At 63.9% G+C, this 57671-nt stretch carries 52 protein-coding genes and 2 tRNA genes (1 of these 54 cut by a window edge); 19 read left to right on the forward strand and 35 right to left on the reverse strand.

Annotated elements, in window-relative coordinates:
- Positions 1-436 precede the first annotated feature (436 nt).
- Positions 437-511, reverse strand: a tRNA-Gly gene (locus tag M2343_RS14830).
- Positions 512-685: 174 nt separating this feature from the next.
- Between M2343_RS14830 and M2343_RS14835 the strand changes: the two genes are divergently transcribed.
- Both M2343_RS14835 and M2343_RS14840 read left to right on the forward strand, forming a co-directional pair.
- Positions 686-1597: a tetratricopeptide repeat protein gene (locus tag M2343_RS14835; protein WP_264577225.1), complete on the forward strand. Its 912-nt coding sequence runs from the start codon at positions 686-688 to the stop codon at positions 1595-1597.
- Positions 1598-1604: 7 nt separating this feature from the next.
- On the forward strand, positions 1605-2219 hold the full coding sequence (locus M2343_RS14840) for an LON peptidase substrate-binding domain-containing protein (protein WP_181558440.1): 615 nt from the start codon (positions 1605-1607) through the stop codon (positions 2217-2219).
- 30 nt (positions 2220-2249) lie between these two features.
- On the opposite strand, the gene M2343_RS14845 is transcribed toward M2343_RS14840, so the two are convergent.
- From M2343_RS14845 to ftsE, 10 genes are all read right to left on the reverse strand, one after another.
- Positions 2250-2573, reverse strand: coding sequence for a PspC domain-containing protein (locus M2343_RS14845; protein ID WP_264577226.1), 324 nt, complete (start codon positions 2571-2573; stop codon positions 2250-2252).
- Positions 2574-2783: 210 nt separating this feature from the next.
- Positions 2784-4607 carry a response regulator gene (locus M2343_RS14850; protein ID WP_264577227.1) on the reverse strand — a complete coding sequence of 608 codons (1824 nt, stop codon included), beginning with the start codon at positions 4605-4607 and terminating at the stop codon, positions 2784-2786.
- Positions 4597-5463 carry a CheR family methyltransferase gene (locus M2343_RS14855; RefSeq protein WP_264571847.1) on the reverse strand — a complete coding sequence of 289 codons (867 nt, stop codon included), beginning with the start codon at positions 5461-5463 and terminating at the stop codon, positions 4597-4599. The genes M2343_RS14850 and M2343_RS14855 overlap by 11 nt, the downstream gene beginning before the upstream one ends.
- A complete protein-coding gene (locus M2343_RS14860) occupies positions 5460-8546 on the reverse strand; it encodes a response regulator (RefSeq protein WP_264577228.1) in 3087 nt (1028 codons plus the stop codon). Before M2343_RS14860 ends, M2343_RS14855 begins: the two co-directional genes overlap by 4 nt.
- Positions 8547-8765: 219 nt before the next feature.
- Complete coding sequence (yghU, locus tag M2343_RS14865) at positions 8766-9656, reverse strand: glutathione-dependent disulfide-bond oxidoreductase (protein ID WP_264577229.1); 891 nt, start codon at positions 9654-9656, stop codon at positions 8766-8768.
- Positions 9657-9797: 141 nt separating this feature from the next.
- Positions 9798-10601 (reverse strand): DUF1134 domain-containing protein, encoded by an 804-nt coding sequence (locus M2343_RS14870; protein WP_264577230.1) that lies wholly within the window; start codon positions 10599-10601, stop codon positions 9798-9800.
- 141 nt (positions 10602-10742) lie between these two features.
- On the reverse strand, positions 10743-11489 hold the full coding sequence (locus M2343_RS14875; RefSeq protein ID WP_264571851.1) for a lysophospholipid acyltransferase family protein: 747 nt from the start codon (positions 11487-11489) through the stop codon (positions 10743-10745).
- Between the two features lie 17 nt (positions 11490-11506).
- On the reverse strand, positions 11507-12037 hold the full coding sequence (locus tag M2343_RS14880) for a YdcF family protein (RefSeq protein ID WP_264577231.1): 531 nt from the start codon (positions 12035-12037) through the stop codon (positions 11507-11509).
- Complete coding sequence (locus tag M2343_RS14885; RefSeq protein ID WP_264577232.1) at positions 12034-12948, reverse strand: cell division protein FtsX; 915 nt, start codon at positions 12946-12948, stop codon at positions 12034-12036. Before M2343_RS14885 ends, M2343_RS14880 begins: the two co-directional genes overlap by 4 nt.
- A gap of 3 nt (positions 12949-12951) precedes the next feature.
- Positions 12952-13689 carry a cell division ATP-binding protein FtsE gene (gene ftsE, locus M2343_RS14890; protein WP_264577233.1) on the reverse strand — a complete coding sequence of 246 codons (738 nt, stop codon included), beginning with the start codon at positions 13687-13689 and terminating at the stop codon, positions 12952-12954.
- A 219-nt stretch (positions 13690-13908) separates the two neighbouring features.
- Between ftsE and M2343_RS14895 the strand changes: the two genes are divergently transcribed.
- Complete coding sequence (locus tag M2343_RS14895) at positions 13909-14724, forward strand: zinc-ribbon domain-containing protein (protein WP_264573792.1); 816 nt, start codon at positions 13909-13911, stop codon at positions 14722-14724.
- On the opposite strand, the gene M2343_RS14900 is transcribed toward M2343_RS14895, so the two are convergent.
- Positions 14699-16078, reverse strand: a complete 1380-nt coding sequence (locus tag M2343_RS14900; RefSeq protein ID WP_264577234.1) for an MATE family efflux transporter — start codon at positions 16076-16078, stop codon at positions 14699-14701. The genes M2343_RS14895 and M2343_RS14900 overlap by 26 nt on opposite strands.
- A 416-nt stretch (positions 16079-16494) precedes the next feature.
- Between M2343_RS14900 and M2343_RS14905 the strand changes: the two genes are divergently transcribed.
- Both M2343_RS14905 and M2343_RS14910 read left to right on the forward strand, forming a co-directional pair.
- A tRNA-Leu gene (locus M2343_RS14905) sits at positions 16495-16581 on the forward strand.
- 528 nt (positions 16582-17109) lie between these two features.
- Entirely contained in the window at positions 17110-20058 is a 2949-nt protein-coding gene (locus M2343_RS14910; RefSeq protein WP_264577235.1) for a TonB-dependent receptor domain-containing protein, read from the forward strand.
- 86 nt (positions 20059-20144) lie between these two features.
- Here the strand turns inward: M2343_RS14910 and pcaF are convergent, their stop codons facing one another.
- The 11 genes from pcaF to M2343_RS14965 form a co-directional block, all read right to left on the reverse strand.
- Complete coding sequence (pcaF, locus tag M2343_RS14915; protein ID WP_264577236.1) at positions 20145-21353, reverse strand: 3-oxoadipyl-CoA thiolase; 1209 nt, start codon at positions 21351-21353, stop codon at positions 20145-20147.
- Positions 21350-22027, reverse strand: coding sequence for a 3-oxoacid CoA-transferase subunit B (locus tag M2343_RS14920; RefSeq protein ID WP_264577237.1), 678 nt, complete (start codon positions 22025-22027; stop codon positions 21350-21352). The genes pcaF and M2343_RS14920 overlap by 4 nt, the downstream gene beginning before the upstream one ends.
- Positions 22028-22040: 13 nt before the next feature.
- Complete coding sequence (locus M2343_RS14925) at positions 22041-22724, reverse strand: 3-oxoacid CoA-transferase subunit A (RefSeq protein ID WP_181558502.1); 684 nt, start codon at positions 22722-22724, stop codon at positions 22041-22043.
- Between the two features lie 99 nt (positions 22725-22823).
- Positions 22824-24122, reverse strand: a complete 1299-nt coding sequence (locus tag M2343_RS14930) for an MFS transporter (protein ID WP_264577238.1) — start codon at positions 24120-24122, stop codon at positions 22824-22826.
- A 404-nt stretch (positions 24123-24526) separates the two neighbouring features.
- Positions 24527-25303, reverse strand: coding sequence for a GntR family transcriptional regulator (locus M2343_RS14935; protein ID WP_264577239.1), 777 nt, complete (start codon positions 25301-25303; stop codon positions 24527-24529).
- Positions 25304-25315: 12 nt separating this feature from the next.
- A complete protein-coding gene (locus M2343_RS14940) occupies positions 25316-26038 on the reverse strand; it encodes an HpcH/HpaI aldolase family protein (protein ID WP_264577240.1) in 723 nt (240 codons plus the stop codon).
- On the reverse strand, positions 26035-26871 hold the full coding sequence (locus tag M2343_RS14945; protein WP_264577241.1) for a hypothetical protein: 837 nt from the start codon (positions 26869-26871) through the stop codon (positions 26035-26037). The genes M2343_RS14940 and M2343_RS14945 overlap by 4 nt, the downstream gene beginning before the upstream one ends.
- An 11-nt stretch (positions 26872-26882) precedes the next feature.
- Complete coding sequence (locus M2343_RS14950) at positions 26883-27536, reverse strand: flavin reductase family protein (protein WP_264577242.1); 654 nt, start codon at positions 27534-27536, stop codon at positions 26883-26885.
- Between the two features lie 2 nt (positions 27537-27538).
- Complete coding sequence (locus M2343_RS14955; protein ID WP_264577243.1) at positions 27539-28168, reverse strand: fumarate hydratase C-terminal domain-containing protein; 630 nt, start codon at positions 28166-28168, stop codon at positions 27539-27541.
- The gene (locus M2343_RS14960; RefSeq protein ID WP_264577244.1) at positions 28168-29034 is read right to left on the reverse strand and encodes a fumarate hydratase; all 867 of its coding nucleotides are present in this window, start codon (positions 29032-29034) and stop codon (positions 28168-28170) included. Before M2343_RS14960 ends, M2343_RS14955 begins: the two co-directional genes overlap by 1 nt.
- 56 nt (positions 29035-29090) lie before the next feature.
- Positions 29091-29966 carry an amidohydrolase family protein gene (locus M2343_RS14965; protein ID WP_264577245.1) on the reverse strand — a complete coding sequence of 292 codons (876 nt, stop codon included), beginning with the start codon at positions 29964-29966 and terminating at the stop codon, positions 29091-29093.
- A 100-nt stretch (positions 29967-30066) separates the two neighbouring features.
- Here M2343_RS14965 and M2343_RS14970 point away from each other — a divergent pair, with 100 nt between their 5' ends.
- Entirely contained in the window at positions 30067-31011 is a 945-nt protein-coding gene (locus tag M2343_RS14970; protein ID WP_264577246.1) for a 2-hydroxyacid dehydrogenase, read from the forward strand.
- A gap of 12 nt (positions 31012-31023) precedes the next feature.
- Entirely contained in the window at positions 31024-31731 is a 708-nt protein-coding gene (locus M2343_RS14975) for a glutathione S-transferase N-terminal domain-containing protein (RefSeq protein ID WP_264577247.1), read from the forward strand.
- Between the two features lie 26 nt (positions 31732-31757).
- On the opposite strand, the gene M2343_RS14980 is transcribed toward M2343_RS14975, so the two are convergent.
- Positions 31758-32789, reverse strand: coding sequence for an alpha/beta hydrolase (locus tag M2343_RS14980; protein WP_264577248.1), 1032 nt, complete (start codon positions 32787-32789; stop codon positions 31758-31760).
- Positions 32790-33085: 296 nt separating this feature from the next.
- Here M2343_RS14980 and M2343_RS14985 point away from each other — a divergent pair, with 296 nt between their 5' ends.
- Together M2343_RS14985 and M2343_RS14990 are read left to right on the forward strand one after the other, a co-directional pair.
- Entirely contained in the window at positions 33086-33937 is an 852-nt protein-coding gene (locus tag M2343_RS14985; protein ID WP_264577249.1) for a TauD/TfdA dioxygenase family protein, read from the forward strand.
- Positions 33937-34323, forward strand: coding sequence for a VOC family protein (locus M2343_RS14990; protein WP_264577582.1), 387 nt, complete (start codon positions 33937-33939; stop codon positions 34321-34323). Before M2343_RS14985 ends, M2343_RS14990 begins: the two co-directional genes overlap by 1 nt.
- 20 nt (positions 34324-34343) lie before the next feature.
- Here M2343_RS14990 and M2343_RS14995 read toward each other — a convergent pair whose 3' ends face one another.
- The 3 genes from M2343_RS14995 to M2343_RS15005 all read right to left on the reverse strand — a co-directional run bounded on the left by M2343_RS14995 (position 34344) and on the right by M2343_RS15005 (position 39229).
- Entirely contained in the window at positions 34344-35219 is an 876-nt protein-coding gene (locus tag M2343_RS14995) for an IclR family transcriptional regulator C-terminal domain-containing protein (RefSeq protein ID WP_264577250.1), read from the reverse strand.
- 119 nt (positions 35220-35338) lie between these two features.
- Positions 35339-37873 carry a TonB-dependent receptor gene (locus M2343_RS15000; protein ID WP_264577251.1) on the reverse strand — a complete coding sequence of 845 codons (2535 nt, stop codon included), beginning with the start codon at positions 37871-37873 and terminating at the stop codon, positions 35339-35341.
- Positions 37874-38158: 285 nt separating this feature from the next.
- The gene (locus tag M2343_RS15005; protein ID WP_264577252.1) at positions 38159-39229 is read right to left on the reverse strand and encodes an alpha/beta hydrolase; all 1071 of its coding nucleotides are present in this window, start codon (positions 39227-39229) and stop codon (positions 38159-38161) included.
- Positions 39230-39674: 445 nt separating this feature from the next.
- Between M2343_RS15005 and M2343_RS15010 the strand changes: the two genes are divergently transcribed.
- Positions 39675-40085 (forward strand): BLUF domain-containing protein, encoded by a 411-nt coding sequence (locus M2343_RS15010; RefSeq protein WP_264573770.1) that lies wholly within the window; start codon positions 39675-39677, stop codon positions 40083-40085.
- A gap of 248 nt (positions 40086-40333) precedes the next feature.
- Here M2343_RS15010 and paoC read toward each other — a convergent pair whose 3' ends face one another.
- Genes paoC through paoA form a run of 3 tightly spaced genes read right to left on the reverse strand, consistent with a single transcriptional unit; the run spans position 40334 to position 44122 of the window.
- The gene (gene paoC / locus M2343_RS15015; protein ID WP_264577253.1) at positions 40334-42535 is read right to left on the reverse strand and encodes an aldehyde oxidoreductase molybdenum-binding subunit PaoC; all 2202 of its coding nucleotides are present in this window, start codon (positions 42533-42535) and stop codon (positions 40334-40336) included.
- Positions 42536-42539: 4 nt separating this feature from the next.
- Positions 42540-43490, reverse strand: a complete 951-nt coding sequence (locus M2343_RS15020; RefSeq protein ID WP_264577254.1) for an FAD binding domain-containing protein — start codon at positions 43488-43490, stop codon at positions 42540-42542.
- On the reverse strand, positions 43487-44122 hold the full coding sequence (gene paoA, locus M2343_RS15025) for an aldehyde dehydrogenase iron-sulfur subunit PaoA (protein WP_264577255.1): 636 nt from the start codon (positions 44120-44122) through the stop codon (positions 43487-43489). The genes M2343_RS15020 and paoA overlap by 4 nt, the downstream gene beginning before the upstream one ends.
- 173 nt (positions 44123-44295) lie before the next feature.
- Between paoA and M2343_RS15030 the strand changes: the two genes are divergently transcribed.
- From M2343_RS15030 to M2343_RS15045, 4 genes are all read left to right on the forward strand, one after another.
- The gene (locus tag M2343_RS15030; protein WP_264577256.1) at positions 44296-44733 is read left to right on the forward strand and encodes a DUF1810 domain-containing protein; all 438 of its coding nucleotides are present in this window, start codon (positions 44296-44298) and stop codon (positions 44731-44733) included.
- Between the two features lie 327 nt (positions 44734-45060).
- The gene (locus M2343_RS15035; protein ID WP_264577257.1) at positions 45061-45378 is read left to right on the forward strand and encodes a DUF485 domain-containing protein; all 318 of its coding nucleotides are present in this window, start codon (positions 45061-45063) and stop codon (positions 45376-45378) included.
- On the forward strand, positions 45375-47081 hold the full coding sequence (actP, locus tag M2343_RS15040; protein WP_264577258.1) for a cation/acetate symporter ActP: 1707 nt from the start codon (positions 45375-45377) through the stop codon (positions 47079-47081). Before M2343_RS15035 ends, actP begins: the two co-directional genes overlap by 4 nt.
- A gap of 28 nt (positions 47082-47109) precedes the next feature.
- Complete coding sequence (locus M2343_RS15045) at positions 47110-48216, forward strand: alpha/beta hydrolase (RefSeq protein ID WP_264577259.1); 1107 nt, start codon at positions 47110-47112, stop codon at positions 48214-48216.
- Positions 48217-48324: 108 nt separating this feature from the next.
- Here M2343_RS15045 and M2343_RS15050 read toward each other — a convergent pair whose 3' ends face one another.
- On the reverse strand, positions 48325-49863 hold the full coding sequence (locus M2343_RS15050) for a carboxylesterase/lipase family protein (protein WP_264577260.1): 1539 nt from the start codon (positions 49861-49863) through the stop codon (positions 48325-48327).
- A gap of 272 nt (positions 49864-50135) precedes the next feature.
- On the reverse strand, positions 50136-51614 hold the full coding sequence (locus tag M2343_RS15055; RefSeq protein ID WP_264577261.1) for a phospholipase D-like domain-containing protein: 1479 nt from the start codon (positions 51612-51614) through the stop codon (positions 50136-50138).
- Positions 51615-51919: 305 nt separating this feature from the next.
- Here M2343_RS15055 and M2343_RS15060 point away from each other — a divergent pair, with 305 nt between their 5' ends.
- Complete coding sequence (locus M2343_RS15060; RefSeq protein WP_181558524.1) at positions 51920-52321, forward strand: hypothetical protein; 402 nt, start codon at positions 51920-51922, stop codon at positions 52319-52321.
- Between the two features lie 51 nt (positions 52322-52372).
- Positions 52373-52921, forward strand: a complete 549-nt coding sequence (locus M2343_RS15065; RefSeq protein WP_181558525.1) for a metal-dependent hydrolase — start codon at positions 52373-52375, stop codon at positions 52919-52921.
- Positions 52922-52991: 70 nt separating this feature from the next.
- Here the strand turns inward: M2343_RS15065 and M2343_RS15070 are convergent, their stop codons facing one another.
- On the reverse strand, positions 52992-53291 hold the full coding sequence (locus M2343_RS15070; protein ID WP_181561284.1) for a DUF1153 domain-containing protein: 300 nt from the start codon (positions 53289-53291) through the stop codon (positions 52992-52994).
- 80 nt (positions 53292-53371) lie between these two features.
- The gene (locus M2343_RS15075; protein WP_181558526.1) at positions 53372-53692 is read right to left on the reverse strand and encodes a hypothetical protein; all 321 of its coding nucleotides are present in this window, start codon (positions 53690-53692) and stop codon (positions 53372-53374) included.
- 161 nt (positions 53693-53853) lie between these two features.
- Here M2343_RS15075 and mnmA point away from each other — a divergent pair, with 161 nt between their 5' ends.
- From mnmA to M2343_RS15090, 3 genes are all read left to right on the forward strand, one after another.
- Positions 53854-54960 carry a tRNA 2-thiouridine(34) synthase MnmA gene (gene mnmA, locus M2343_RS15080; protein ID WP_264577583.1) on the forward strand — a complete coding sequence of 369 codons (1107 nt, stop codon included), beginning with the start codon at positions 53854-53856 and terminating at the stop codon, positions 54958-54960.
- A gap of 143 nt (positions 54961-55103) precedes the next feature.
- Entirely contained in the window at positions 55104-55835 is a 732-nt protein-coding gene (locus M2343_RS15085; protein WP_264577262.1) for a hypothetical protein, read from the forward strand.
- A 144-nt stretch (positions 55836-55979) separates the two neighbouring features.
- On the forward strand, positions 55980-56711 hold the full coding sequence (locus tag M2343_RS15090; protein ID WP_264577263.1) for a hypothetical protein: 732 nt from the start codon (positions 55980-55982) through the stop codon (positions 56709-56711).
- Positions 56712-56738: 27 nt separating this feature from the next.
- Here the strand turns inward: M2343_RS15090 and M2343_RS15095 are convergent, their stop codons facing one another.
- Positions 56739-57671, reverse strand: partial view of an MFS transporter gene (locus M2343_RS15095; RefSeq protein WP_264577264.1) — the 3' portion only. It continues 369 nt past the right edge of the window; the window shows 933 of its 1302 coding nt (coding positions 370-1302); its start codon lies beyond the right edge, outside the window — the gene reads right to left on this strand; it ends in the stop codon at positions 56739-56741.

The following is a 57671-nucleotide window of genomic DNA, read 5'->3' on the forward strand; positions in this document are numbered from 1 at the left end:
CCTATGAACCCAGAGAGCGTCGCTTTCGAGTGCGAGGGCCGTGACTGTCACCAGACCGAACTTCCACCCAGAAACGCGGCGTGAGAGGGCAGGAGGCTATCTGATAGCCGAAGACCATGTCGGACGGTCGATGGTGCCCTGTTGGGCTTTATAGCGCCATGCGTCGCAAAATGGCTGGGACCGCATAGGTCTACGCCACGACCTCAAATGAGTTGGACGCGCGCAGGGTCGGCCGTGGTCATTTACCTGGGGCGGCCCCCTGCCACAGGGGGGGCTCCCATGGTCGCCACGCTCTCCGTATGGACCGAGTGCCTTTTCAAATCTCGATGTCCGATCGCCCTAGACAGAGCGCTCCCGAGCGCTGAGCGACCAGATCGCCGCGCCGCAACGAAGAGCCGGCCCGAAGGCCGTTCAATCATGCAATTCTTGAAGAAACTGGAGCGGGCGAAGGGATTCGAACCCTCGACCCCAACCTTGGCAAGGTTGTGCTCTACCCCTGAGCTACGCCCGCTCTGGCGGACCGGGGCAGTGCCTTCCGGTCGGGTGAGGCGGGCAACTAGCATCGCCTTTGGAAGGCGGCAAGCCCCTTTTGCGCTTTCTCCAAAGATTCCCTGTCACCCTTGCAGAGCATCGGCGTTCCACCCCATATGGTCTGATCGAACGGACAGGCAGCAGGAGATATGACGTGGCCACCCTCGGGTTGAGCGAGCAGGACAAGCAGGCCGTCGAGGCGTTCCGTCGCGACGTTGTCGAGCCTTCGCAAACGAAGCTCGTCATGGTCGACTTCTGGGCGGAATGGTGCGGGCCCTGCAAGCAGCTCTCGCCCATCATCGAGAAGATCGCGGCCGAATATGCCGACCGGGGCGTGCTGCTCGTCAAGATCAATGTCGATGAGAACCGATTCATCGCCAGCCAGTTCCGCGTCCAGTCTATCCCCACCGTCTACGCGGTGTTCCAGGGCCAGCCAGTGGCGGACCTGACCCAAGCGCGCACCGAGAGCCAGTATCGCCAGATGCTCGATCAGATCCTCGCGCAATTGCCCATCGAGAGCGAGGCGGGGCAGCGTGCGCAGGACATTGCGCCATTGCTGGCCATGGCTGAAGACGTGCTTGCGGGCGGCGATGCGGAGCGGGCGATCGCCATCTTCGCCCAGATCAGCGAGATGGCGCCGGACAATGCCGAGGCCCTGGGCGGGCAGATCCGCGCCCTGGTGGCGGCCGGTCATCTCGATGAGGCGGACGGGCTCGTGGCCAGCCTGCCCGAGGCACTGGCGCACGACAAGGCCATCGAGCGCGGACGCTCGGCCATCGCGCTGGCGCGGTCCGCCACGCCGGGCGTGGACGTGGCACCGCTGCAGGCCCGCATCCAGGCCAATCCGGACGATCATGACGCGCTGTTCGAGCTGTCGGCCGCCCATATGGCCAATGGCGACCGGGATGCCGCCGCCGAGGCGCTGCTGACCAGCATCGCGCGCGACCGCAGTTGGGAGGATGGCAAGGCGCGGACGCAGCTGCTCCAGCTCTTCGAGGTGGTCGGGCTGGAAGATCCCTGGGTCGCCGGCCAGCGCCGTCGCCTTTCGCAAATTCTCTTCGCCTGAGGCTGTGATGCAGCGCAGGCTGGCCATCTTCCCGCTGGGCGGGGCGCTGCTGTTCCCGCGCATGCACCTGCCGCTGCACATCTTCGAGCCGCGCTATCGGGCGATGGTCTCGGAGGCGATGGCCAAGGACCAGCGCATCGGCATGATCCAGCCGAGCGGACCGGGCGAGCCGGCGCCGCTCTTCTCCATCGGCTGCATGGGGCGGATTACCGAGATCGAGGCGCTGGATGACGGGCGCTTCAACATCATTCTGGCCGGGGAGGCGCGCTTTCGCGTGCAGCGGGAGCTGGATGTGCCGACCGCCTTCCGTCAGGTGGAAGTCGAGATCATCGAAGGCGTCGAGGATGAACCCGGCGTGCTGGCGCCCAGCGAGCGCGCCGCGCTGGAGGATGAGGCCCGGGCGTTCGCCGCGTCGCTTGGCTATGAGGTCGAGTGGGATGCGGTCGAGACGCTGGACGACGAGATGCTGGTGAATGCCATCGCGCAGATCGCGCCCTTCGATCCGGCGGCCAAACAGGCCCTGCTCGAAGCCGATGCGCTGCGCGACCGCAACGAACTGATCATCCAGCTCATGCAATTCGCGCGGCGGGGCGATGGCCAAGGGAGCCAACGCCTGCACTGATCGTCAGGCAGGCGCGGGAGCCCAATGGGGTCAAGCGGCTAGGGGCAGGGTGTGTGGCGCGTGGATGCCCTGATCGATGGGCTCTGCAGCCAGCTCGGCGTGGGCGGCTTCTGCGTCGACCACCACGACATCCGCGATTGGGCGCGAGGGCGCAGGGAACAGCCAGCGGCTGACGGCCACGACAAGCCCGAGGCCAAGATAGATGGCCACCGTCGCAGCAAGATTGAAGAAGACACCACAGGCAAGCGCGGCCCGGACCCAAGTCGGGTTGATGCCGAGATCCTCGCCAATGGCCTGGCAGATTCCCAGCAGCGTATCGGGGCGTTCGAGCATCGAGGGGGGTGAGGCGGACATCGGTTGGCTCCTTGAAGGCGGGCCGATCCGTTCGACCCGCTGTCCTCTCCAAAGCATGTGTCGTGCCAATTTGTGGCTGGGGCCGCTTTTACGCCATTTCGCTGAACGTCAGCGGAACGGACATGGCAGAAAGGTGTGAAAACTCTCCCAACGTGTAGGAGATTTCACTAACCTTGCCCACGTCCCGAGGACATTCCTTCGATTGCTTTGCTAGACCGCGATATCCATGGCGGGGCTGGGCGCGAGCAGGGATCGTGCAGCCCGGAGCAATTCCTCCGCGCTGAACGGTTTGGTCACGATCGGCTGGCGCGCGAGCAGGTCCGGCAATTGCGCCGCACCATAGCCGCTGACCATCAGGAACGGGATGCCGCGGGCCTGCAGCAGGGCCGCAATATCCTCGACCGTTTCGCCCTGCAGATTGCCATCCAGCAGCACAAGGTCGAACTGGCCGGTGCGGGCCTGCTCCAGCGCCTGGTCATGCGTGGTGACTGGCCCGATGACCTGCGCGCCGCTTTCGCCCAGCACGGTCAGGATATCCAGCGCAACCAGAGGCTCGTCCTCCACGACGAGCACGGACTTGCCGTCCAGCGAGCCTTCCGTGGTAACCTGGAGGACGGGCTGGGGCGCTGTCCGTGGGATCGCGGCGGGGGCTGATTTTCTCACCACGGCGCAGGGCAGGGTCAGGGTCCAGCGCAGGCCTTCCGGCTCGTACGTGGCGGTGGAAGCCCCGCCTTCGCTGCGCAGGCTGCGCTCGATCAACATGCTGCCGAAACCGGTGCGCGATGGGGGCGAGACGGGCGGCCCGCCACGCTCCACCCATTCCAGATGCAGTTGCTCATCCTCCAGCGTCCAGTTCAGCGCGACGTGGCCTTCTGCAGTGGATAGCGCGCCATATTTGAGCGCGTTGGTCACCAGCTCGTGCAGGACCATGGAGAGATGCAGGGACGGCTCGGGTTCCAGGTCCACGTCAGGCCCAGTCGCGGAGAGGCGGTCGGGACCGACCACGCCCATGTCGAACTGGCCATGGATCAGCTCGCGCAGGCTGGCGGCCTTCCATGTCGCTTCGCTCAGCAGCGAATGCGCCTTGCTCAGCGCATGGATGCGGCCGATGAAGGTCGGCGCGAAATCGGCGGGATCGGCCGAATGGCGCAATGTCTGCGAGGCGATGGCCTGCACGGAGGCCATGGTGTTCTTCACGCGGTGGTTGAGCTCGCCCACCAGAAGCCGCTGGGTCTTGTCGGCCCGCCGGCGCTCGGTCACGTCGAGAATCTGTACTTCCACCGAGAGCAGCCCCCCCCCGGCGCCATGAACCGCGGAACAATAGCATTCCGTGTCGATGTCCGTCCCTTGGCGGCTGTGCAGCACGAGGCTCAGCATATCGCGCTGTTTCACGCCGGCGCGGAAGTCCGCGAAAAGGCTGTGCAGCGGTGCAGTGCCATCGGCATCGCTCCAGGCTGTCGTGGCGAGGTCGCCCCCCAGCATTTCCCGCTCGCTCCAGCCGAACATGCGCTCGGCGCCCTTCGACCAGCCGACGATCCGCTCGCTGTCATCGAACTCCACGATGGCAAGCGGGCTATTGTCGCGGTGCGCCTGCAGCCGGCCCAGTGCGCGGCTCAATTCATCGCCATGGCGCGCCAGCGCCTGCCGATGCCGGTGCAGCTCGACGAACACCTCCACCTTGCTGCGCAGCACGAGCGAATCGATCGGCTTGAGCAGATAGTCGACGGCGCCGGCTTCATAGCCGCGGAAGCGCCGTGTCTCGTCGGTGGCGACGGCGGTGAGGAAGATGATCGGGATCCGGCGGGTCCGCTCGGTGCCGCGCATCAGCTCGGCCAGTTCGAAGCCATCCATGCCCGGCATCTGCACATCGAGCAGGGCAAGGGCGAACTCGTTGACCAGCAACAGCTCCAGCGCCTCGGCGCCCGAACCGGCGCGGGCCGTCTCCACGCCGTCATGAGCCAGCAGCGCTTCGAGCGCTTCGAGATTTTCCACCACGTCATCGACGATGAGGATGCGGACCGGATCAGGCGACATGGCCGGGCTCCTGTGACGGGACGAGGTTGCGGCGATAGATTTTTTCCTGGGGCACGAAGTCATCAAAGCAGCCGGACGTCCGCGAGAAGCGCAGCGTCTCACGCGAGCCTAGTCCGAGATAGCCGCCGCGCACCAGCGAATTGGCAAAGAGATCGATGGCGCGGTCCTGCAGATCGCGGTCGAAATAGATGAGCACATTGCGGCTGGAAATCAGGTGCGCCTCGGCAAACACCTGATCCGTCGCGAGACTGTGCTCGGCGAACACCGCGCGCGACCGCAGCGACTTGTCGAACACCACGCCGCCATAGGCTGCGGTATAATAATCGGAGAGGGATGTGTGTCCGCCGGACAGCCGGTGGTTCTCGGTGAACTTCGCGATGCGGCTCTGCTCGTAGACGCCGCTCTGCGCGTTGTTGAGCGCGCCGGGGCTGATGTCCGTGCAGTAGAAGATCGTGCGCTCCTCCAGCCCTTCTTCCCGAAACAGGATGGCCATGGAATAGAATTCCTCGCCATTGGCGCAGCCGGCGATCCAGACCTTGATCGAGGGGTAGGTCCGCAGGTGCGGGATCACCTGCTCGCGCAGCGCCCGAAAATAATCGGGGTCGCGGAACATCTCGCTGACCTGGATGGTCAGGTAGCGCATCAGCTCGCCAAAGGCGGCGGGGCTGCGCAGCACGATATGCTGCATCTGGGAGAAGCTCTCGCAGCCAAGATGCGGCTGGGCACGCAGCAGGCGGCGGTGGAGCGAATTGCGCGAATAGCCGCGGAAGTCATAATGATAGTGCCGCCAGATCGCCTCGATCAGCAGATCGGCCTCAAGCACGTCCAGCGGGGCTAGCTCGGCTTCGGGGGTCATCGCGGCATCCACACGCGCACCAGCGACAAGAGCTTGTCGACGTCGAGCGGCTTGGAGAGATAATCATTGGCGCCGGCTGCCAGACATTCCTGCTGGTCGCGGTCCATGGCCTTGGCGGTCAGGGCGATGATCGGCAGGTTGCGCCACTGGTTCTGCCCGCGGATGTGGCGGGTAGCGGTCAGGCCATCCATCTCCGGCATCATCACGTCCATCAGCACCAGATCGACCCTCGGCGCCTCGCCCTTCGCGGACTGGGCCAGCGCGTCGAGCGCTTCCCGGCCGTTGCGGGCGATGCGGATGGTGGTGCCATGCGGCTCGAAAATGCTGGTCAGCGCATAGACATTGCGAATGTCGTCCTCGACCACGAGGATGGTTTTGCCATCCAGCGCGACATCCCGGTTGAGCGAGCGGACGACCATCTCCTTCTGCGCCTCGGGCAGTTCGGAAACGACCTGGTGCAGGAATAAGGTCACCTCATCGAGCAGCCGCTCGGGTGACTTTGCGCCCTTGACGATGATCGACTTGGAGTAGCGGCGTAGGCGCAGCTCTTCCTCGGGGGAGATGTCGCGGCCGGTATAGACGATCACCGGCGGGAAGCCGATCGTCTCATCCTCGCTCAGCCGTTCGAGCAGATCGAGGCCCGGCGTATCGGGGAGATTGAGGTCCAGCACCATGCAGTCGAAGCTGGTCGTGCCCAGTTGGTCCAGGCATTCGGCAGCACTATGCGCCGCCACCGTCTCGACATCGCGCGAGCCCAAGAGCAGGCCGATGCTCTCGGCCTGACGGGCATCATCCTCCACCACCAGCACCCGGCGCACCCGCTGCGAGATGCGCGTCTCAAGCGCTTCGAGCATGTCGACAAGCTGCTCGCGCCGCACGGGCTTGAGCAGATAGCCCACCGCGCCATTGGCCAGCGCCGCCTGCGCATCCTCGCTGACCGAAACGATATGCACCGGGATGTGCCGCGTGCGCACATCGCGCTTCAACCGATCGAGCACGGAGAGGCCGGTGTGGTCGGGCAGGTTCATGTCGAGGATGATGGCGTGGGGCAGATATTGCCGCGCCAGCAAGACGCCTTCGTCCGCCGTTCCCGCGACGAGGCACTGGAAACCGAGTTCGTGCGAGAGGTCGGCGAGGATTTCCGCAAAACGCGCATCATCCTCAACCACCAGGATCAAGCGGGAATCGCCGGAAAGCACCTCGCGATCATCCGCCACCGGCGACTGGCGCGGCAAGGCTGGCATCGCCGGCCCACGCGCGGGTTCCGGCAGGGCAGGGCGGGATTGCGAGCGGCCCTGATCGAGCGCGGATGGCTCCAGCTCGAGCGGCAGCGTCAGCGTGAACACGCTGCCTTCGTCGGCAGCGCTCTCGACGCCGACCGAGCCGCCGAGCAGCCCGGCCAGTTCGCGGGAAATCGACAGGCCAAGGCCGGTGCCGCCATATTTGCGGCTGACCGTCCCGTCCGCCTGCCGGAAGGCATCGAAAATGATGCCGAGCTTTTCGGGCGCGATGCCGATGCCGGTATCCCGCACGCTCAGCGCAACGCCGCCACCCGGCGCGGCCGATGCCCGCAGCGTGATCTCGCCGGCGGCGGTGAACTTGATCGCGTTGGAGAGGAAGTTCTTGAGCACCTGCTCCACGCGTTGCGCGTCGGTGCGGATGTCGGCTGGCAGGCCGGGGTCGATTTCCGTCCGCAGCGCCAGCCCCTTCGAGGTCGCGCCTGCGGAAAAGGTCGCGCTCAGGCGCTCGAACATGGTCGAGAGTTTCGCCGGGCGGATGTCCAGCTCCACCTTGCCCGCCTCGATCTTCGAGATGTCGAGAATGTCGTTGATCAGCGCCAGCAGATCATTGCCGGAGGATTCGATCGTGCGGGCGTGCTTGACCTGATCGGCCGAGAGATTGCCGGCGCGGTTCTCCCCGAGCAGCCGCGCCATGATGAGCAGCGAATTGAGCGGCGTGCGCAGCTCGTGAGACATGTTGGCGAGGAATTCGGATTTGTAGCGGCTGGCCTTCTCAAGCTCGGCGGTCTGCTCCTCAAGCGAGGCCTGGGCCTGTTCCAGCTCGTCGCGCTGGGCCTCAAGCTCATGGGCCTGATTTTCCAGCGAGGCGTTGCTTTCCTCCAGCTCGGCCTGCTGCGCTTCCAGCCGCGCCTGCGATTCCAGCAGCCGCTGGCTCTGCGCTTCCAGCTCCTCATTATTGGCTTGCAGCTCTTCGCCCTGCGCCTGCAGTTCTTCGGCCTGATGCTGGGTTTCCTCCAACAGCGCCTGAAGCTGCGACCGATAGGCTGCCGAGCGGATCGAGACGCCAAGCTGCGCGGCGATCCGCGTCATGAAGGCTTCGGCATCATGGGCAGCCTTGCCGGTCAATCCCAGTTCGATCACGGCGTTGACTTCGCCATCGGCGCGCGCGGGCGCGACCAGAATCTGCTGCGGGACCGCCCGGCCGAAGGCCGAGCCGTAATAGAGATAATTTTCCGGCACCTCGGTCAGCAGAAAGCTGCGCTTGTCGCGTACGGCCTGACCGAGCAACCCATCATTGGGCGTGATCTCCTGCGGAATGGGGGCGTCCTGCGGAACGCCATAGACGGCACGGCGCTGAAAGCTCGCTTGCTCGCGCACGAACAGGGCAGCCGCTTGCGCGCCGAGATATTCGGCCAGGTAGCGCAAGGCCCGCTGTGACACCTCTTCAATTGACAGGTCGCCAGCAACGGCGTTTCCAAGCCCGACCTGCCCGGCCTGCAGCCAATCCTGCCGGGCGATTTCCAGCTTGCTGCGGATGAACATGACGCCAACAGCGGCCAGCAGCCAGTTCACGGAGGCGCCGATGACGCGGTTGACGATGGCGATGTTCGGATCGACCCCATCGCGCGCGAAGAAGAAGCCCATGATCGTCAGCAGCGTTGCCAGCGACGCGGTCACGAGCGGCGCGAGGGGGGCGGACGCGAGGAAGGCGAGAACGGTAGGGAGGAGGTAGATGACCCAGACAGCGGTGCCGAGCGGAAAGATCAGGTCTCCGGCGAACGGGATCGCCAGAAGGAAGGCGATGGCGGCATAGAGAAACACTTCGCGATTATAATGAAGCACTTAATGCCCGCCCTTTCAGATGCCAAAAGGGCAGATAGCTCAGACCCCCGAGGGGAACGCCAATCAGGCATTTTGGTTCCCGCACCGTTTAAAGGCGTGAAGAAATTTCTCGGCGGGGCTGTTCGGCGCCTTGATCACCGGGGAATCCGTACAGGCAGGATGATGTGCATGGCCAGGCCTGGCTGACCCGGCCATGCGCGTTATACGTTTAGAGCCGCGTCACGCGGGCGCGTTTTCCCCCGCTGCGGCGATGGCGTCGTCGAGATCCTTGGCGCTGTGTCGCTCGGCGATGCCGCCGCCGGGGCGTCCTGCAGCATTGACGAGCAGGCCGCGGCTCACACCCTTGCGGGCATGGAGCTGCGTCACCCAGCGGTCGACATTGCGATACTCATGGACCGAGAGGAACTCCTGCGCATCATAGGCACTGCGCATCATCGATCCATACCAGGGCAGGATCGCGAAATCGGCGATGGTGATCTCGTCGCCGATGATGAATTCCTTGTCGGCCAGCTGCTTGTCGAGCACGTCGAGCTGACGCTTGGTTTCCATGGCGTAGCGGTCGATGGCATATTCGATCTTGATCGGCGCATAGGCATAGAAGTGCCCGAAGCCGCCGCCGACGAACGGCGCGGAGCCCATCTGCCACATCAGCCAGTTGAACGTCTCGGTGCGCTTGCGCACGTCGGTGGGCAGGAAGACCCCGAACTTCTCGGCCAGATAGACCAGCATCGATCCGCTCTCGAACAGGCGCAGCGGCGGGTTCTGGCTGTAATCCATCATCGCCGGAATCTTGCTGTTTGGGTTGATCTTCACGAAATCGCTGCCGAATTGCTCGCCGGTGTAGATCTTGATCAGCCAAGCATCATATTCCGCGTCATAGCCCGCGGCCAGCAGCTCCTCGAGCATCACCGTGACCTTCTGGCCATTGGGTGTGCCCAGCGAATAGAGCTGGAGCGGATGTTCGCCGATGGGCAGGGTGATGTCCTGCCGCGCGCCCGCCGTCGGCGCATTGATGCTGGCGAACTGCCCCCCATTCTCCGTCTCGTTGCGCCACACCTTGGGCGGAACATATCCGGCGGGCAGATTGTTGGCGGGGTCGCTGTCGGCCATGGTCTTGTCTCCTGTGCGCGGTGTTATGCCGCCAATCTAGCGCCTGCGCGCGCACAGACCAGCGCTGCGTGGGATGAGTTTGTCTCTGCCCGCGCAAAGCGGCGCTTTACCCGATCGGTCGAGCGCCGCTCGCGCGAAGGCTCAGAATGGCAGCCAGTTGCGCTTTTCGGTGAACTTCATGTAGCCGGCATTGACCCCGAGCCTATAGCCGACACCGAGCCGGATGGGGATGAGCACGATATCGCCCCAGCGCATGTAGCTCGCGTTGAAACCGCCGACGAGATAAGCGGCGCCCTCGCCAGCCGGGAAGCGCTTATAGAGCTCCTGGCTGTCATAGAGATTGTAGACGAGCACAAAGGTCTTCGCGGCATTGCCGCCGAGGTCGAAGCCGATGGAGGGGCCAGTCCAGTAGACGTCGCGCTGGCCCTCGATCTTGTGGAACAGCGTACCCGATCCGTAGCGCAGGCCGATGCCAATGGCACCCGAGGCCTCGCGCCCGGCGATGTAGGCGATCGGCTCGCCCTGATCCTTGAGGATGTTCTCGATGATGCCGGCGAGCCCTTCGGCGCCCTTGCCGAAAACGCCCTCGGCCGCGCCGATCAGATCGTCCTTCTTGTAGGTGTTCGCGGCGGCGTTCTCCGGCACGCCGGCGGCCTCGGTCGGTGTGGTTGCGGTCTGGGCCGTGGTGCTCGCTGGGGGCGCGGGCGGCGGGCTGGTGGCCGGATCGTTATAGACCGGATCGGCTGGCGGGTAGGACGGCGCAGGCTCGGATGGCAGCGGCGTCTGGTTCGCCGGTGCGCCCGGCGCGAGATCTGCGTCGATCTGCGTGTTGGGATCGACCGTGTTGATCTGGGCCGCGGCAGGCGCCGCCACCAGTGCCGCGCTGGCCACCAGCCCGATCGCCCAAGTGATGAGAGGCTGGATCGGTGCTCTCGTCCGGTTCATTCAAATGTCTCCCGCAATCGCAGATCGGCCAGAGGTCGTGCCGCAATATCGCTGGCACGATCAGACCCCCGCTCGAGCTTAGCTATCCGTTCGCCCGGATGAAACGACAATGAACGAACGGTGAGTCGAATCGATTTCGCGTCAAACCGAATCGATTTCCCGCTCGGCCGCTGGTCCATTGAGGCTGTTGATCGCCTCGAACACTTGGCGTTCCGCTTCTGCACGAGGCAGGCCGGGCGGAATGAGCGGCGCCAGTCGATAGGTGATGACGCCGGAGCGCTTCAGGAAACTGTTGCGAGGGGAAAGCCGGCCCGTATCCAGCGCCACCGGCAGCACGGGCACGCCGAGCATGGAATACAGTCCGGCAAAGCCAGCCTTGAGCGGGGCACGCTCGCCATGCGGCACGCGCGTCCCTTCCGGGTAGAGCAGCACGGGGCGCCCTTCTGCGAACGCGGCGCGCGCTTCGGCACGGATGCCGCGCAGCGCGCTGGCACCGCCTGCCCGGTCGACGATCATCAGCCCATAAGCCCGCGCCACCGCGCCCCAGACCGGGATGTCCCCCAGCTCGCGCTTGGCGGCGATCACCGGGCGATGGAAGAGGATCACGGCGTCCAGCGTCTCGAACATCGATTCATGCTTGGAGACAATGAACACCGGTTCGTCAGGGAACGCGCCCTCCACGACGATCTTCTGGCCCAGCACCCAGCGCGCCAGGAACCGGTGAATGCGCGACCACACCGCCGCGAGCGGCACGACCTTGCGTGCGCCGAACGGCATCACGCTCAGGCAGGCGAGCAGCAGGAAGACGGTCATGCCGTAGAACAGCACCGAGAACAGTGCCGAGCGCAGCGCCGTGACCAGCGTGCCGAGCGGGGACAGGGGCGGCATGGGCTTTCCGTTCCCGCTCAAATGCCGAGCAGACCGGCAATCCGCCGCAGGGCGAACTTGTGATATTCGCGGAACAGCACGGTCAGGCTGGGGTGAGACCGCACCGCGTCCGGCACGATGCGGACCGAAGGATCGATCTGGCGCGAGAGTTCATACTGCGCGCGACGCATGTGCCAGTCGGTGGTGATGATCCGCACGGAGGTGTAACGGTTGCGGCGCAGCCATCGCGCGGTCTCGATGGCATTGGAGCGCGTGTCGATCGCCTCGCGGCCCAAGGTGATGCAGCAGCTCATCAGTGTCGGCGAAACCCTGTAGAGCGCGGCAAATTCGCCGCGCCGCACGTCCCGGTCCACGCCGGAGACCAGCAGATGACGGCTCTGGTCGCGGCGGAGGAGGGCCAGCCCGCGCTCGATGCGGCCTGCCGAACCGGTGAGCACGACGATCGCATCGGTCTTTTCATCGTCCTGCGGCTGGGGCAGCAGCATGGCGAACCAGGCAAAGCCGAACGCCCAGATTAGCAGGATGATCGAGAGAAACCGCCGGATCACAAGGAGCGTTCCAGCGCCCGCCGCAAGGTGAGACGCGCGGACAGCGAGGCGACGCCCACGCCCGCCACCGGCAGCAGCGGGAAGATGATCCACGCGATGCCGGGCAGCGAGGCGCTGCTCATGAGATCGGACGCCACTGCCGCCATCGAGCGGCCGACAAGGATGATGACGAGCGTCGCCGCCGCATAGCCCACCACGCCGCCAAACAGCGCATCGAGCATCATCCGCCGCTGGAACAGGCGCACCACCTGCGCATCGGTGGCGCCCAGCATGTGCATGATGTCGATGGTGCCGCGATGGGTGGCGTGCGCGCCTCGCGCGGCCAGCACGACCACGGCGCCGGTCGCAAAGGCCATCAGCGCGACGACGGCGAAGGCGACGAGGCCGATGGACCATACAAGCTGCGCCAGCGGCGAGAGATAATCGCCGTGCGGCTCGACGCGGGCATGGGCGTTGATCTCTTTCACTGCCTTGTCGAGCACAGCGAGCCGCTCGGTCCGGGCGCTCTCCGGGGTCAGCAGTTCGGCATCGATCAGCGCCGGCAGCGGCACATCGGCCAGCTTGAGGTCATTGCCGAGCCAGGGCGCGAGTTGCGCCGCCAGTTCACTCTCCGGCACGACATGCACCGTGCCGACATCCTCGGCCTGATCGAGCAGGCTGACGATGCGGCGCACCGCTTGCCCGCGCGCCTGCGGATCGGCCTCGGCCACCTGCACGGTCACGCGGCCGGAGACCTCATCCACCAGCGCCCGCGCGCCCTGATTGAGGGCGAGGCCGGCGGCGGTTGCCAGCACGGTCAGGAACATCATGATCGCGATCACCCAGGGCATCGGACCGGTCAGCCGGCCCTGCGGCAGCAGCGGGCCAGGGCGATAAGGGCGGCTCATGCCTTCGAGCGGATTGCGCGCCATGGCTCAGGCTTGTCCCGGCTGGTGGGGCGCGGGGCGATAGGGTGAGGAGAGCGCGCTGACGCCATCCTGCCCCTCGATCGGCGCCATGCGTCCGCCCTCCAGCCGCATGGTCCGTGCGCCAGAGACCTTGCCGAGCAGGGCAGTGTCGTGCGTGGCGACGACGATGGTGGTGCCGAGCTTGTTGAGCGCCTCAAACAGGGTGATGAGCCGGGTCGCCATATCCCGGTCCACATTGCCGGTCGGCTCGTCGGCCACTAGCAGTTCCGGCCGGCCGATCACGGCGCGCGCGATGGCGACGCGCTGCTGCTCCCCGCCCGAGAGGGTGGCGGGCAAGGCATGGGCGCGGTCGGACAGGCCGACCCAGTGCAGCATCTCCTCCACGGGCGGACGGATCTGATCTTCGTTCACGCCGGCGATGCGCAGCGGCAGCGCGACATTATCGAAGGCCGAGAGGTGCGCGACCAGTCGGAAATCCTGAAACACCACGCCGATGCGACGGCGGAAACTCGGCAGCCGGGCGCGGGGTAGGGTCACGATGTCGGCATCGAACAGGCGGATCGCGCCACGGCTGGGGCGCTGGGCAAGATAGAGCAGCTTGAGCAGCGAGGTCTTGCCCGCGCCGGACGCGCCGGTGAGGAAATAGAAGGCCCCTTCGTCGAGCGAAAAGCTGAGATCGGACAGCGTCTCCGGGCCGGGCCCATACCGCAGCCCGACATTCTCGAACTGGACTATTCTAGCCATCGCCGCGATTGCATGTCCCCATTAATGGCGCGCGGCCACGCCCGCCGATGATCTGCCGCGCCGTGCATGGCACAGGCCCCCATTGCGGGCAAGGTGGCGGATGGTGCGCCGGCCTCGCGCGCGTCCCGCGGGCCCTGTCGTCCGTCGCTGTGGGGATATCCCCGGCCACGTTCAAACGCCCGCTTGCCCTCTGCGGGAAACCGGTGTTTATGGAGCGCGATGATCCTCGTCTGCCCTCAATGCGCCACACGCTATGTTGTGCCCGATAGCGCGATTGGTGCTGCGGGCCGTCAGGTCCGGTGCGCGTCTTGCCGTCACAGCTGGTTTCAGGAGGGCGCGCCGGTGGAGCGCCCCGAGCCGGCGATGGCCGATGCTGCGGCGGACGCCGGCATTGCGCCGAATGAGGCCCCTGCATCCGCACCCGTCGAGAGTGCAGAAGCGCAGGCTCCTGTGGCGCCGGTCGCGGTCGGCACTGAGGAAACCGCCGCCGCAGCGCCCCCGGCTGAACCGCGTCACGACCCGATCGATCCGCCGCCTGCTGCCGCGCCGGCGCAGGAGTTCGTCCACTATCCCGACGAGCCAGCCGAGGCGCCCACCCGTCCGCGTCGCAATCCCGCCAGGCTCTGGACGGCTGCGGCGCTCGCCTTCTTCGTCGCGGTGAGCCTTGCCGGTGGCGCACTCGCTTATTTCGGCCCGCCCAATTGGGCCGTCGCGCTCGGTTTTGGCGGAGCGCCGGCGACCTCCGGCCTCAACTTCTACCTGCCCAAGCCGCCCGAGCGCCGCAACCTGCCGACCGGCGAGGAATATTTCGCGTTCAGCGCCCGCATCCTCAACGATAGCGACCAGGAACAGACCGTTCCGCCGGTGGTGGTCGAACTGCGGGACGATCAGGGCCGGCTGGTGTTCAGCTGGATGACCAAGGCGGACAAGTCCACGCTCAAGCCCAATGAGGAAGCGCGCGTGTCCGAGAGCCGGCTGGACATCCCCAAGAACGCGCGCAACCTTGAGCTCAGGTTCGCCGATAACGCAGGCTGACCTGCCAGAAGCGCGCTGCCTGCAGCACCATCGCCGCCGCCATGCCGAGCGCCGCGGCGAACGCCAGCCCCGCCGATCCCCAGCCCTGCGCATGGCCGTACCAGCCCATGACGCCCATCACGCCGAAGAAGGCGATGATGCCATTGACGCTGGCGACCACCTGATCCCCCAGTGAGCGCAGCGCGGCGACGAAGATCGCCTGGATGCCATCGCACAGGATGAAGGGGGCCAGAATGAGCAGCATGATGAGCGCTTCCCGCGCCACGGCGGGTTGTGCGGTCAGCCCCGCCACGATCGGCCGGCCGAAGAGCAGATAGGCAAGCACCACCGCGCCCATGAACAGGATGGAGAGGCCGCATGCGATCATGGTGCGGCTGCGCGCCTCCCATGGCTCGCCCGCGCCCACGGCATTGCCGACCCGCACGCCCGCGGCAGAACCGAGCCCCAGCGCCAGCGCAAAGCCCAGATTATGCAGCGAGAGCATCACCTGAAAGCCGCCGGCCACAATCTCGCCCATCTGCGTGGAGAGGATCATGAGGTAGGAGAAGCCGAGCACTTCCATCGCGGCGCCAATGCCAGGCATCGCGCCGAAGCGGACGATCGCGCCAATGCCGCTCAGCGCGCTGCGCCAGGCGGCCAGGTCGAGCCGGCGCAATCCGCGCTCGCGCGCGCTCGGCAGCGTCCATGCCATATAGGCCATGGCAAGGCCGCCGCCCAGCGAGGTCAGCGATGTCGCCAGCGCGGCGCCGAACGCGCCCATTGCCGGGAAACCCAGATGCCCCAGCGCCATGGCCCAGGTCAGCACGGCATTGACCGGCAGGGTGGCGAGGTTGACGATCAGCACCCGGCGCGGCGCGCTCACGCCTTCCAGAAAATAGGCGCAGCCGATGGAGAGCATTTGGCCGGGCAGCCCCAGCATCATTGCGGCCAGCACATAGGCGCCGGGATCGACCAGTGCATCGGCGACGCCGGTCAGCGCCAGCAGGGGGCGGGCGAACAGCGCGATGACGACGGCGCTGGGCACGCCGAGCAGCAGGCCGGTCAGCACCGCTTCCCGCCATAGCGCCCCGGTGCGGTGCAGGTCTCCGCCGCCATCCGCGCGGCTGGTGAAGACGATTACGCCGGACATGCCGGCCAGCAGCAGCATCAGGATGACGAACATCACCACCCGGCCGGCCGCCAATGCCCCGAGTTCGCTCGTGCCCGCATAGCCAACCACCGTCACATCGACGAGGTGCATGATCGTCCAGTTGAGATTGGTGAGGACGATCGGCCAGGCTAGCCACGCGATGCGGCGGGCCTCGCTCAGCAGGCCGGTGTGGCGGGGTGGCAAGATGGTGTCAGTGTCGGACATGAAGCTGCTTGATCAGGAGGGGAGGGGAGAGAGGGAGCGGGACCGGAAGTTATGCATTCCGCGCACGCATCGGCCATACTGATTCGCGCGGCGCAGGCTGCGGATCATCGAAGTGACGGAACGCATAGTCAGCACAGCCGCGTGGCATCGGGTCGGTCCTTCCGGCGCAGCCATGACCGGGCTTTTGGCGCCCGCGACACAAGGACTGCAAAAATCGTGACAAAAGCGCGTGCATTGGGCACGTCAGCGCCCTGCTGGATCGCCTGCAGGGGCGTGCAAGTCAAGCCAACAGCCCGATCCCACGCTGCGTTTCACGCTATATCACGATGAAGTGCGAAGGATGGTTGCATGCCCCGAATCCCTTTGCTAAAGGCCGCCGCCTACCCGGGGGCCATCGGCTCCCACCTCCCTGATGTGCGGTCGTGGCGGAACTGGTAGACGCGCAACGTTGAGGTCGTTGTGGGCGAAAGCCCGTGGAAGTTCGAGTCTTCTCGACCGCACCATTCCCAGTCAAAGATGAGCATTTAGGCCTTCTTTGAGGCGGCGGCGGAAATCGCTGCCGTTTCGATGGCAGCGTGTGCGCCATGCCCGATGACGTGGGATTCGCTACTCTCGCCGACGATCACTTCATTGATCAATATGCGCACATGGCTTCATCGAAGCGGTGAATTATTGCCGCAGACGGGCCGCTTTGAGCGCTCGACCATGTGGGACGTCACGAGGTTGCCACGGTGGAACTGGCACTCCAGGAGAGTGCGGGTTCTGACAAAGCCGCGATAGGTGGCGCTCCCGACGCGGTTACCTGCTTTGATCCGAACGGCTCAGTTGCTTGCCTAAAAAGGCATACTGACCCAATTGCCGATAGTTGGTTTGCCAAGACCTAATCTCCATCCTAGAATTTACCGGAAAAGTTACCGGTAATGTAATCGGGCGATGGGGAGAGAGAGACGGTGAGGCGCAAGATATCGAAGATTTCCATGTTGGCATCTGTTGGGGCAGTCGCTCTGGGATGCATTTGCTCAGCAGCGCCTGTGCAAGCGCAAGACGGCGAGGGGGCAGGGCCTCCTGAAGCGCGGGCCGCCGCCGAGCAGGAGTCGATCGTTGTCACCGGATCGCGCATCCGCACCAGCGGTTTCAACTCCCCTCAGCCTCTTACCGTGATTGGCGCCGAGCAGATCAGGAATCTCGTGCAGACCAATTCGCAGGATGTTCTCAACAGCATCCCTCAGATCACCAGTGCCATTTCCGACACCAACCCGGGCAATGCGTCTGGCGCGGAGGTGGGGTCGGCGACGGCGAACCTCCGTGGCTTGAACCCTTTTTACGGAACCCGCACGCTCACGCTGGTGAATACCCGCCGCTTCGTGCCGACCGGGGACGGCGGGGCCGTTGACCTCAACCTCATTCCCAGCGCCCTGATTGCGCGGGTGGAGACCGTGACGGGTGGGGCCTCGGCCGCTTATGGCTCGGATGCTGTCGCGGGGGTCGTGAACATCATCCTCGACACCAAGATGACGGGCCTTCGCGCGCAGGTTGATTCCGGCCTCACCTTTCGGGGTGATGGTCGCAAGATCCATGGGTCGCTGGCCTATGGCACGTCTTTCGCAGGGGATCGCGGCCACATCATCGTCGGCATCGAGTATCAGGATCAAGATGAGATCGAGAGCTGTTTCAACGCCCGTCGCTGGTGTCAGGCCGGCTGGGATATCTTCGAGAACGCGAACAATATCCTGCCCAACGGCCAACCCTCTGGATACAATGTTCCGGGCTCGCCGGGCTACGGGCTGCCCAACTATGTTTTGGGCCGGGATTCGGCGCTGGCATTCAACACACCTTATGGCGTCGTGCGCAATCGCGCGCCCGCCCCGCTTGCTGCACGCAACTATCGGTTCACAGCGGATGGCAGGGGAATCGTGCCCTTCGACCAGGGCGAGTTCGTCAACAACAGCACCATCGGCCAGGTCCAAGGCAGCGATGGCATTTCGAACTATGATGATGCCAGCCTTCAGGCCGGGCTGGAGCGCATTGTCGCTTATACGGCCGCGGAATTTGCCCTCAGCGATAGCCTGACGCTTTCCGGAGAGTTCAACTATGGCAAGCGGATCGCCCGGGCCGCCACGCTGACGGCAGGTCCGCGATCCACCTTCTTCGTAAAAGCCACCAACCCTTATGTTCCGCCGGAGCTTGCCGCTCTGCTGGGCGGTGCCTCATTCAGTTTCGGCAAGGATCTTGACGGTCAGATCCCGTCCTACAGCCGCGCGGAGGTGGAAGTGTACCGGGGCGTGATTGCCCTCTCGGGCGATCTCGGCGGCAGCTGGAAATGGGACGCCTATTATCAATATGGGCACAATGAGCGTAATCAGATGCGCAATCGCTCGCGCGTCAACACGCCCTTCACCTTCGCTCTCGATGCCGTTCGCGCGCCGGCGGGCAATGTGTTGGGGGTCGCTCCTGGCACGATCGTATGCGCCGAGTTGTTGAAGCCGAACCCCAACCCCATTGCGGTCGGTTGCTCTCCGGCAAACTTCTTCGGCCTCGACAATCTAACGCAAGCCGCGATCGATTATGTCTATCGGCCGGTGTTCGAAGACTTCGTCTATGATCAGCACGTCCTGGCCGCGAGCATCACCGGCGATCTGTTTGGCGGCATCGGCGCGGGGCCGATCGGCTTTGCGGCGGGCGGCGAGTACCGGACGGAAAGCGGCAATGTCACCCATGGCGACATTCCCAACTATCTTGATTACGCCTTCACCTTCGGCCTCGATTACGGCGGAAGCATCAAGGTTCTTGAAGGCTTCACGGAACTCAACGCGCCTTTGCTGGCCGGGCTGCCAGGAGCCGAGCGGCTCGATCTGAACGGCGCAATCCGGTACACGCGCAACAGCGCCAAGAACCGCATCACCGACGAAGCGAAGTCGACAACCGCCACCAGCTGGAAGCTCAGCGCCATCTATGAACCGCTGCGGGGCGTGCGGTTTCGTGGATCGCGGTCTCGCGATATTCGCGCTGCGGGCTTCCGGGAACTGTTCCTGCAGCAGGTGCCGACCGATCCTGGCACCTCGCAGGGCACCGTCCGCAATCCCAATGGACCTGGCGGCAACGCCAATGATGCCACGCCGATCCTGAGCGGCGGCAGCTTCCAGCTAGGCGCCGAGAAGGCCGATACGACGACGGCCGGGATCGTGCTGCAACCTGCCTTCGTCCCGGGTCTGCGCTTTTCGGCGGACTGGTTCGAGATCAAGCTCAAGGATGCGGTCACCACGCTGTCGGGCCAGTCGATTGTCGACCTGTGCGATCAGTTCGACACCTTCTGCGACCGCATAACATTCAACGGCGGCAATCTGGCCGACATCAGCTTCATCGATGCCCGTCAGGTCAATCTGGGCCTGATCACTTATCGCGGCCTTGATTTCGAACTGGAGTACAATCTTCCGCTGTCCGACGTGGCAAGCAATTGGGACGGCGCGCTCACCCTGCGGGTACTTGCGGCGCATCAATATGATCTCAAGGTCCAACCCGATCCCAATGTCCGTGCCCTCGATTATGCCGGCATGACAGGGCCTCTTGTGGGCCGGGCGGACTTCAATCCGGCGCCGGCGTGGCGGTGGAATGCATCGGTCACTTACAATCAGGGTGGCTTTACGAGTGTCTTGCAGGTGCGGCGGATCGGCTCCGGCATTGGCGACGTGACCAAGGTCGGTCCTGAGGACGAGGGCTATGATCCTTCTCTTCCCAACAGCATCAGCGTCAACCGTTTCGACGGGGCGACCTATGTGGATCTGGCGATGACCTATCGCATCCCCTTCGGCTCGGGCGATCAGAACTTCGAGATTTTTGGCAAGATCGAGAATCTGTTCGATAAATCGCCGCCGATTGCGGTTGCTACCGGCGGGAGCGGCGGCTCGCCTTACCCCACGAACCCTGTGTTCTTCGACACGCTGGGCGCTCGCTTCCAGACCGGTGTGCGGGTGAGATACTGAGGCTGAGGGAGGGCCGGTCTCCGGCCCTCCCGTTCAAGGCCGGCGCCTAGCGTGGGTTGTTTCGTGTAAGTTCTGAAACCGCCTGTTCAGACGCGCTCCACCGCCAGCGCCAGACCCATGCCCACGCCCACGCAAAGGGTGGCGAGGCCACGTTTGCCGCCGGTCCGTTCCAACTGACGCACCAATGTCAGCGCGAGGCGCGCGCCCGACATGCCGAGCGGATGCCCCAGCGCGATGGCGCCGCCATGCGCATTGACGTGCGCCGCATCGTCCTCCAGCCCGAGCAACCGGAGGACCGCCAGGCTCTGGCTGGCAAAAGCTTCGTTCAGTTCGATCGCGTCGAAGTCGCGGATGGTGAGATCGAGACGCTGCATCAGCTTTTGCGTGGCCGGCACCGGGCCGATTCCCATTAGCCCGGGCTCTACGCCCGCCGCCGCCGCGCCGAGGATGCGCGCGCGCGGCGTCAGCCCGAAGGTCTTCGCAGCCTGTTCGTTCGCGATGATCATCGCCGCCGCGCCGTCATTGATACCGGACGCGTTGCCGGCGGTGACGGTGCCTTCGGCACCGAACAAGGGCTTCAGCCGCGAGAGCGTTTCAAGGGAGGTGGTAGGGCGCGGGTGCTCGTCGAAGGACATGAGATCCGTCTCTCCACGCACCTTTCCCGGCACCGCGACCGGCAGAATTTCACCGTCGTGGAAGCCGCTGCTTCTGGCCGCGGCGGCACGCTGCTGGCTGCGGAGCGCAAATTCGTCCTGATCCGCGCGGCTGATCTGGTATGCCGATGCGACATTCTCGGCCGTTCGCGGCATCGTCTCCGTGCCATAGGCGGCATCGAGCGCTGGATTGACGAAGCGCCAGCCCATTGTGGTATCCATCAACTGCTGATCGCGGTCGAAAGCGCCTGTGGCCTTGCCCATGACAAGCGGCGCGCGACTCATGCTCTCCACACCGCCGGCCAGCGCAAGCTGCATCTCGCCTGTGCCGATCGCGCGCGCGGCCGCGCTGACGGCCTCCAGCCCCGAAGCGCACAGGCGGTTGTGCGTGACGCCCGGCACCGTGACAGGTAGCCCGGCAAGCAAGAGGCTCATCCGCGCGACATTGCGATTGTCCTCGCCCGCCTGATTGGCGCATCCGTAGAACACCTCCTCGATCGCGGCTGGGTCGAGTTGCGGATTGCGTTCGAGCAGCGCCTTGATAGGCAACGCGCCCAGATCGTCCGCCCTTATGCCGGAGAGGCCGCCACCATAGCGCCCGATCGGGGTGCGGATGCCATCGCAGATGAAGGCCTTTCTCATGCCTCTTGCCCCGATCCGCAGAGGCCTCGCGCTCCGGCCGTGAGTTCCAAGGGGACCCCGGTGAGCGCACGGAGATCGTCAAGGCCGAGGCCATCCACCATGTCGATGACGCGGGCGCCTGCCTGCCCGACCTCGAAGGTGGCAAGATCGGTGTAAACACGGGACACGCAGGCCAGCCCTGTCAGCGGATAGCTGCACTCGGCCACGAGCTTGCTTTTCCCCTGCCGGGTCAGCAGGTCCATCATCACGAAGGTCTGCCGGGCGCCGATCGCGAGATCCATCGCGCCTCCGACAGCCGGGATCGCGCCTTCCTCGCCGGTGTGCCAGTTGGCAAGATCGCCGGTCACGGATACCTGATAGGCGCCCATCACGCATATATCGATATGGCCGCCCCTCATCATCGCGAAGCTGTCCGCATGGTGAAAATAGGCGCCGCCGGGTAGCAGGGTGACCGGCTGCTTGCCTGCGTTGATCAGTTCCCAATCCTCCTCGCCCGGCGCTGGCGCAGGCCCCATGGCGAGCAGTCCATTTTCGCTCTGGAGGAAAATGTCGCGGTCTGCTGGCAGATAGTCCGCGATCTTGGTTGGCAGTCCGATGCCGAGATTGACGTAGGCGCCCTCCGGGATGTCCTGCGCCACGCGCTGGGCAAGCTGATTGCGGTCGCGTCGGTTCATGGCAGGCTTCTCCTCATGCGGCGGCCACGTTCCGGCGATCGACCTGCACCACCCGCTGGACAAAGATGCCGGGCGTCACGATCGCTTCAGGATCGAGGGCGCCCAGCGGGACGATTTCGGACAGCTGAGCGATGCATGTTCTGGACGCCATCGCCATGATCGGGCCGAAGTTGCGGGCCGTCTTGCTGTAGACGAGATTGCCCCAGCGGTCGCCGCGGTGTGCCCTGATCAGCGCGAAGTCCGCCGAGATCGGATATTCCAGCACATAATCGCGCTCACCGATGCGGCGGGTTTCCTTGCCCTCTGCGAGTTGCGTTCCAAAGCCGGTGGGCGTGAAGATGGCGCCAAGGCCCGCACCGGCGGCCTGTATCCGTGCTGCCAGATTGCCTTGCGGCACGAGTTCGAGCTCGATCTCTCCGGCCCGATAGCGCGCGTCGAAATGGTGGGAATCGACCTGGCGCGGGAAGGAGCAGATGATCTTCGCGACGCATCCGGCCCGGATCAATGCCGCGAGGCCGGTTTCGCCATTGCCCGCATTGTTGCTGATGATGGTGAGGTTGCCCACGCCCCGCGCAATCAGCGCGTCGACGAGTTCGTCCGGCATGCCAGCGGTTCCGAACCCGCCGATCATCACCGAGGCGCCATCAGGAATATCCGCTGTCGCCTCGATCAGGGATGCAAAGGTCTTGTCGATCATGATGTTAAATCCAGGAGGCCAAAACCGAACGGATCACGCGGGGTAGGGCAGGGGGCGAACGTCGATCCGCCCAAGGCGCCCATGTCCCGCCGCCATCGGCTAGCCGGATCGGGTTTGCTCCGTCTCAAACCGGGAGGCGACAAAGATCAGAAAGCCGCCAACGGCCGCCGAGCACGCCACGATTCCCATCGAATAGCGCAATGCGTGGACGCCAAGATCAGCGAAAATCGTATCGTTCATCAGGCCGATGCTGGTCGGCCCGATGAGATCGGCCAGGAAATTGCTGGCGAGAAGCGCGAAGGCCAACCCTGTCGCGCGCAGACCGGCCCCGGATACGTCCATGCAGATGGCAACCGTCGACGCTTGCGACCCCATGATCAGCATTCCGGTGAGCAGATAGGCGGGCATCCACACCCAATAGTCCTCTGCCATCAGATAGGTCATTTCGGCGGGCGCGCCCAGCATCAGCATGATCCCCGGCACCCAGAAGCGCCAACGATGGTCCCGCCGGGCAAGTCGGTCGGTGACCCATGCGCCGACCAGCGCGCCGATCAGCAAGGCCGGGCCCCGCGAAATTCCCGAAAGCACGCCAATTTCCGTGGGAGACAGTTCCCGAACCCGGACCAGGAAGGCCGGCGCCCATACACTGTTGGCCTGCAACGTCACGCCAGCCAGCGCGAACCCGGTGATCACAAGCAGGAAAGCCGGTGAGCGGCGCCACTGAGCCCAGGCCGCTTTCAGGCTGACCGGTGCAATGGCCTTGCCCTGGGCGTCCTTCTCGCGCTCCGGCTCGCGCACGGTGAAGATGGCCAATGGCACGAGAATGATCGCCGGCAAAGCCAGAACGTAGAAAGACGCACGCCAGCCGTAGCGATCCGTGACGTAGCCGAGGCTGCTCATCATCACGAGAACGATGATCGCGCCGAAAATCCGCAGGCTCGCAAGGGCCATCCGGCGGTTTTGCGGCGGCACCAGATCGTTAACCATTGCGCTGGAAGGCGCGTTACCCGATGCCTCGCCGATCCCCAGCAGCATGCGCGTGAACAGCAGGCCGACAAAGCTGGTGACCATCCCCATCAAGCCAATGATCAGGCTGTAAAAGCCGAAACCGATGGCGATGATGTCGCGACGGCTGTAGCGATCGGCCAGACGCGCCAGGGGCACGCCGGCGACGGCATTCAGCAGGAAGAAGCCGATGCCCGCGGCCAGGCTCATCTGGGTATCGGTCGCACCGAGCTCGAGTTTGATCGGCTCCAGATTGAGCGCCAGCAAGCCGCGATCGACCATGTTGAAGCCGCTGAAAATCCCCAGGATCGTCAGCGCCCAGAGCTGCTGACTGGAGAATTTGGTGGCGGCTGGCTTGAGAGCGCCACCGGCAAGGCCCGGCCGAGCATCCATAATCAATCCTTCCGAGCAGCGCCGCGCCGAGACCGGACCTCGGCGGGTTCAAGTATGCCGTTGCGGTTGGTATCCTGGGCATCGAAAGCGGCAGCCTTTCGACCGCCGGATGCCCATTCCGCCCGCGAAAGCTGGCCGTTCCCGTCGCTATCCAGCGTCGCGAGTGCGCCCAGCCGGGCCGATGGCGGTAATGGCTTGAGCGTGAAGAGCCCGAAGGCGCCGACGCATGACGATGTCACTGCGCAACCTATGCCGATCAACTGTGGCCAGTTCATTGCATCCCTCCGGCTCGACAGCGCGCCCTCATCAGCACACCCTCTCCTCACGTAAAACCTATATATCCAGATTAACGGCCTAGTAAAGCGGAATTGGAAGGAAATGGCCGCGAAAGGACCGTTTCAAGCCTATTTGGACTTGATGTTGAGGCGAACGACGTCGCCCCGATAGGTGTTCCGGGCAAACAGCACGAGGATGCCGTCCGCATCCACCACATAGCGCTCGATCTGCGCGACAGGGGCGTTGAGCGGGATCTGGAGGGAAATCGACGCGTCGAGATCCGCTACGCCGATGGTCATGATCTGCTCCACATCGGCAATGGCGAGGCCATCGATGTCGGCGACCAGCTTCAACGCCGTCTTGCTTGTGAACGCCGCGCGCGGAATCTTGTTTGCCCAGCGCTCGGAAATGAAGACCTCGGCGATCATATAGGGCTGGTCATCGCGCCAGTGCCGACGGCTCAGCTTGCGATAGGCCCCGTCGGCAACGCCAAACTCGATCGTTCCCGCGATGCCGACCTTGCGTTCTTCGCCGATCAATTCGATCTGCGCGCCTTCGCGCGCCTGGAGGAGGCCGAGGAAGTTGGTCTCCAACTGGCACCAGATTTGATCGCGCGGTGCGCCGGTGACGAACGTGCCTTTGGCGCGGTATCGGCGGATCAGACCTTCCTCGGCCAACATGCCCAGGGCCTGCCGGACGGTCTCCCGCGCCACATCATAGGACAGGGCCAGCTCAACGACGGTCGGTATCTGGCTGCCGACTTCCCACACGCCCGTCTCGATATGGCGGCGGAAGACGGCCGCGAGTTGATGATAGCGCGCGATGCCCCGGCTGCCGAGATCGGCGGCTCCTGCGGGCCGGCCACCGGGGCCTTTCGGATTGGACCGGGTTGAATGCGTGCTCACAGCCTGTCTCCGTTACAAAGAGTCCGCCATTAGCTGCCGGGCTGCCTTCCGTAAAAGGCTTTGATCGCTCCCCATGATATACCAATTGGCACCCATGTCCGAGAAGTAACGGCGCTCCGCCTCGCTGGAGACGACGACGCCCTTGATCTTTTCGCTGTCTGCCACGGCCTGAAAAATCGAGGTCACGATCGCTTCGACAGCAGGGGAGGAGGCGTCGCTTTCGCCCAAGGCGACGGCCAGGTCCGCCCGACCGATCACGATCCCGTCCACGCCCTCAAGTTCCAGAATCGCTTTCGCCTCATGTGCCGCGTCCGGATGTTCGATTTGCACCAGAACAAGGACATCGTCCGCGGCATCGATGACGTCACGCATCGAGCCCGAACCGTAATTTGCGTGGCGCGGCGCGCTCGAATAGCCTCTTTTGCCGCCCTTATAGCGGGCGCTCGCGACCACGGCGCGTGCCATCTCCACCGACGCGACATGGGGAACCATGATCCCGGCGGCCCCAAGATCCAGAGCGCCGCAGATCGAGGTGCTCTGAGCGTCGGCAACCCGCACCAATAAGGGCAACTGCGCCGCGCGTCCTGCCAGCATCATGAGATCGAGCATGCCCCGGTCGAAAGGGCCATGCTCCGCATCGATCACCGCGAAATCCGGCTTCTCTAGCGCCAGGATCTCGACAATCTGTGGCGCGGGCGTCTTGATGAACAGCCCGCGAGGCGCTTCCCGGCTCATGCCGCCGGCTCCGCATGGACCTGATATTCGTGCGCGTTGAACACCCAGCCCTTCGCGATGAAGTCGGCGCGAGGCGGCGCGAACACGTCGACCAGCACATGCTTGCCGTCTCCTACGCCTTCCGTGGTGTGGATGATCTCGGGCGGAATGACGACCACGCTGGAAGGGCCGGCAGGCAGATGCTGATCCTCCTGCCAGAGCCGCGCATCGCGGCCCCAAGGGGTCCGCAGATGGTGGGTGAACTGGCCTTCGATGGCCAGGCTTGCCTGCTCCAGATCGGCATGGGCATGGGGGCTTAGCGCGCTATTGTCCCGCAGCCCGTCATATTCGACCCAGTTGATGCTCATGGTTTCGCTTTGAAGGAAACGCAGCCTGCCATTGTCGGGCGGAATGGTCACATCCTCGATCCGGTGAATGCGGACATCCCCCCCATGCGCGATGCGCTCATAAGCCTTGCCCACGGGACGCACCCGCGCGTCATGCGAAGCATAGGCGTCGGCATTGCGGGGCATCGCCATGTCGGCCTGCTCACGATGGGTCGCGAGAAGATAGAAGGCCGCGGGCCGGTCCAACGCGAAGGCATAGGCGCCGGCCGGGATGATGACCACGCTATGGCCGGGCAGCGCCATGGCCCGATCTCCGCTCAGCGTTCCCCCGGCATGCGGAAGAAGCAGGATGATCTCCCGCTCCGAAGCGAAGCGATGCGATGCGGCGGGCCCGCTTTGGACCCGCTCGATGGAGAAATTCTGCGCTCTGGCAGCGGTGCGGCCAAGCTCATCGGCAGGAGCGGGCATCAGGTCCACGAGCATTGGCGTTCGCACTGGCTTGTTCATGTGTTCGGCCCTCAATAGGTTGCTTCGTTGGCGCGCTTGAACTTGCGCGCCAGTTCGAAGCTCTCCTGCGTCACCGCATATTCGGCGCCGCCCAGTCGCGACACCGGACGGGCGGCGAGCGTGTCGAAATGCCCGTCTTCGTGCAGATAGCCGGGCGCAATATGCATCCCCACCACCTCGCCGAACGTGACATTCGTCTCCGGGCCCAGATCGCCGCCGCCGAACGAGATCACCTTGATGACCCGGCATTCCAGGCTGCAGGGCGAGGCGGCAACGCGGGGCGCGGCGACGACCCGGCAGGGCGCTTTTTCGATCCCGAAATGCTCGAATTCGTCGACGCCGTAAGGCACCGGCGAGGAGGTATCGTTCATCGCTTCGAGCTGACTGGCAGCAACGAGATTGAAGACGAACTCGCCGGTTTTCCTAACGTTCGCCAACGTGTCCTTGGCCGGCCGATCCTCCGGCGTGTTGCAGGAGAACATGAGGATGGGCGGCAGGTTCGAGACGATATTGAAATAGGAGAAGGGCGCCAGATTGGACTTGCCGTGCTCGTCGACCGTGCTCAGCCAGCCGATGGGCCTGGGGGCCACGATGGCATTGAAGATACCGCGTTTGAACGACGCGCTGTCCTTCGGATCGAAAAAGAGGGGCTGGATGTTGGCCATGATTATTCCGATCTTTCGGCTGCTACGCGACGCTGCTTGAGCGTCTGCATGATTGCGGGCAGGCGACTGCGCGCCTGATCTTCAAGAGACTGGTAAATGGAGCGGCCCCGGGCATCGATGCCGACGGTGAGAGGGCCGAGATTTTCGACCCTCATCTTGCTCAGCCTGAAATGCGAAGGAAAATCGCGCCATTTGACGGCGAGAACCTCTTTGATCGCTTCGGACAGGATCGGGCTCCCGCCGCCAAGCAGCGACAGGTAGACGCAGCCTGTTTCTGCCATGACCTTGGCGACGTCCGCGCCCAGGCCGCCCTTGCCGCCAACGATGTGCAGGTCCAGATCCCGGATAAGCTGCGGCATATAGGCATCGAAGCGGCGGCTGGTCGTGGGATTGACGTACCGCACATCATAACCGCCGTCGGGCCGCGCCTCGATCATGTGCGGGAGATGGATGAAAACACCTTCAAACGTCAGCGGCAGCGGCAAGTCGCGATCGAGACAGTCGATCATCCGCTTGTGGGCCGGCAGGCCGCCGGTGACGACGATATCGCCGCTCAAATAGACCAGATCGCCAACATTGAGCGCGGCCACCGCTTCCCGGGAAGGCGGGCATGTGATCGAGACGACCGCCATCAGAACAGTTGTTCCACGCGGCCATCGCTATGGAGCCGCGCCTTCGCCCGCCGGTTGATCCAGCAATTAAAGCAGACCGCGACCGGCGTGTAGCCATGACCGAAAGCATAATCGATGTGGACGGCAAGCGCCGTGGTGCTGCCGCCAACCCCCATCGGGCCGAAACCCGTTGCATTGGCCGCCTCGGTCAGCCGCTCTTCCATGGCCGCGAGCGTTGGATTGGGGTTGAGAGAGCCGATCTCGCGATAGGTCGCGCGATTGGCGAGCTTGGCCGTCAGGTCGAAATTTCCGCCAATCCCCACGCCAACAACGACAGGGGGGCAATGCTGAGACCCCGCTTCGATGATGGCATCCAGCACGCAGGCTTCGATGTCTTCCAGCGAAGGCGAGATCAACGTGCGCAAGGATGCCCAGCGTCCGGACCCGAGCGCCTTGGGCACGCAGGTGATGTCGATATAATCGGCATTGCCGAGCAGATCGACGGTAATGGCGGGCATGTCCTTGCCCGGGCCGCCGCGCTCGTTCGTCAGGGGATTATTGACGTGTTTGAGAAGGGGCGGTGAGATGGTCTCGACAAGATGGTCGAAGCCGCGGGTAATGGCGGCCTTGAGGTCGCCCTGCCACTGTGCCGCCCCGCCGATTTCGACGCAATAGGTCGGCACGCCGCTGTCCGAGCAGACGAATGTGTCTCTCGCCTCTGCGAGACGCGCACTTCGCACCATGAGATCGAGCGTTGCCCTGGCGCTCTCCTGCGCCTCATGTTCCCGAGCAGCTTCCAGCGCCTGGATCGTATCCGGCGGAACCCTCCGCAATGCGGCTGAGTAGAGGGATTCCGATATCTCCTGGACCAGATCCTCGGTAATCATGACAAGAGAACACCCATATAACTAGGTTTTAGTTCTAGGAGTCGGGATTGGCACGGTCAAGGCATTTTCATCCCGAGAAGGGCGGCAGGATTGTCTGAAAGGCAGCGACGGAAAGCCTCTTCTCCCACCCAGGACCGGAGCTGATTGAGCAGGGCTGACGGGTCGGGCACCTGAGCGGTCCGTACAAAGGGCCAGTCCGATCCCCAGATCACCCGGTGGGGTGCCGCGTCTACAAGTGCGGATACGACCGGCTGCATGTCGCTATAGGCGCCCGGCAGTGCCGACCGCCGAAAATAAGTCAGCTTGACCCAGGCCTTGCCGGTGGCGATGGCATTCAGTAGCCGGTCGAAGCGATAGGTGCCCGGACGGTCATCCGGGGAGAGACCGGCCAGGTGATCGAACACCAACGGCATATCGCTCCCAGCGTCGCCAAGCGCCAGATCAGCGCATTGCTCCAAACTTCCCCACACATGGGCGTGAAGCCCGAGAGCGCGCATGTCGCTGCGCAGATCCTCAAGCTGATCAAAGCCTTGCGTCCCCGGATAGCGACCGCCGTCCGGCCCCGGCACGCCGACAAAACGAAGGGCGACGAGGCCTGCGCTTCTTAATGCTGCCAGCCTATCTCGATCGATCGTCGCGCTGACAGAGCCGACTCCCAGCAGCCGGCCCTGGCCGTGGCGCAAAGCATCCAGCAGGGCGCTATGATCGTCGCCATAGAGGGAGGGCTGGATGAGAAGCGCGTGATCGAACCCCAGCCGGTCGAGCGTCGCAAGATGCAGGTCGCGGTCGGCGGACGGAGGCTCGTAAGCGCCGCCTGGTGCGAGCGGAAAGTGCGGACGCGGCCCGAAAACATGGGTGTGGCAATCCCAGGCGCCGGCCGGCAGGATGTGCGGAGGACGACCGTCGCCGGACATTCCGGAGTTGCTGGTCACGCTTCTGCCTCCTGACGTACTTTTTACCGTCGGACGACGGCCGGGTTAGCGCTATTGACCTAATTCTTTAGGTCATGCAAGTCAGCCAGAAGGAGCGAACGTGAACGACCTGCCCGAAATTGCTGTCATCGCCGAGCTGCCCGCGGACCTGCGAACCGCGCTCGAACGCGATTTTCGGTTGATCCCCGTCCCGCTCGAAGGCGCGAATGCGCAGCCCGTCACGGCAATTCCATCGACTGTGCGCGCTGTGGCCACGCGGGCGGTCCTTGGCATTCCCTCGGGCCTTCTGGAAGCGCTGCCGGATTTAGGACTGGTGCTCTCCCTCGGCGCGGGTCTGGACAATATCGACGTCGAGGCGCTGGCCGCACGCCAGATCGTCCTCGCGCACACCCCCGACCAGTTCACGGAGGATGTCGCCGATTTTGCACTCGGGCTCATCTACGCCGCCGAGCGCAACATCGTCGCGGCCGACCGGTTCATGCGCAGCGGACGTTGGGCGGAGAACCGCTTCATGAATGGCCGTCGCGTGAGCGCCCGGCGGGTCGGCATTGTCGGACTGGGTCGGATCGGGCGGAGGCTCGCCGAGAAATGTGCCAGCCTGGGCATGTCTGTCGATTACCATGCGCGCGCCCCGGTCGCGGATTGCGCCTACACTTATCATTCCGACGTAACCGCGCTCGCTGCCGCGTGCGACATTCTGGTGCTGGCCTGCGCGGTGACGGATCAGACGCGGCGCATGGTCACCCGCGAGGTCCTGGACGCGCTTGGCCCGCAAGGCATCGTCGTCAACATCGCGCGCGGTGCTGTGATCGATGAGGAGGCATTGATCGACGCCCTGCAAGATCGCACCATCGCCGGAGCGGCGCTCGACGTGTTCGACAAGGAGCCGGACTTCGACCCACGCCTGATCCGCCTCGAGAACGTGATCCTGACGCCGCACGCCGCAAGCTTCACATTCGAAGCGCGGCAGGCGGTCATTGATCACCTGATGGACGCGGCAAGAGCCTACTTTTCGAGCGTTGATGATTCCCAGGCCCCCTCATAGCGGAGAATTGCGATGTCCAACCTGTCTGAGATGGAAATCACCCGGCGGTGGCCGGCCGAGCATCCCGATCGGATTCAGCTCTATTCCGTCCGGACGCCCAATGGCGTGAAGGTCTCCATCATGCTTGAAGAGACGGGGCTGCCGTACGAGGCGCATCTCGTCGCCTTTTCGACGGACGAGCAAAAGAGCCCGGAGTTTCTCTCGATCAGCCCGAACGGGAAGATTCCGGCCATCGTCGATCCCTCCGGTCCGGGAGGAGCTCCGATCGCTCTGTTCGAGTCCGGTGCCATTCTGCTCTACCTTGCCGAGAAGACCGGGCAGTTCATGCCCACCGACGCATCCGGTCGCTGGGAAGCGCTGCAGTGGCTGATGTTCCAGGTCGGGGGCGTTGGTCCGATGGTCGGCCAGCTGGGTTTTTTCCACAGGTTCGCGGGCAAGGACTGGGAGGATAAGCGACCCAGAGACCGGTACGCGGCGGAAACCGCTCGGTTGCTCAGCGTCATGAACACGCGGCTCGCAGATCGGGAGTGGTTTCTCGGTAAAGATTATTCGATCGTCGACATCTCGCTGCTCGGATGGATCCGCAATATTGTCGGGCTGTTCGACGCGGCAGAGCTGGTTGACTTCGGATCAATGCCCCACGTCGCGCGATGGCTCGAACAAGGACTGGCCCGCCCCGCAGTTCAGCGCGGGCTGAACATGCCGCCGCGCCCGTCCTAAGGCCGGCTTGCCGGCGACGGCGGTGGTCAGCGCTCGTCCAGCCTGTGCCGGTGAAGGAAGGCCGAGAGGAGGTCGGCCACGGCCACATTATTGAGGTCCGCAAAGGGGAGGTGGGTGTTCCCCGAAAGGCCGGCGGCCGGCAAGGACAGGATTTCCGCCTTACCGCCATGGGCGTTGACGATCGCCACAAAGGTCGTCGCCGCGCGATAGGCCGCGCTCCAGTTCGTCGACTGCGCAATGTGATCGCCGAACACGATCTGGATCGGAATGCGCGTGAGCCGCTTGAACTGCTCGGCGGACACTTTGACCGGGCCGAACGGTCCCTTCCCAGCCGGCGGGCCTTCCCCTTCAGGAAACACGAACCCGGGCGGCTCGTAAGCGACGATGCCTTTGACATTGTCACTCTCGAGCGCGGTCATGAAGGCCCGGAAACCGCCGCCGGAATTGGTGACAAGCACCGTTGGGCCGATCCGGTCGACAGCCTTCGCCGCTGCCGCGCTCTGCAATTGAGCGTTCGGTACAGTGTCGAACTCATCGTACCGCGCGCGCATTGCCTGATCCCAGGCTTGCGGGTCGTCCTTGGGGAACTGGATGCCCGCGAACCAGTTGGGGTAGGTTTCCCCCAGGCGCCAGGCCTTGAAATTCCCCTCATCTCGGCCGGGCACTGCCTTGTAGGTATAGTCCTCGCAGCCCCAGTTCGCGCGGCCAACGCGCGGGCCATCCCAGAGGTAGATCGGGAAACCGCGGCGCAGGAAGATGCTCTGGAAGCCTTCGCCGCCATCCCACCGGTTTTGCCACACGGCCACGCTGGAACTGTGCCACAGCAGCAGCGCTGTCTTCCGCGCCCGCCGGGGGATCTGATATTCCACGAAACCGTGATCGCAGGACAGATGTCCCGCCGCAGCATCGCCCAGCAGCGCACCACCGACCGAAAACGAGCCTTGCCGCTCCAGGACGATGGGAGCCGCGAATGCCGGAGTTGCCGTGAACGGACTCGTGGCGACGCAGAAGCTGCCGATGCTCGCCAACGTTAGCAAGCGGCGCAGTGATCTTCTCATGGATTCGGTCTTCCCCGGAAAGGCAGATGAAGAATGTCAGGAGGCTCGCAGGGCGCGGAGGCAGTTTCCCGCCGCCGGTCTTGCATCATCCATTAATCCGCAGATGATACCGGAGAAATTTCCGCTTCTCAAGGCCGGAGGATGGCTTGCGCCGCAGACAAAGCCATGCAATTTGTAAATCCGGAATATTTTCCGGCTTATTGCGGCGCAGGCGGGTTTCAGCAGCGTCCCAGCGGCGTCTTGAGCAGGCGCCCGCCCAGACGAGAGCGATGCATCGCGGGGTTCGGAGAGGAAATTTGGACGACATTTCAGTCACGCGGATCAACGGTCTCATCGGCGCCGAGATTGGCAATGTGGACATGTCCAAGGATATTGATGACCGGACGATCGAGCAGATCACAAAAGCTCTCGCCGAGAATGGCGTCATCTTTTTCCGCGATCAGGATCTCAGCGCCGACCGGCAACGCGCATTTGCAGGCCGCTTTGCCTTGCCGGGCGCAAAGCGCGCGCCAGTGGCGGACGCGCAGATCACGATGATCGAGAAGGAAGAGCAGCAGCTCAAGAATGTGGGCGGAGGCTGGCATGCCGACCAGACATTCAACGAGGTTCCGTCCTGGGGCTCTATCCTCGCGGCGAAGGTGCTGCCGTCAGCCGGCGGCGACACGGTGTTTGCGAGCCTCGCTGCCGCTTATGATGATCTCTCAGAGGGCATGAAGACCCAGCTCGAAACGATGCGAGCAGAGCATAATAACGAGCGGGTCATCACGTCGATGTCCCTGCTGCCCCAATATGCAGGCGCCAAGGCGAAGATCGTGAAGGCGACCCATCCCGTGGTTATCCGGCATCCGATCACCGGCCGTAAATCCCTGTTCGTCAACCGCGGCTACACGACCCACTTTGAGGGATGGACACAGGAAGAGAGCGCGCCCTTGCTCCAATATCTGTTCCAGAAGTGCGAACGACCGGAATATCAGGTCCGTCTCAAGTGGCGCCCGGGAACGGTGGCGTTCTGGGACAATCTCCAGGTCCTGCACTATGCCGTCAATGATTATCACGGCGAGCGGCGGGTCATGCAGCGTGTCTCCGTTTCGGGCATTCGTCTCGATCGGGCGGGGTGCACAGCAGCGGCCTGCGTGTCCCAGCCATGATGTTCAATCACATCTTTGTCGGAACGAATGACCTGGAGAGAGCGCGGCAGTTTTACGATGCCGTGATGGGGGCACTGGGGCACGCCAATGCCGCCGCCCCGGACGCGCTCCTGCTTTCTTATCGCTGCGGCGAGCAGGGCTTCGCTGTCAGGGCGCCCCGCAACGGCGATCCGGCAACCTTCGCGAACGGCGGCACGATCGGCTTTCGGGCGCCAAGCCCGGAACATGTCGATGCGTTTCATCGTGCCGGGTTGGCCAATGGAGGGGTAGACGATGGCGCGCCTGGCACGCGGCCGGGCAGTTACGGCCAGCCATATATCGCCTATCTGCGCGATCCCGACGGCAACAAAGTCTGCGCGACCTGGAAAGCTTCCTGGAAGGACTAGTCGCGCCGGTGCGGCTGCCGTCAGAGCAGCGAAGACGCCGCCTGTTCGATCTCGATCGCAGCCTCCTGCAATGGGCCAAGCAGATCGGCCACCAGCCGATCCAGGGACGCACTGCTGACCGAGGCGGCTGCGACAATCGAAGCCGCCTGAACCCCGCCCAGCGACAGGGGAACAGCAATGGAGCGCTGGCCCAGGAAGATCTCCTGATCGTTCAGGGCGTAGCCCTTGCTCCGCGCCTCTTCCACATCGGCCTTCAGCGCTGCGGCACTGGAAAGGGTGTTGGGCGTGAAGGATTGGAAGTCCCAGCCTTTCAGGCGCTCGTCCAAGACGTCCGGCGCCAATCCGGCGAGCAGGACCTTGCCGGGCGCCGTCGCATAGGCCGGCAGTCGCGCGCCGACATGCACGTAAAAGGGCTCGATCGGCTTATGCGTGCCCCGCGCGATGTAGACCACGTCGCGCTCGTCCAGCACCGTGATGCAGCACGTCGCATTCAGCCTGCGCGCAAGCTGGGTGAGAAGAGGTTTCGCGATAGCGGCGAATGGCTGCGACGAGAGATAGGAAAAGCCGAGTTTGAGAACCCGGGGGGTGAGGCAGAATCGGCCTTCGTCGGCTACGGCATAACCGAGCTTCTCCAGGGTCCGCAGAATACGGCGGGTGGTTCCCGGCGTGAGCTTGAGCTCCCGTGCAATCTGACTCAAGGTCCAGTCAGGATTGTCCGATCCGAACAACTCCAGGACGGCTAGCCCTTTTTCCAGCGAGGGAATGAAGTCGTCATCCACCGCGCGCGCGCCCTCCTGCTCCCCGGTCTGCGTTTTCGATTTGGCCATGTTCAATATTCCGACTTTTTCGCGGGGAATGATGCTGCTCTGCTTTCCACGGCTGGCGGTCAGAATCAAGCTGACGTCCTTAGCCGATCCTGCATGGCGGACAGAGCCAGAAGCAGACAGGGCCGCCGGCGCCAGCCGACAGCCCTGTGTTGCTTTGGGGCAAGCCGAATGCTCGGCTCAGCGCATTATTAGAAGCTCTTCTCCACAGTCAGGTAGAACTGGCGCGGCGCCGCCGGCTGCGCGTTGGTGTAGGCCGCGCCCAACGCCTGGGAGTCGAACACGTTATAATAATAAACCTTGTCGAAGAGGTTCGTGGCTCCCACGGCGATAGAGAAGTCATATTCGTCGTTGTCGTAGGTCAGGCGGGCATTGAAGACCGAACGCGCCGGCATAAGGTTATCAAAGGTGGTCGACGTGCCGGACACCACCTGGCTCGATTCATAGATCCAGTCCACCCGGGGCGTGATCGATCCGGCCAGTGACGGAAGCTCTGCCGTGTACTGCACGCCCGCGTTTGCCGTCCAGAACGGCGAATTCTGCCGCCGGTTGACTGCGCGCTCCCGAATGTCCGGCGCCGTCAGCTTGGTGTACCCCACCGAGCCATTGATGAGCAGGCCATCGACGGGATTGATGGTGTACTCGGCTTCAAAGCCGCGGATTTTCGCGGCCTGATTGCGATAGTAGGTCCGTCCGAGGCAGGTAATGCCGGTGCCTGCCGCCACGACCGCGCCGCAGGTGGTCGACCCCGCAGGGCCTCCCGCGAGTGGGACGAGCGTGCGATTTCCGGGCACGGGCTGACCATTTGCGTCCAGCAGGGCCTCGGATCCTGAAATCGAAGTCGGGCGGTTCTTGAAGTCGGTATAGAAGGCCGCGAGATTCAGGCGCACCCGACGATCGAAGAGATCGAGCTTGGCGCCGATTTCGTAGGCGATGTCGTCATTGCCATCATATTGCGCGATCTGTGAGGGCTGTTGCGGGCGCGGATCGAAGCCGGGAAGCGAGTTGCCGGTCGCAGCGGACACATAGATGAGCGCGTTGGACGCCAGCTGATAATTGACGCCGGCCTTCCAGTCGAACCGCGTCTGCTGCGGAACGACGTAAAAGACCGTGTCGCTGGCGCTGGGTGAGGTGTCGAGGACGTTATAAAAGTCGACGACCTTCTTATCGTCCGAATAGCGCAGGCCGCCCACGAAGCTGAGCGCTTCACCAAATGGCCGGATCGTGGCATTGGCGAAGACCGCCTTGCTCGTCGGGTTGAACTCAGAATCGATGAGCCGCTGGAACGAGCTCTGGGGCGAGATGAAGGCGGCATGCTGCGAGCCATCGGCCGTGAAGTAGAAGCCGCCCATGACCCAGTCGATGAACGATGACTTGCCGGACAGGCGCGCTTCGGCCGTCCAATATTCCTCCGAGAAGGTATTGGACCGCAACACCACATTGAGTGGCGAGCCATCATCGTCATAGGAATGGGTCTCGACCATCTCACGGTGTGCGACCACCGCGAGGAAATTGATGTCGGGATTGATGTCCCAGCTCATCTTGGCTGAGACGCCCCAGTTCTTGAGGTCGATGAACGGCGAAAAGCGGGCGCCGCCGCGCACGGCCACACCATTGATCCGCAAGCCATTATAGAATGTGTTGCCTGGGATGACCGTGCCTGCGACGATGGGATCGCTGAAGCTGGCATAGGTACTATAGGGATCGCCCGTCAGGAAGCGGGTGTCATAGGCCAGGCCCAGTGTGTTTGCGGCGGACACGACCGTCCCGGATACCCGGTTATTGATGATCCCGACGATGCTATCGGCGTTGTTCTCGCTGGTATCGCGGATATAGTCGCCCGTCACCGTGAACCGCAGATCGTCGGACGGCTTCCAGAGCAAGGATCCTCGGTAGGCCTGCACATCTTCGCCGCCCTGATGGCCGACGACGCAATCCTTGGGCGTGAACCCGGCGGTCGGCATGTTGAGCGTCGAGGCATAAGGCAAGGAGCCCGACAGCGCAGGCGTGCCGCGCGCGCGCATCTCGCAGGTGAAATCGAGGATCTTCTGATAGCCCGTCCGCTTCTTCGAGAGCGCGGAAACGGAGAGGGCGAGCTGCTCGTTCAACGGCAGATTCAGCGAGCCGCGGAAGTCCATGCGGTCATAGGAGCCGGCTGTGATCTGAATACGCCCATAAACATCGCTGGTGGAGGGCTGCTTGCTGATGATGTTGACCGCGCCGGCGAGCGAATTCCGCCCAAACAGGGTGCCCTGCGGACCCCGGAGCACCTCGATATGCTCGATATCCAGAAGATCGAAGTTCGACCCGAGCAGCGTCGGGAAATAGACGTCGTCGAGATAGAAAGCGACGACAGGCTCGCTGGCGAGGCTCGTATCCCGATTGCCGATCCCCCGGATTGTCGCGTCGATACCGGGCCCGAATGCACCTTGTGACTTCCGGAATTGCGTGTTGGGAACCACAGCGGTCAGTTCGCCGACGCTGGTGATGCCCTTCTGCTCGATCGCCTCGGCCGTGACCGCGGTGATGGCGATCGGCGTATCCTGCAAATTCGTCGACTGGCGCGTGGCGGTAACCACGATGTCCTCAAGGCCGCCTGCCCGGCTGTCCTGTGGCGTCGCTTGCGAGGCCGCCGATGCCGATCCAACCTGTGCGCTTGCCGGCCCTGCTAACAAAGCGAGAACCAGCGCTGCCGAGCTTATGGTTGCCAATTCCAGGTTTTTCATCTCAGTCTCCCTCGGGCGAATTCTAGCGAGATGGAGACCCTCTCGTCGCCCCTCGCGATGCTCGCCATATTTCCGGATATTTTTCCGGTTAGCGATCTAGCGCGCATTTTCGGCAGCTGCAATCCTAATAATCCGCGAAATCCAGATGAATTTTGCGGAGATGTGATGTATCTATTTTGTAAAAATGAGACAGGACTGTGATGAGTTGGGCTATAAAATAAGTGATCAACTACAAATATGTCTTGTCTACATGTATGATCTCGCTGAGAGAGTTCATGTATATGTTTATCGGTCTACGACAATTTTCAGATGTTTTCCGAAGAATGGAAGGACTTCTTTTTGCAGTCTTTCCGGAACTTTACTGCTGTGATCGCCCGGATAAATGTCCAGTTGATTGCTTATAGCATAGTTATCTAGGTTTTTATGGAGCTCGGTTGCTGCGGTGACGATCGTGTCCTGATCGCCGACGTCGATGCCAATGGCGCGATAGGTCCTGAGAGCAGCGACATACTGGTCGATGAAACTGAGCGGGGCATTGGCTGCGCGCTTGGCCATGATCGCCTCGCGCGACTCGCCCTGTTCCGTAATTGGCAGATCGACAAAGAGCGGCGGCTTCGCCGGATTGGGCGAGAACGCCGCCGCTGTCGCAAGTGGCCCTGCATATTTGAACGGAAGCCCCCGGGCTGCCTGAGGGGATGCAAGATCGTTGATCTCCCTCACTTCTTTTGCGGTCAATCCCTGCGTTCCGAGAGTGCTCAGGCAACAGGGCGACAACATGTAGAGAACGCCAAACCGCCCTGGGCGCTTCATGCCGATGCGCGCGACGCCGTAGCCGCCCATGGAATGCCCCATCAAGCCACGCGCGGCCGCCTCTGGAATCGAGCGGAACTCCCGGTCGATATAGGCAGGCAATTCGTCCGCAATGAATGTCTCGAAGTCGCCGGTGACAGTGGAGCTGCCATAGAAAGATCCGCCATACTCATTGCTTCCATCGGGGAACACGACAATGACCTCCGGCACCCCCGCAGCAAAAGCTGCAGCGATCCGCCTGGCGGCATCGAGTTTCTGCATCCAGCTCGCCGCGTCGATGGAGAAGCCGTGCAGGGCGTAAACCACGGGGTATCGCCGCTTGATGTCGCGGCCATAACTCGGGGGAAGAACGACAAAGACCTCGCGCTCGGCGGAGGTCCCCAGAAGATTGCCGGCAATGGCTTGTGATTGGATCAGCCGCCGCTCCACCCGAACTTGGGTGTTGGGGGCTTCGGCCTCGCTTGCGATCGATGGAGCGGCGGGAGCGGCGCCAGCGGCCAGCGAGGCGGTGACAAGCCCAAGGGCAACCAGCAACCGCATCTTCATATCTGCATCCTCTCTTGCCGTCAGGCCAGAAGTCTTCTCGCGGCTCACATTTCACACATAGGCCAATTCGACCTGCGCGCACTCACCACTATAAACATATGTTTACATGTTTTATCGGTCAAGCAGCGCTTGTTTTGGTGTTACTGGACCAGTCGCCATGTCGGCGACGCTGCTGGTCAGAAGTCGAGAGAGCCCGATCCCTCTTCGTTCGAAGCGGTTGATCCGCTCGAGGCCGAAAGCGGCCGGGTGCGTCCTGAGAAGTCCGCCTCCGCTATGGATGGCTGCGAAATGAGGGGCGCACAGGGAAATCCGCCCGGTGCAACGGAACGCGGATTTGATGACTTAAAGTCAAATCCTCGTCGATTTCGGCTCGCGCACTCGGCTCACCGCGCTGGAAGTATTTGATTAACATCGCATCCCTAGCCCGGTCGCTAAGGAGCCTGCCATGCATCGCATTTTATATATCAGCACTGTCCGTCGGACGCTTTCGGATGCGGAGCTTGAGGACATTTTGGTCGCGTCCCGACGGAATAACCGGCTCGCTGATGTAACGGGCTTGCTCGTGGTAGGGAATCGGCGCTTCCTTCAGGTTCTCGAAGGCCCTGAAGACGCCGTCAATTCGACGTTCTCCCGCATTTCAAAGGATCAGCGTCACTATGCTGTGGTCCAACTGAATAACAAGGCAATCGCGGCACGGTCGTTCGCGCGATGGGAGATGGGATTTCAGCGGGGTGGCGACGTCAACGAGGGCTCGACCCTTGAAGAGCAGGTGGCAAGCTTGCTTGAACCTGTCACCGACGCAAATTTGAAAGCCTATTTCAGCGGTTTTGCTAAATCCCATAGTCAGCCGGCCTGAGAAACCACCAACATGCGTCATTAGCGGATCCAAGCTCAGGAACCACCCGCATGTTCCTCGTAGGAAGCCCGAATAGTCATCTTGGGCGCCGACGATTGACACTCATCGTCCAATCCTCAGTTGGAGCAGAGCGCGGCCTCGATGAGAGCAGAATGCCTCGCAACCATGACTTGGCCGCCGCGACATTTCTTCGTCGCGCTCAACTCAGGCCGTCCAGCGCTGCTCCACTAAACCTCATTCGCGTCCGCCTAAACCGCCTTCGGTAAGCGCGAGAGATGCTTGTCCAAGGTCATCGGATAATCGCGCAGCCGCACGCCGGTGGCATTGTAGATGGCGTTGGCGACCGCGGCTCCCACGCCGCAAATCCCAAGTTCCCCAACGCCTTTCGCCTTCATCGGCGTGGACCAAGGGTCGGTGGTATCGAGGAAGATGACATCCTGATGCGGGATGTCGGCATGGACCGGCACTTCGTAACCCGCGAGGTCATGGTTGACGAAAAAGCCGAACCGCTTGTCGACCACGAGTTCTTCCATCAGGGCCGCGCCTGCGCCCATGGTCATGGCGCCGATCACCTGGCTTCGCGCTGACTTGGGATTGAGGATGCGCCCGGCGTCACACACGGCGAGCATCCGCCGGATGCGGGTTTCGCCCGTAAAGGCGTCGACTCCGACCTCCACGAAATGACCGGCGAAGGTGGATTGCTGCGCCCGGTCGGCAAAGTCGTCGGCATAGTCGATGCCATCCTCGGCGACGAGCTCCCCATCGCGCGCGGCGTCGCGCAAGGGCACGGCGCGATCGCCCGAGCGAACCTCGCCGTCGGCAAACGTCACATCCGCATCGTTCAGCCCCAAGCGCGCCGCCACCTGCTCGCGCATCTCGATGCAGGCGGCATAGACGCCGGCTGTCGAGTTGGCCGCGCCCCATTGGCCGCCCGAACCCGCTGCGGCGGGGAAATCAGAGTCGCCCAATTTCACGATGACATCGCCGAGGTCCACGCCCATCATCTCGGCGGCGGTCTGAGCGATGATCGTGTAAGTGCCGGTGCCGATATCAGTCATGTCGGTCTCGACGGTGACCTTGCCGTCGCCCGACAGCCGGACCCGTGCCGCGGATTTGGTCAGCTGATTGTTGCGAAAGCCGCCGGCCACGCCCATGCCGATCAGCCAGCGACCGTCACGCACCGACCCCGGGGTCGTCTTGCGCTTGTACCATCCGAACCGCTCCGCGCCGGTCCTGAGGCACTCGACGAAATGACGCGCCGAAAAGGGACGCTCGGGCTCCATCGGATCGACCTGCGTATCGTTCAGGATACGAAATTCCACCGGGTCCATCCCCAGCTTCTCGGCCATTTCATCCATGGCGATCTCCAGCGCCATCAGCCCCGGCGCTTCGCCAGGCGCGCGCATTGCGTTGCCTTCCGGCAGATCGAGCTGCGCCAGCTTCATAGCGACTTCCCGGCTTTCCCCCGCGTAGAAAAGCTTGGTTTGCTGGACGGCGGTCTCCGGTTCGCCATCCGGCAGATTTCCCGAAATGCTCTCGTGCGAGATCGCAAGAATGCGCCCATCCTTGTTCGCGCCGATCCGGATATGCTGCAGCGTCGCGGGCCGATGGGTCGTGTTATTGATGATGAGCGGACGCGTGAGGGCGACTTTCACCGGCCGCCCAACCGTCTTGGCCCCCAGCGCCGCAAGAACGACATCGGAGCGGAGAAACAATTTTCCGCCAAAGCCGCCCCCGACATAGGGGGAATCGAGCCGCACCTGCTCGGGCTTGAGCGATAGGGCCTTGGCAAGATCGCGCTTGCCCCAGGCAATCATCTGGTTCGACGTCCAGACGGTGAGCCTGTCGCCTTCCCACGCGGCGATGGTGGCGTGCGGCTCCATCATCGCATGGCTTTCGTCCGGTGTGCTGTAGCGCTGGTCGAGCTTGACCTCAGCCTTTGCGTAGCTGGCTGCGAAATCGCCGGCTTTGTTGGTCTCGTCCTCGTCCGGAACGGGCTCGGCCCGAGGCGCCTCACGCTCGAGATCGAATTTGCCATCTTCCCGGACATAATCGACCTGAATCAGCGATGCGGCCGCGCGGGCCTGCTCAAAGGTCTCGGCGACCACCAGCGCGATCGCCTGATGATAATGCTGGATCTTCGCTCCGCCGAACAGATTGGCGGTGTTCTGGTCGCCGAGCGGCAGTGGCTTATGGTCCAACGTGGTGATGATCGAGAGCACGCCAGGCGCGGCCTTAGCGTCGACCAGATCGAAAGACCGGATCGTCCCCTTGGCGATGGCCGCGCCGACGACGAAACCATAGGCCTGGTTCGCGGCGACATCATGCCGCTCATAGGCATAGGGTGCGCGCCCCGTTGTCTTGAGCGGCCCGTCGATGCGATCGGTGGACTTGCCGACGACCTTGAGCTGGTCGATCGGGTTCGGGGTGGCGGGGGCATCGAACTTCACGGCATCAACCCTTCGCGTCGTGCAAGATGCCGGCAAGCGTCCGCTCGACCAGCTCGATCTTGAATGCATTGTCCCTGGTCGGCGCGGCGCCGGCGAGGAGGTGCCGGGCCACTGCCTCCGCCCCTTGCGGGAGCGCGGCATCCGCGGCGTCTGTGCGCCAGGGCTTGGGCGCGATCCCGCCCACCGCAACGCGGCCAGAGCAATCCGGCTGGAGGATCGCCGCCACCGACACGAGCGCAAAGGCATAAGAGGCCCGATCACGCACCTTGTGATAGACATGCTGGCCGCCAATCGGCTTGGGCAGCAGCACGGCCGTGATCAGTTCGCCAGGCGCCAGCGCGGTTTCCACATGCGGCGTCTCACCGGGCAATTTGTGGAAGTCGGCAATGTCGATCGACCGGACATTGCCCTGTGCATCGACCGTCTCCACGCGCGCATCCAGCAGCCGCATCGCAACCGCCATGTCGCTGGGGTTCGTCGCGATACATGCAGCGCTGCCGCCAATCACCGCCAGCTGGCGGGAGGCGCCCTCAATAGCCGCGCAGCCAGTCCCGGGCTGACGTTTGTTGCAGGGTTGGTTGGTATCGTAGAAATAGGGACAGCGGGTCCGTTGCAGAAGATTGCCGCCGGTGGTCGCCTTGTTGCGGAGCTGCCCGGACGCGCCGGCCAGAATGGCCCGGCTCAGGACCGCATAATCGCTGCGCACGCGCCGATCCGCCGCAAGCGCCGTATTGGTGACGAGCGCGCCGATCCGCAGGCCGCCATCGGTCTCTTGCGTGATCTGATCGAGCTTCAGATCCTGGACATCGACCAGATGGGTCGGGGTTTCGATCTGCAGCTTCATGAGGTCCAGCAGGTTCGTGCCGCCGGCAATGAAGCGGGCGCCCTGCTGTCTCAAGACGGCCGTCGCGGCCTGAGCGGGCGAGGTCGCGCGCTCATAAGTGAACGGCCTCATGCCTTGGTCTCCGCGACTTCCGCAATCGCCTCGGCAATGTTGGAATAGGCGCCGCAGCGGCAGATATTGCCGCTCATCCGCTCGCGCAGTTCCGCGTTGCTGAGTTGCGGCTTGGCCGACAGATCATCGGTGACGTGGCTCGGTACGCCGGCGGCGATCTCATCCAGCATGGCCACCGCAGAGCAGATCTGTCCCGGCGTGCAATAGCCGCACTGATAGCCATCATGCTTGACGAAGGCGCGTTGCATCGGGTGGAGCTGGTCTGGCGTGCCCAGTCCTTCGATGGTGGTGACCTTGTCGCCATCATGCATCACCGCGAGCGTCAGGCAGCTGTTGATCCGGACACCGTCGACCAGCACGGTGCAGGCGCCGCACTGACCATGATCACAGCCTTTTTTCGTGCCGGTGAGTTTGAGCTCTTCGCGCAGCGCATCGAGCAATGTGGTGCGCGTGTCGATTTGGAACCTGTGCGGCTGACCATTCACGCTCAGGGTAACCTCGACCATCGCCTCGCGTGGTTGCGGCAAGGGCTGCCGAGCATCGGCGTTGTTCAGGCTCATGGTCGCCGCCGTGGCCGAGCCGCCAACCAGCACGCCGCGTCGAGAGACGTGCCACTCCTCCGATCGATCCATGGCATCGTCGTCCTTCGCACCTGCTGATTGGATAATCCCATGCTGGCCGAACGCAGCAGGCGCCAATTGGCTTCCAAATTATCGTGGGTGGCAGGCAGGCGCGGCACTGCCCGCCTGTTCAGCACCGCTCGGGATAGGTTGGCTTCGCGGGCTCCCACTTCCAATGTCGCGGGATGACCAGCGATCCATTCGATCTGAACCGATTTGTCGACGCCCAGCAGGGACGCTACGCGCAGGCCCTGGCGGAAATACGCAGCGGTGCGAAACGAACGCACTGGATGTGGTTCATCTTTCCGCAGATTGCGGGCCTGGGGACCAGCCCCACGGCGCAGCACTTCGCGATCCGCTCGCGCGCCGAAGCCGAAGCCTATCTGGCGCACCCGGTGCTCGGCCCGCGCTATGAGGAATGCGTCATCGCATTACAGGAGCTGGATGGCTCCAGCGCTGAGCAGGTCTTTGGCGCCATCGACGCGATCAAGCTCAGGTCATCACTGACGCTGTTTAACAGCGCTGAGGATAGGCCGATCTTCCGTGCCGCGATCGAGCGCTGGTTTGACAGCCCTGACGAACGCACCGTCGAAATTCTGGGGCAGATGGGTTCATCAGCCTGAAAGAGGGCGGTTGATGAAGCGGAGGCTCATATCGCCCGGCGAACGTATCGCAAACCTTCCTATAAAAATTCGCCCCATCGCCGATTTCAACCCACGCTTGTCACAGCCGAACCTCCCGTGTATTGAATGGCAATCGATTGCAAAATCGTTTTCAGACCTAAGAGTTCGGGTCGCCCGAACCCTCTGCCCGGCCATCCTGCACACCTGGCCGGGCAGAGTTGGGCGACCGACACGGATAAAGTCCCCAGCCGCCGGATGAGGGATTGACTTGCAATCGATGGACAATAGCCTGTCGCACATAAATATGGCGGGCAAGGGGAGTGGCTGATGGATCTGGATGGCGATCATGAACTTGCGGCCATCAGTCGCGATCCGCATTATCAGGCTCTCGTCAAGGCCCGTGGCCGCCTTGGCTGGATTCTGAGCGGCGTGATGATGGCGATCTTCTTCGGCTTCATCCTGCTGGTGGCCTTCGGGCGTACCATCCTTGGCCAACCGCTGCCGGGCATGACGACGACCATTGGCGTGCCTTTGGGCATGGCGGTGATCCTCTCGGGCATCGCGCTGACCGGCTTGTATGTGTGGATTGCCAACCGCCGGTTCGATGCCGAGCTGGATGCGCTGCGCGCGGAGCATCGCCTGTGAGCGGTTCGCGCTGGGCGGCGCTCGCCCTCATGGTGACCATCGGCGCGTTGATGCCCGGCATCGCCCGCGCGGCCACGCCGGGCAATGCCGGCCCCAACATGCCGGCCGTGGTCACCTTCGGCCTGTTCATCATCGTCACTCTGGGCGTTACGGCCTGGGCCGCACGGCGGACGCGCACGACGAGCGATTTCTATACGGCTGGCGGCGGCATCAGCGGTCGGCAAAACGGTCTGGCCATCGCCGGCGACTATATGTCCGCCGCCTCATTCCTCGGCATCTCCGCGCAGATTTATGCCGATGGCTATGATGGGCTGATCTACTCCACAGGTTTTCTGGTCGGCTGGCCGATCATCCTGTTCCTGCTCGCCGAACGGTTGCGCAATCTGGGGCGCTACACTTTTGTCGATGCCGTCGCGTTCCGCTTCGCGCAGACGCCGGTGCGGATTTCTTCCGCCTTCAGCTCGCTCACTGTGGTGCTGTTCTATCTGATCGCGCAGATGGTCGGCGCGGGGCAGCTCATCCAGCTGCTGTTCGGCATTCCCTATCCCTATGCGGTCGGGATCATCGGCCTCGCGATTACGGCCTATGTGCTGTTTGGCGGGATGATCGCGACGACCTGGGTGCAGATCATCAAGGCGGTCATGCTGCTCGGCTGCGCCACCTTCATGTCGCTCGCCGTGCTGTATCGGGTCGGCTTCTCGCTCGACACGCTGTTCGAGCAGGCCGTCGCCGCCAAGCAGGCGATTGCGCTGGCCGCAGGCGCCAGCGCCGATGCAGCGGCGGCGAGCGCGCGGGGCATTCTTGCACCCGGCGGTTTTATCAAGGATCCGCTTTCGGCGATTTCGCTCGGCATGGCGCTGATGTTCGGCACCGCGGGCCTGCCGCATATCCTCATGCGCTTCTTCACGGTGCGCGATGCCCGCACCGCGCGCGCCTCCGTGCTGTGGGCGACGGGGTGGATCGGCTATTTCTATGTGCTCACCTTCATCATTGGCTTTGGCGCGATCGTCTTCGTCGGCAGCAACCCGGCCTATCTCGAGGCCTTGAGCGGCGGGCTGCGCGGCGGCAGCAACATGGCGGCGGTCCATCTCGCCGATGCGGTTGGCGGCGAGGTGTTCATGGGCTTCGTTTCGGCGGTCGCCTTCGCCACCATATTGGCAGTGGTGGCCGGGCTCACCCTTTCCGGCGCCTCGACCATCGCGCATGATCTCTACGCCTCGGTCATCCGCAAGGGCAATGTCGACCAGGCGACCGAACTGCGCCTGTCGCGGATCACGGTGCTGGTGCTGGCCCTGATCGCGGTCGGGCTGGGGATCGCGTTCGAGAAGCAGAATGTCGCGTTCATGGTGAGCCTGGCCTTCGCCGTGGCTGCTTCGGGCAACTTCCCTGCCCTCTTGCTCTCCATCCTGTGGAAGGATTGCACGACGCGCGGCGTTGCCTGGGGATCGGCCATCGGCACGCTGACCGCGCTGGCGTTGACGATCCTCTCGCCGGTGATCTGGGTCGGCCAGCTTGGCGCTGCGCACGCCATCTTCCCGCTCGCCTCGCCCACTTTGGTGTCGATGCCGCTGGCCTTCTTCACCATCTGGCTGATCTCGACGCTCGACCGCAGCGCGCGGGCGCAGGTGGACCGCGCCGGCTACACCGCCCAGCGCATCCGGTCCGAGACCGGCATCGGCGCCGCCGGCGCCAGCGATCATTGATCTGACTCATGCGACAGGAGACGCATTCATGAAGTTTCTGAACCGATCCTCGGCCTGGCTGGTGGCGACGCTGCTCGCCACGACCGGCCCGGCCCACATGGCCAGCGCCCAGCCCCTGCCCGATCCCGCCGCCGTCGCTGCGGCCCCGCTGAGCGCTGAGGACGCAGCCAAGCTCGCGCCCGTCGCGCCGGAACTGCACGGCGCCGCCCGCATGGCGCTCTATTATTCGACGCTGATGGGGCAAATGACCGAGGACTCGGTGCGCGCGTCGCGCAAGTCGGGCAATATGGGGCCGCCCCCGCCGCCGCATCACCGCGACGTTCCGGTCGTCGAGCAGATGATCCCCGGTGCGGCCGGCGCGCCGCAGGTGAAGCTGTACGTGATCAACGCGCAGGAAGGCGCTTGGCGCGGTGGCATCCTGCACACCCATGGCGGCGGCTACATTCTCGGCACGGCCGCGACCGACGTGCGCCGCCTGCAGGAGCTGGCCAAGGAACTGAACGTGGTCATCGTTTCTGTCGAGTATCGCCTCGCGCCGGAAACGACCTATGCCGGGTCCATCGAAGACAATTATGCCGGCCTGCGCTGGATGCATGACAATGCCGCCAAGCTCGGCCTCGATCCCAAGCGGATCGCTGTGATGGGCGAGAGCGCCGGCGGTGGCCATGCCGCCTTGCTGGCGCTGACCGCGCGCGACCGCGGCGAGATTCCGGTCGCCTTCCAGGTGCTCATTTACCCCATGCTGGATGATCGCACCGGCGGCGTGGTGAAGGTGCCGCCGCACATCGCCACGGTCGGCTGGGACGCGCAGCAGAACCAGCTCGGCTGGAAGTCGTTCCTCGGCCAGCAGCCGGGCACGAACAAGGTACCGGCCGCCGCCGTGCCGGCCCGCGCCGCCTCTCTCAAGGGTCTGCCGCCTGCCTTCATCGCCGTCGGCGGGGTCGACCTCTTCGTGAGCGAGGATATCGATTATGCGCGCCGCCTGACCGAGGCAGGGGTGCCGACCGAGTTGCTCGTCGTCCCCTCGGCTTATCACGGCTTTGACGCCATGGCGCCGGACTCGCCGCAGGCCAAGCAATTCAACAAGGCCCGCATCGAAGCCCTGCGCCGCGCTCTGGCGACGCCAGAGAAATAAGCCGTAGCTTGATTCACAGCGTCTGCCGGCCCTCACCGGTCGGAGAGCACAGACGGGGGCGATCGCAAGGTCGCCCCCTTTTCCTTACCGTCGATCGGGCGTGGGTCGTCAGCCTTTCATCGCGCCGAGCTCGGACTCGTCCCAACCCGTTCGCATGGCCGAGACGGTGTCGAACCGCATGGCCTGCGCGCCATGGCCCACCACGGCGTCCCATTGCGCCAGCCCGCCATGATTGGGATTGCCCGTCCGCGCGAAAGCAATCCACGCGTCGGCCATTTCGGCCTCCAGTTTAAGGGCGGCGGCATCGCCACCGGTCATGCTGGCACATCGTTCGGCATTGGCGAAGACATAGGGGATTTCCGCGCAGTGGAATGCGCGCGGACGCCCGTCCAGCACGGGCGTGCTCCGATCAAAGCTGTAAAGCCATGCCGGGGCGCGACGCAGCGCGGCCTTGCCGTTCGCCTGATCGATGGCGGTCTGGCGGATCGGTGCGGTGGCGATGCGTGACCAGATGTCGCAGGGCAGGGCCTCCGGCGTCGTCCGGCGAAATGCGGCCACCACCGCCGCGCCGCGCCCTCCCGTGTATCGATCAGCCCGGTTCAGCAGCTCCGCCTCGCTCATCGTGAAAAAGTCGGGCTGGTTGATCCCGGTGGTGAACTCGTTGAGGGTCGTGCCGACGATCAGCGGCACATCGGCCGACAGCGCAAGGGACTGCGGTGCATCGGGATTGGCGGGCAGCACCGCGCCATCCACTACCGGGGTAAAGCCGTAGCGGCCGCGGGTCCGAGCCTCCATAGAGCCGCCGTCGGGCAGTGGCGGATTCTCCCGGCGGAAGATGGCCGAGCTCGCCGCCAGCAAGCGATCATAGGGTAGGGAGTGCAAGGCACGCAGATCGGTTTTGCCGATGCCCAACTCCGCCAGCATGAGTTCCCCCAGCTTACGGGTCTGAGCGTGGGGCGTGGCCTTGGCGAAGGAGCCGCTCTGAACAATCGCGCGGTGAAACAGGCCGCGCGCGGCGGGCATGGCCATCAGCGTCGAAACCTTGGCGCCGCCGCCGGACTGGCCGAAGATCGTGACCCGACCGGGATCGCCGCCAAAGGCCTCGATATTGCGCTTCACCCATTGCAGCGCCGCGACGATATCCAGCATGCCGACATTGCCGGACTGCGCATAGGCCGGGTCCACGGAGGAGAGGTCGAGAAAACCGAGCAGGTTGAGACGGTGATTGAGCGTGACGACCACCACATCGCCCCGCTGGGCGAGATTATAGCCCTCGAAGGCGGGGATATCGTGCCCGGAGCCGGCGACAAACCCGCCGCCGTGGAGCCAGACCATCACCGGGCGTCGGGCATTGTCCGTGCCGGGCGTCCAGATATTTATGCGCAGACAATCCTCGCCGTCGAAGCTGTCATTCCACTGGAAAATGAAGGCCTCTTCGTCATTCTGGCGGCCCGTGCCCTTGTCCTGCGGGCAGATCGGCCCATAGGCGAGGCTGCTGCGCACGCCGGTCCAGGGCTTGGCTGGCTTGGGCGGGAGGAAGCGATTGGCGCCGCCGGTCGTGTCGGCATAGGGGATACCGCGAAACATGGTGATCCCGCCCCGCATGAAGCCGCGCACCCGGCCGCTGGCGGTCTCGACATCCGCCATGCCTGCGCCGGCAAAAATGGGACCGCGCCCGCCGACGGCTCCGGGACTCGCCTGCGCCGGTCTTGCCGCGCTGGCTAAGGCACCGGTGGCGACAAGCCCTTGCAGAAGCGCCCGACGACTTGCGCCCGCTCCACGCGAACCTGTCATGTTCCTCTCCTTGCCCTAATAGCTTCGCAATCGATTACAGGTTTAGGCCCTTCGCGCGCGGAAGCAAGCCGGGGGAGGCCCACAATCGGGCTGTGCCGCGCTACCTGCTTGACCGTTGGGGAGGCTCAGCCACTGCTACGGCGCCAGCCGGAGAGGCGGCGCAGCAGGCCGCGGTTGCTGAGGGCTTCGAACATGTCGTCCGGTCCTTCCGGGTCGAGGATCTGGTTGTCCGCCAGCCAGGCCTCGACGCCTGTGAGGTCGGGAATCTCATAGGGCACCAGCGTGCGCCGGCGGCTCTTTGCATTTTTCCGGCCCTTGAAGCGGAGCGCCTCGATCGTCTCGATCAGCGATCCGCTGGCGGCCAGCTTTTTCTCGACCTGTGCGATGCTGGCATCGAGATGCTCGGCCAGCAGATCGTTGCGAACCTCCGCGATGGCGGCGCTGCATCCAGAATTGCTGGGCCGGGAGCAGTCCACGGCCACGTCGCATTCCGTATCGAGCCGCAGGGACCGCGCATTCATGTTGGATGAGCCGACGCGCAGGATCATATCATCCACGATCATCACCTTGGCGTGGACGTAGATCGGCTCCTGATCGCGCGTGACCGGATGGTAGAGCCGGAACCGGCCATGCTTGTCGCGCCGCCGCAGCGCGGCCACCAGTCGGGCGCGCGCGGTATCCATCGCCAGCGGTTCGAGCCAGCCCTGCGCGGCCTCGGGATTGACGATCACGATCTCTGGCCCGTCCGGCTCGTCCAGTCGCCGGGCCATGGCTTCGGCGATCCGCCGGGAGGCGAAATACTGGCTTTCGGCATAGATCCACCGCTTCGCGCGTCCGATCTGCTCGATGTAGAGCTGCTCGATCTCGGTTACCTCGCGCTGGTCCGGCATTTTGGGTGCCGTGCGGGCGATGAGAACCTCTACATCCTCGAATTGCACCGGCAGCGCTTTCGGCCAGACGTCATGCTTGCTGCGGATGCCGGCAATGGTCTGCCCCGTCGCCCGCTTCCAGCGGTCGCGCGAATGCTCGCCCAGCGCCGCCGCTGCCGGCCCCTGCAGAGCGGTCGTCGCATCGTGCCAGGGCATATAGGCCGGCCCTTTGCCGGGGCGATGCCGCTCGGGTTCCTCATCGCGATGCGCGCGCGTGTCCCACCGGTCCCCGGTCATGTCGATCCCGCCGCAAAAGGCGAAGCAATCGTCGATCACGACGATCTTCTGATGATGCGACCCGCCGGTGGGGTGATGAGCGTCCAGCTTCACATGGATGCGCGGATGGATGGCCCATTTGGCCACGGTGAAGATGGTCTTGCCCCGGAACAGCGACCCAATGGCCCCGAGATCCCAGCGCAGCAGATAGACTTCGAGCTCGGGATTGGTCTCGACCAGCCAGTAGATGAGATCCCCGATGGTGGTCGGTTCCGGTCCATCGGGTTGCCCCTCTTCCTGGTGTGCGAGTTCGATCCGCGCGTCGAAGTCCCAGCCGACCAGCATGATGCGCTTGCGGGCGCGGATCATGGCCTGCCGCGCGAACCGGAAATAGTCTTCCGCGTCGACGATCACGCAGGCTTTCGCGGCCTTGGCGGCGCGCCAGTAATTGCCCTTCATGCCGACGCGCTCCCCGCGACCCCCGCCTCGACGTGTCCGCGAGGGTGGGGCTGTAGGCGGCCTGCTTCGATCATGCTTTCCCCGTTTCAATCGCCATCGGAACCCTGAGGCGTAACGGCTATCATTACGGTTGCAACGCAAAAGGGTGCCCGGAGCCTTGCCACTTTTCGCGCGGAACTGTGCGCGATGGCTCGCGGGGGGCCGGAGTCTGTCCGTCGCGCCGGCGACTCGGTTCGTCCCCGCAACGTTGCTGCTGCGGAACCGCACGCTTAGCCAACGCGAGCCCAGTCTCCGGAGTTTTCAAGATGACGACCATTCGCACCGCCCTGATATCCTGCACAGCGCTTGCGCTGGCGGGTCTTGCTGTCCCCGCGCAGGCAGAAGGGCTGGGGGCGGAGGGCAACTATGCCCGTGCCAATGGGCGCTGGGGTGCCGAACTGGGCGCTGGTTATGCGGTGGACTTTGCAGGCTTCAGCCTCACGCCGGGCGCCGGGGTTTATCTGCGCGATGGTGGCACGGCAGCCTATGGCCGGGTGGAAGCGGCTTATCAGATCCCTATGTCCCTGCGCATCGGCATCGGCGCGCGGATCAGCGGCGAGGAGCCGCGCGTCTATGGCACCGTCGCCATGCCCCTGCTGCCCCGCGTTGCCGTGAAGGGCAATGTCGGGGACCGTTATGTGTCCGTGGGACTGACGGTCGGCTATTAAGCGTCGACGATGGCGGTTGGCTGACAGCCGAAAGTCGCGCAGAGAGGCGACATGCCGACCATCTTCAGCCATGCCGCGATTTCCCTGTTCGCCGGCGGTGCGCTAGGCCGGCGCCGGATTGCGCCAGCCCTTGCGATCATCGGTGGGGCGCTCGCTGCCCTGCCGGACCTCGATGTGATCGGCTTTCCCCTCGGCGTCGGCTACGCCAGCCAATGGGGGCATCGGGGCTTTACCCATTCGCTGGCGTTTGCATTCGGCGTGGTCGGCCTGATCGCGCTGGTCTGGCCGCGCGCGCGACGTCCAGCGGCCTTTGCCTTTCTGTTCGCCTGCGCAGTGTCCCATCCTCTGCTCGATATGCTGACCGACGGAGGGCAGGGCGTGATGCTGTTATGGCCGTTCGACCATCAGCGGCTGTTCCTCGACTGGCAGCCGATCCGCGTCTCTCCGATCGGCGCGCGCTTCTTCTCGGCACGCGGGCTGGAGACGGTCTACTCCGAACTGCTGCTGATCTGGCTGCCCGGGCTGGCGATGATGACCGCCGCGTGGTTTTGGCGCCGCTGGCGGAGACAGGAAGTTGGGGCCTCCAGCAAACGTCCATAAAGAAAGGCCCGCGCCGATGGCTCGGGCGGGCCTGTTTCTTTGGGAAGCGCGGAAGAGACCCCGCGCTGCCTCAAAAGCGCTGTTGGCGCTCGTAAAGCGACTTGTAATGCTGGATCCGCGTGACCCGCAGACCCGGCATGCCGGACCGGTCCACCGCGCGCTGCCAGCTGGCGAATTCCTCGAGCGTCAGATCGTAACGCGCACAGGCTTCGTCCACTGTCAGCAGGCCGCCATTGACGGCCGCCACGACTTCCGCCTTGCGACGCACTACCCAGCGGGTGGTCGACGGGGGCGGCAGCGAGTCAAGCGTCAGCGGCTCACCGAGAGGGCCGACAACTTGAGCAGGGCGAATCTTCTGGTTCTCGATCATTCTTTCCTCATTCACCGACGGGGATCGGTCTGACACGGTCTTCTTGCTCATGATGTTGACCCCAAAGCTTTTCACTCCGGCTAACCGCCAGAGTGAACGGCGCCTTCACCATTGGTCCCCACCGCCATGAATGCCGCCACGGATGCATTGAACGATCCCGCCGCGCGTCGCAGCGTTGCGGGGCTCGGTGTGTTCGATGCAAAGATCAGGCTCAGCCGTGACGGCTCATCCGCAAGCACGACCGGAAGATCGGCTTCACGAATGGCCCGGGCCGTCGGTGTCGTATCCTGGCGCGCGGCGTGAACCGTGAGCAGCAGGCGCAGATCCGGAATCCGGGGGCTGCGTCCGCTTGCCAGGGCGACAGGCAGGGCCTGATCATCGAGGTTGGCACTTATGTCCATGGCCACCCTGCTAGCAGCCAAAAGATAAGCGCTCGTAAAGGCCGTGGTGACAGGTTGTTAGGTGAGATTACCGGTGCATAGACCGCGACGGACGGCCTTTGCCCGCTGGTCATCGGTTGCGGGTGCTGGTCGCTGCGCCCCAATGCGCTTATATGGCGCCGATGGACGGACTTTTTCAGCTTCCAACGCCTTTCCAGGGCAAGCGCATCGTCGTTGCCATGTCCGGCGGCGTGGATTCCAGCGTGGTTGCGGCGCTGGCCGCACGGTCGGGCGCGGAGACGATCGGCGTCACGCTGCAGCTTTACGATCATGGCGCCGCCGTGGGGCGGACGGGAAGCTGCTGCGCCGGGCAGGATATTCGCGATGCGCGGGCGGTCGCAGACAAGCTCGGCATCGCGCATTATGTCTTCGATTATGAAAGCCGCTTCCGCGAAAGCGTGATGGATCGCTTTGCCGATGAGTATCTGGCCGGCCGCACACCCATTCCGTGTGTCCGCTGCAATATGGGCGTCAAGTTCACCGACCTGTTCGCGCTGGCCCGCGATCTGGGTGCCGACTGCCTGGCCACCGGCCATTATGTCCGCCGCGTGGCAGGCCCGGCTGGCGCCGAGTTGCATCGCGCTGTCGACCCCGCACGGGACCAGAGCTATTTTCTGTTCGCCACGACGCAGGATCAGCTCGATTATCTGCGCTTTCCCCTCGGCGGCATGGAAAAGCCGGTCGTCCGGCAGATCGCGGCAGAACTGGGGCTGGGCGTCGCGCTCAAGCCGGATAGTCAGGATATCTGCTTCGTGCCGGATGGCGACTATGCCGGCGTGGTGCGGAAAATCCGGCCCGAAGCCGATGATGCGGGGGAGATCGTCCATATCGATGGCCGCGTGCTGGGGCCGCATAAGGGCCTGATCCATTATACGGTCGGGCAGCGGCGTGGGCTGGAGATCGGCGGCCTCGCAGAACCGCTCTATGTCGTGCGGCTGGATGCAGCGCAGCGCCGGGTGATCGTCGGGCCGAAGGCGGCACTGGCCGTGCGCGCCGCGCGCCTTGACGAGATCAACTGGCTCGGCGGGACGTTCCGTGGAAGCTTGACCGCAAAGGTGCGGTCCATGGCCCGTCCCGTTCCCGCCCGACTGGATGGCGACCGGCTGATCTTCGAGAGCGAAGAATTTGGCGTGGCGCCGGGTCAGGCGGCGGTGCTCTACGATGGCGACCGGGTGCTCGGCGGCGGCTGGATCGCGGAAACGGAAGGCGCGGAGATGGCCATCGCATGAGGGCCGCGAGCCCTGCCGTGAAACAAAACGTCAACTCCCATGGCTTAGAGGTGAGTGGCGGCTTGCGGAGTGCGTCCATGGCAATTTTGAAGAGGATCAAGGGTCGGGCGAATCGAATCGCCAGGAACTTTTCGGGTCGGGTGGTGGATGTTTTTCACGATCGGGCGATCGATCCCAAAATCGCCCGCTTTCGGGCTTCCGAGCACTTCCAGTCGATGCCGAGCTTGCGGGTTCTCGTGGTCGGCGTTCAATCGAACCGCTCGCCGCAATCGCTCGGCGAAATCTATGGCCGGATGCAGAGCGACCGTCACCGCATCACCTTTGACAGCAAGGGCGTCGATAATCTCGGCAAGCTGGACAACACCAATGTCCTCCTCGCGCGGCATGACCTTCGCGAATTCGACTGGGTGGTGATGACCGACGATGATGTCGAGCTGCCCAACCAGTTCATGGACACCTTCCTGGCGCTTGCCGAATATGCCGAGCTGAAGATCTGCGGTCCCGCGCAGCGCGGCTATTCTTATTGGAGCCGCGAGATCATGCGCCGTCGCAAGGGCGCGTTGGTGCGCGAGACGAACTTTGCGGAGGTCGGCCCGCTGGTCGCCTTCCGCCGCGAGGTGTTCGACATCGTCTTTCCCTTCCCCTCGCTGAAATATGGTTGGGGCGTTAATACCGTCTGGCCGGTGCTTGCCGAGAAGGAAGGCTGGAAGACCGGGGTTGTCGACGGCACCGCGCTCCGACACACCAAACCCATTGGCGCGACCTATGATTTCCGCGAGGCGGCGCGGGAGGCGGAAGAGTATATGAACCGCTTCGGCATCGTCACCGGCGTGCATGCGCTGCACACCTACCGGACATTTTACGAGGCGGGCTGACGGTCCTGTGCGTTTTGCCGTGAATAAAACGTCAACTCCCATGTCGTAGGGCGAGTGACGGTTTGCGGGAGTGCGTTCATGGCAATTTTGAAAAGGATCAAGGGTCGGGCGAGTCGAACCGCGAGGAATCTCTCAGGCCGGGTGGTGGACGTTTTCCACGATCGCGCCATCGATCCCAAAATTGCCCGCTTTCGGGCTTCCCAGCACTTCCAGTCCATGCCGAGCTTGCGGGTTCTCGTGGTTGGCGTTCAATCGAACCGCTCGCCGCAATCGCTGGGCGAAATCTATGCTCGGATGCAGAGCGAGCGACACCGCATCACCTTTGACAGCAAGGGCGTCGATAATCTCGGCAAGCTGGACAACACCAACGTCCTTCTGGCGCGGCATGACCTTAGCGAATTCGACTGGGTGGTGATGACCGACGATGATGTCGAACTGCCCGACCAGTTCATGGACACCTTCCTTGCGCTCGCCGAATATGCCGAGCTGAAGATCTGTGGCCCCGCGCAACGCGCCTACTCTTATTGGGGCTGGGACATCATGCGGCGGCGCAAGGGCGTGCTGGTGCGCGAGACGAACTTTACGGAGGTCGGCCCTTTGGTCGCCTTTCGCCGCGAAGTGTTCGACATCGTCTTTCCCTTCCCCTCCCTGAAGTACGGCTGGGGGTTGGACCCGGTGTGGCCGGTGCTTGCCGAGAAGGAAGGCTGGAAGACCGGGGTCGTCGATGGCACGGCGCTCCGTCACACCAAGCCCATCGGCGCGACCTATGATTTCCGCGAGGCGGCGCGCGAGGCGGAGGAGTATATGAACCGCTTCGGCATCGTTACCGGCGTGCATGTGCTGCATACTTACCGGACATTTTACGAGGCGGGCTGACGATCTGGCCGGCACGCCCGTGGGCGGTTAGTTGATCACCGGGATGAGGTCGTCCTCATTGGAGGCGGGCGTGTCAGCCACTTCACCGATGCGCAGCATGGCGAAGATGACGCAGCTCAGCACCGTCATCGCGATCAGGATGGCCATCAGCCAGGCAAGGCCGCTCGCGCCATAGATCCACGCATAAAGGCTGGCGCCCAGCGCGACCGGCAGGTTGGACAGCGAATTATAGATCGTGAACTGGGTGGCGCCGACCCGCTTGTCGGACAGTCGCATCCGCAGCGGGTTGGAGCTGATCGACGTCAGAATGTCCGTCGCCTCGCGCCCGATGGAGAGCAGCACGAAGACGGTGCCGATCATCGCGACCTCGGGCGAGAGCAGGAAGACCAGCGACATGACCGCATAGCCGGCATAGGTGATGACGGTCGCGCGGCGCGGCCCGATCTTCCCGACGAGGAGGGAGCCGACGCCCATGCAGGAGATGGACACCAGCAGGCCGACCGTGGCGACCATCCCCGAATAGCTGCTGGTGCTGAAATTCGCCTGTGTCGTCGCGAAGACCGGCCAGAAGGCGGTGAACGCCCCGCCCACCGCGCGGCCGAGCACGCTGGCGGCGAGCAGCACCAGACTGTCGCGCTTGATCATCGAGCGGAAGGTGATGGCGAGGATGCGCAGCCAGGGCAGGCCATGGGCGCTCAGCGCTTCGGCCGAGGCCCGGCCTTTTGTCCATGGCAGCAGCTTCTCGCCCGGCCGCTCGCGCAGCACCAGAGCGAGCAGCAAGAAGCCGGCATTGAAGGGCAGGAAGGCGGCAAAGGCGATCGCGGCGCCATAATGCTGGAGCAGATAGCCCCCCATCGCGCCACCAATGGCCATGCCCAGCGCCTGTCCGCCGAACATGAAGGCGCTGGCCGTTCCCTGCTCTTCATCCGGGAGAATATCGACCGCGAGGCCATCGACCGC

Source organism: Sphingobium sp. B8D3B, assembly GCF_025961875.1.
Classification (GTDB): domain Bacteria; phylum Pseudomonadota; class Alphaproteobacteria; order Sphingomonadales; family Sphingomonadaceae; genus Sphingobium.

What these genes read in the sequence shown, in the direction of transcription:
- M2343_RS14840 (WP_181558440.1), top strand. Translation starts at nt 1,605, where the DNA reads ATGCAGCGCAGGCTGGCCATCTTCCCGCTGGGCGGGGCGCTGCTGTTC.
- M2343_RS14845 (WP_264577226.1), bottom strand. Translation starts at nt 2,573, where the DNA reads ATGTCCGCCTCACCCCCCTCGATGCTCGAACGCCCCGATACGCTGCTG.
- M2343_RS14850 (WP_264577227.1), bottom strand. Translation starts at nt 4,607, where the DNA reads ATGTCGCCTGATCCGGTCCGCATCCTCATCGTCGATGACGTGGTGGAA.
- M2343_RS14855 (WP_264571847.1), bottom strand. Translation starts at nt 5,463, where the DNA reads ATGACCCCCGAAGCCGAGCTAGCCCCGCTGGACGTGCTTGAGGCCGAT.
- yghU (WP_264577229.1), bottom strand. Translation starts at nt 9,656, where the DNA reads ATGGCCGACAGCGACCCCGCCAACAATCTGCCCGCCGGATATGTTCCG.
- M2343_RS14870 (WP_264577230.1), bottom strand. Translation starts at nt 10,601, where the DNA reads ATGAACCGGACGAGAGCACCGATCCAGCCTCTCATCACTTGGGCGATC.
- M2343_RS14875 (WP_264571851.1), bottom strand. Translation starts at nt 11,489, where the DNA reads ATGCCGCCCCTGTCCCCGCTCGGCACGCTGGTCACGGCGCTGCGCTCG.
- M2343_RS14885 (WP_264577232.1), bottom strand. Translation starts at nt 12,948, where the DNA reads ATGGCGCGCAATCCGCTCGAAGGCATGAGCCGCCCTTATCGCCCTGGC.
- ftsE (WP_264577233.1), bottom strand. Translation starts at nt 13,689, where the DNA reads ATGGCTAGAATAGTCCAGTTCGAGAATGTCGGGCTGCGGTATGGGCCC.
- M2343_RS14895 (WP_264573792.1), top strand. Translation starts at nt 13,909, where the DNA reads ATGATCCTCGTCTGCCCTCAATGCGCCACACGCTATGTTGTGCCCGAT.
- M2343_RS14900 (WP_264577234.1), bottom strand. Translation starts at nt 16,078, where the DNA reads ATGTCCGACACTGACACCATCTTGCCACCCCGCCACACCGGCCTGCTG.
- pcaF (WP_264577236.1), bottom strand. Translation starts at nt 21,353, where the DNA reads ATGAGAAAGGCCTTCATCTGCGATGGCATCCGCACCCCGATCGGGCGC.
- M2343_RS14920 (WP_264577237.1), bottom strand. Translation starts at nt 22,027, where the DNA reads ATGAACCGACGCGACCGCAATCAGCTTGCCCAGCGCGTGGCGCAGGAC.
- M2343_RS14925 (WP_181558502.1), bottom strand. Translation starts at nt 22,724, where the DNA reads ATGATCGACAAGACCTTTGCATCCCTGATCGAGGCGACAGCGGATATT.
- M2343_RS14930 (WP_264577238.1), bottom strand. Translation starts at nt 24,122, where the DNA reads ATGGATGCTCGGCCGGGCCTTGCCGGTGGCGCTCTCAAGCCAGCCGCC.
- M2343_RS14940 (WP_264577240.1), bottom strand. Translation starts at nt 26,038, where the DNA reads ATGAGCCGGGAAGCGCCTCGCGGGCTGTTCATCAAGACGCCCGCGCCA.
- M2343_RS14945 (WP_264577241.1), bottom strand. Translation starts at nt 26,871, where the DNA reads ATGAACAAGCCAGTGCGAACGCCAATGCTCGTGGACCTGATGCCCGCT.
- M2343_RS14950 (WP_264577242.1), bottom strand. Translation starts at nt 27,536, where the DNA reads ATGGCCAACATCCAGCCCCTCTTTTTCGATCCGAAGGACAGCGCGTCG.
- M2343_RS14955 (WP_264577243.1), bottom strand. Translation starts at nt 28,168, where the DNA reads ATGGCGGTCGTCTCGATCACATGCCCGCCTTCCCGGGAAGCGGTGGCC.
- M2343_RS14960 (WP_264577244.1), bottom strand. Translation starts at nt 29,034, where the DNA reads ATGATTACCGAGGATCTGGTCCAGGAGATATCGGAATCCCTCTACTCA.
- M2343_RS14975 (WP_264577247.1), top strand. Translation starts at nt 31,024, where the DNA reads ATGTCCAACCTGTCTGAGATGGAAATCACCCGGCGGTGGCCGGCCGAG.
- M2343_RS14980 (WP_264577248.1), bottom strand. Translation starts at nt 32,789, where the DNA reads ATGAGAAGATCACTGCGCCGCTTGCTAACGTTGGCGAGCATCGGCAGC.
- M2343_RS14990 (WP_264577582.1), top strand. Translation starts at nt 33,937, where the DNA reads ATGTTCAATCACATCTTTGTCGGAACGAATGACCTGGAGAGAGCGCGG.
- M2343_RS15000 (WP_264577251.1), bottom strand. Translation starts at nt 37,873, where the DNA reads ATGAAAAACCTGGAATTGGCAACCATAAGCTCGGCAGCGCTGGTTCTC.
- M2343_RS15005 (WP_264577252.1), bottom strand. Translation starts at nt 39,229, where the DNA reads ATGAAGATGCGGTTGCTGGTTGCCCTTGGGCTTGTCACCGCCTCGCTG.
- M2343_RS15010 (WP_264573770.1), top strand. Translation starts at nt 39,675, where the DNA reads ATGCATCGCATTTTATATATCAGCACTGTCCGTCGGACGCTTTCGGAT.
- M2343_RS15020 (WP_264577254.1), bottom strand. Translation starts at nt 43,490, where the DNA reads ATGAGGCCGTTCACTTATGAGCGCGCGACCTCGCCCGCTCAGGCCGCG.
- paoA (WP_264577255.1), bottom strand. Translation starts at nt 44,122, where the DNA reads ATGGATCGATCGGAGGAGTGGCACGTCTCTCGACGCGGCGTGCTGGTT.
- M2343_RS15030 (WP_264577256.1), top strand. Translation starts at nt 44,296, where the DNA reads ATGACCAGCGATCCATTCGATCTGAACCGATTTGTCGACGCCCAGCAG.
- M2343_RS15035 (WP_264577257.1), top strand. Translation starts at nt 45,061, where the DNA reads ATGGATCTGGATGGCGATCATGAACTTGCGGCCATCAGTCGCGATCCG.
- M2343_RS15045 (WP_264577259.1), top strand. Translation starts at nt 47,110, where the DNA reads ATGAAGTTTCTGAACCGATCCTCGGCCTGGCTGGTGGCGACGCTGCTC.
- M2343_RS15050 (WP_264577260.1), bottom strand. Translation starts at nt 49,863, where the DNA reads ATGGCGGATGTCGAGACCGCCAGCGGCCGGGTGCGCGGCTTCATGCGG.
- M2343_RS15055 (WP_264577261.1), bottom strand. Translation starts at nt 51,614, where the DNA reads ATGAAGGGCAATTACTGGCGCGCCGCCAAGGCCGCGAAAGCCTGCGTG.
- M2343_RS15060 (WP_181558524.1), top strand. Translation starts at nt 51,920, where the DNA reads ATGACGACCATTCGCACCGCCCTGATATCCTGCACAGCGCTTGCGCTG.
- M2343_RS15065 (WP_181558525.1), top strand. Translation starts at nt 52,373, where the DNA reads ATGCCGACCATCTTCAGCCATGCCGCGATTTCCCTGTTCGCCGGCGGT.
- M2343_RS15070 (WP_181561284.1), bottom strand. Translation starts at nt 53,291, where the DNA reads ATGATCGAGAACCAGAAGATTCGCCCTGCTCAAGTTGTCGGCCCTCTC.
- M2343_RS15075 (WP_181558526.1), bottom strand. Translation starts at nt 53,692, where the DNA reads ATGGACATAAGTGCCAACCTCGATGATCAGGCCCTGCCTGTCGCCCTG.
- mnmA (WP_264577583.1), top strand. Translation starts at nt 53,854, where the DNA reads ATGGACGGACTTTTTCAGCTTCCAACGCCTTTCCAGGGCAAGCGCATC.